Consider the following 57437-nt stretch of genomic DNA (forward strand, 5'->3'; position numbering starts at 1 on the left):
GGTCCATCATGGCGATCGAGACCCGGCTTCAGGCCCTCTTTTGAATCCTGTGAATCATCGACAATCGCGTCGGATCGACTTCGCCGAGAGGAGGCGCCGGCTCATCGATCCGGCTTGTCCCCGGTCTTGCGCGCGGACTGTCCGCGCAGCATCAAGAGAGGCTCGGGACCGCTGAGCTTGATCTGCTCCTCATCGCCGAGGCGTGCCTGAAACCCGACCACATCCGGGGCGACCGGGAGTTCGCGCCCGTCGCGCTCCGCCAGCGTGGCCAGGATCACGGACGCCGGACGACCGTAGTCGAACAGAACATTGAGCGCGGCGCGAATGGTGCGCCCGCTTTGCAGGACGTCGTCCACCAGGATCAGATGGCGGTCATCGATTCCGACCGGCAGATAGGAGGGGCGCACCTGCGGATGCATGCCGATACGGGTGAAGTCGTCGCGATAGAAGGAGATGTCGAGATGTCCCAGTGGCTCGGTCAACCCGAGCCGCTCGTGCAGTCGATCCGCGATCCAGACCCCGCCGGTATGGATGCCGATCATCAGCGGCACGGGGATGCCGCGTCTTGCCATGAGCGCCTTGAGATCGGCGGCCATTTGGGTGATGACGGCCTCGATCTCGGTAGCGTCCTTCCAGATGTCAGTCTTGTTCACCGAGCCAGGTTTCCAGGATGAGGGCCGCCGCGAGCGCATCCACGGCTTCCAGGGTTGGGGTCTTGCGATCGCGCGCCGCGAGCTGGCGATGGGCCTCGATCGAGGTCAGGCGCTCGTCGACCAGATGCACGCTCAGGCCATAACGGCCCTGCAGCTGCCGGGCGAAGCGATGCACCCGCGGCGACCAGTCCACTTCCGTGTCGTCCATGTTGAAGGGCAGACCCACGACCAGCGCGCTCGGCGCCCACTCGCGGATCAATGACTCGATGCGGGGCCAGTCCGGTTTGTCGTCGCGGTTGCGCAGGGTCGTGAGCGGCGTCGCCGAGCGGGTGATGGTCTGTCCCACGGCGATACCGATCTTGCGCGTGCCGAAGTCGAAGCCCAGCAAGGTCGTCATCGGAGCTTCCCCTCGGTGGGTCTGGAACTAGGCGTGACCGGCCTCGCCGCTGAGCAGGTTCAAATCCACGCCGAGCAGTTGCGCGGCGGCCATCCAGCGCGCGCCGGGATCCATGCGGAAGATGATGTCGTTGCTCGCTGGTCCGTTGAGCCAGGCATTGGCGCTCATTTCCTGTTCGAGCTGACCACCGCCCCAGCCGGCATAGCCGAGCGCGATCAGCGTCTGCTCCGGGCCTTCGCCGCTGGCGATCGCCTCCAGGACATCGCGCGAGGTGGTGACGCTGATGTCGGGCGTGATGTTGAGCGTGGAGTCGAAGGAGTGGCCGGCCGTGTGGAGGACGAAGCCCCGATCGGTCTGCACGGGACCGCCCTGATAGACGGGCGTGGCGCCGACGCCGGGCTGGACGCTGGTGATGTCCAACTGGGAGAAGAGCTCTCCAAGAGTGACCTCCAGTGGACGGTTGATCACGATGCCCATGGCCCCCTGCTCGGTGTGCTCGCAGATGTAGGTGACCGTGCGCGCGAAATTGGGATCCTGAAGACCCGGCATCGCGATCAGGAAGTGGTTGGTCAATGATGTGCTGAACGGCATGCGCGTTAGTATCCTGATCGGCTCGCGGAGAGGCAAGAGCGACTCGCCGCCTTGGGGACCGAATCCGCGACTGGATTCGCCTATCGAGTCCTGGATCGAGGTCACGATCATACGGCCGATCCGTCTCCTTGTCCCGAGTGCGTTATCCGTTCGGTCGGCCATCCCGAGCGTGCCTGAGCGGCGCGACCAGGGTTTCGCGCCGCGACGACCAAGGCGATTTCCGGGAAAGTCCCTACCCGACCGAAAGCTCCGGAATGGGACAGGATTAACAGGATTCTTCAGGATTTACAGGATTAAAAACAGCGCTTTATAAATCCTGTCAATCCTGCGAAATCCTGTTAATCCTGTCTATGACGGGGCGGATCGCGGGTACAGGGTTTCCCGGAAAATCACCTAACGCTCCCAGCCGAGGACATCCCCGCGCATGAACTGCCAGGTGCGGATGATGTCGAGCACGTCGGTCTCGGCGGCGATGTCCGCCGGAAAGGGCGAGAACGGGGCCGCGAGCTCGACGATCTGGACCGCCGCCTGATCGAGCAGATCGACGCCGGACGAACGCACCACGCGAATCCGCTCGACGCTGCCGTCCGAGCGCACGGAAACATGCAGGATCAGGCTCCCGTAGAGCCGCTGGTCCTTGGCCGCCTGCGGATAGTTGACGTTGCCGATGCGCTCGACCTTTTGCGCCCAGGCGCTCAGATAGCTGGCGTAGCGGAATTCGCGCGTGCTGGCGCTGACCGATTTGCGGCGCACCCGTTTGGCATAGGCCGAGGATCGGGCCTCCAGACTGGCGGTGAGACGCGCGATTTCCTGGCCCTGGCTGGCCAGGATGCTCGCGGCGTCGACGATCGTCTGGCGAGGAGCGAGCGGATCGGTCACGGGCAGTGGCACGACATCCGAGTCGGCGGCGAGCACGGGCGCGGTTGGCGGCGCCGTCGGCGGCATCGTCATGGCGTCCGGGCGCGCGAGCGGATCCTCGGGGGGGCTGACGTCCAGCGGCTGGGGTGGTTTCTGGCTCTCCGGCTTGGTGACCGGCTCCTCGGGAGGCTCGGGAGCGTCCTCGCTGGAACCATCCGCCTCTGGCGCTGGCTCGGAATCGGCGAATGTCGAGATCGCGGCGGCGCCGCGCGCCGACTCGCCCGCCTGATCGCGCTGTGCGAGCGCGGCCTCGGGCGATGGATGAGCGGTGGCTGGCCAGGTTTCCTTCAGGATCAGGATTTCCAGCGCCGTTTCCGGGGCCGGCCTGGGCACGGGCGGCGCGAGCGAGACACCGCCAATCAGCAGGAGATGGAGCAGCCCGGCCACGACCAGCGCGGCCGTGAAAGGCCCTGTCGCCGCGCCGCTCGGGATGGCGAGCCACCCTGGCGGTTGTGCTGGGTTGGCCTGGACGCTCGTCATGGAAGGCTGGTTCCGGGGGCCTGGAGCACTCCCAGCCTGGGCTCGGTGATCACGCTGTTCTCCTGGTCGTCGACCAGCTCGATGCGATCCGCCATCGCCCGCGTCATGTGCAGCCGACCCTCCAGGTCGACCAGCAGGACGTAGCGAGCAGCCATCCGCGCGGCGATGATCGGCCAGTCCTCGGGTCCCGCGATGAACAGCGCCCTGGCCGCCGCGGCCGCTCCCGTGGCGGTGTCGTGCATGACGGTGACGGAGCGCGTCCGCTCGGCTGGCCAGCCGGTGCGAGGGTCGATGATGGAATGATAGAGCTTGCCCTTGAACATGAAGTTGCGATCATGCTCCGCCACCGTGACCAGCCCCTCGTCGCCGCGGATCGACAGGATGGCCATGACGCTCGACCCGTTCGGGTGAAGGATCGGGATCCGCCATGGCTGACCGCTGCGCTCGCCGATCGCCCGCAGCTCGCCGCCCGCCTGAATGAGCACGTTCCGGATACCCAGATTCCTCAGGTGCTGGATCGAGAGATCGATGGCGTGGCTCTTGACGATGGCGCTGAAGTCGAGGCTCAGGAGGGGGTTCCTACCGGTCAGCCGGAGTCCATCGATGTCGATTTGCCGCATGGCCGGAGCCGCCTCGACCAGGCGCGCGATCTGCTCCTGCGTTGGCGGCGGACGGCCGTTCAAGGGGGCGCTATCGAATCCCCAGAGTCGGATGAGCTGGCCGATGGCGGGGTTGAACAGTCCATCGCTGTCGGATTCGAAGGTCTTGGCCAGCCGGATCAAGGGCAGGATGGAGGGCGGCGCCACGAACGGCTCCCCGCGCGCGAGCCGCTGATTCACGCGCCGCATCGCCCCGGACCCACCAGAGGTCATCCAGTCGCGCTCCAGGTAGGCGAAGTCCTGGGCCAGGATCGCCGAGGCCTGGTCGGCCTGGTCGCGACTCACGCCGACCAGGCTGACATCCACCTGGGCTTCGAAGGCGTTGAATCGGGCGAGGATGACCGGGGTCTTCTCCCGGCAGGCGGCGAGCGTCAGCGACATCAAGAGCAGCACAAGGATGAGCCGACGATGTCCGAAGCCGGTCGAGGGGGACGACAGAAACCGCATTGGGTCGCTCCTCAGTGATGGCGAAAGCCATGGGGCAAGGTAACAGAATGCGCGGGGCGCGGCGGGCGATGCGCGCGCCTCTAGCCACCGCGCGCGACGCGCCCGGCCAACCGCGTCTCGATGCGATCCATCAGGTCGGCGGCGATATCGAGGCCAAAGGCCGCGTCCAGCTCGCGGATGCAGGTCGGGCTGGTGACGTTGATTTCGGTGAGGAAATCGCCGATCACGTCGAGCCCCGCGAACAGGATGCCGCGCGCGCGCAGCTCGGGGCCGACCTGGCCGGCGATCCAACGATCCCGCTCCGTCAGTGGGCGGGCCTCGGCGGAAGCGCCGGCGGCGAGATTGCCCCGCGTCTCGCCGGGCGCGGGAATGCGCGCCAGACAGAATGGGACCGCTTCCCCATCGATCATCAGGATCCGTTTGTCGCCGTCGCGAATCTCCGGGATGAACCGCTGGGCCATGCAGAACCGCTGGCCATGCTCGGTCAGCGTTTCGACGATGACGCTCAGATTGGGATCGCCCGGACGGATCAGGAACACGGAGGCCCCGCCCATGCCGTGCAGCGGCTTGAGGATGATGTCGCCATGCCGGGCCTGGAAGTCGCGGATATCCCCCGCCTGTCGGGTGATCAGGGTCGGCGGCGCGCATTGTGGAAAGAGCGCCGTGAACACCTTTTCGTTGGCGTCGCGCAGGCTGCGCGGATCGTTGACGATCAGGCACCCGCCCCGCTGGGCCTGCTCCAGTAGGTAGGTCGCATAGATGTACTCCATGTCGAAGGGAGGATCCTTGCGCATCAGGACGACGTCGAGTTCATCGAGCGGGAGTCGGGCTTCATCGCCGAAGCGAAACCAACCGCCGGGATCGTCGATGACCTCGATAGAGCGCGCTCGGGCCAGGGTTCGTCCGTCGACCAGGCGCAAGTCCGCCACCTCCATGTACCAGAGCGCCCAACCCCGTCGGCGCGCGGCGAGCATCATGGCGAAGGTGCTGTCCTTCTTGATCTTGATGGAACCGATCGGATCCATCACGAAGCCGACTTGAATGGGCATGGGCTTTTGTTGTCTCAAGGATGATAAGGACTCGTGGAGCGCATTCTGGCTTGCATACCGAAGCGCTTGATTCTAGGATCACCCGCATTCCAGGCGTCAGGAATGCCGGCCGGGCCAAGGTAATCCAGGATCGATGACATCACGCCCTGTTTCCAGAAAGGTGACGCCGTTCGCTTCGCCGCGCCGGTTCGACCATGGTACAACTCTCGACCATGAATCACCGCCCTCCAACTCGCCGCGGCGGGGCGCCGCCTCAGTGACGGATCATGAAGGATAATATCGATGTGCGCGGCGCCAGGATTCTGGTTGTCGACGACAGCAAGACGATTCGCCGGAGCGCGGAGAACCTGCTCAACAAGGCCGGTTACGAGGTCTGCCTGGCGGAGGACGGATTCGATGCCCTGGGCAAGATCGTCAGCTTCAAGCCCGATCTGGTCTTCGTGGATATCATGATGCCTCGGCTCGATGGCTACCACACCTGCGCCCTCATCAAGAGCAATCCCACGCTGAAACACACCCCGGTCGTGATGTTGTCGAGCAAGGACGGGCTCTTCGATCGCGCCAAGGGTCGTCTGGTGGGGGCTCAGCTCTATCTCTCCAAACCCTTTACCGGCGAGGAGTTGATTGGCGCGGTGCGAGCGAATCTGCGCCCAACGCCGACCTAGGTCCGAACCGGCCCCGTGAGCCGTCTCGGCGAATGACAGAGGGAACCGCCGCCAGCGGGCCTGTCTTCGACAGGGTCAAGGTCGGCCGCCAAGGACTTCACGCTGACGAGCTCCAAGCAGGCCATGAGACGTTTCTTTCGAAAATCGAATCCGCAACCCCAGGATCTGAGCGCGGCAGCCACACAGATGGAGACGAACGCGACCGTACTGATCGTCGACGACTCACCGACCGAGACACGTATTCTCTCGAATACGCTCGTGAAGGCCGGTTATCGCGTTGAAACCGCCAGCAATGGAGAGGAAGGCGTCGCGGCCGCGCGCAATCTGCGCCCGGACGTCATTCTGATGGATGTCATCATGCCGGTGCTCAACGGCTACCAGGCCACCCGCCTCCTGCGCCGCGATCCCGAGACCGCCAACATCCCCATCATCATGGTGACGACCAAGGATCTGCAAACCGACCGCACCTGGGGCTTGCGCCAGGGCGCGAGCGATTATCTGACCAAGCCCATCGATAGACAGCTCCTACTCGAACGGATCCGCGCCGCGCTGGATGCCTGATACTCATGTCTAAGATAAACCGCTCCAGAACCGATCTGCACGAGCTGATCCGTAACCTCGACGCGCGTTGTCGGGCCAGGATCGCCGGACTGCCCGACGAGGCCAGGCCGCCGGATAGCTGGGCGGCGGTTCTGTTTCGAGTCCGGAAGCAATTCTTTCTCACGCCTCTGGAGCAGATCGCCGAGGTTCTGGAACTGCCCTGGGAAATCACCCGTGTTCCCGGCACCAAGCCGTGGCTGCTTGGGGTCGCGAACAATCGAGGGACGTTGCTGCCCATCTATGACTTTGCCTCGCTGATCGAGGGTGCGCCGCCACGGGTCGGGAGGCGTGTGCAGGAGTCCGGTCCCGATCGCCGCCGCGAGGCGGTCCGGGGTCGCGAGCGCGTGCTGGTCGTCAGGCAGGAAGACCTGCCGTGCGGTCTGGTCGTCTCCGAGGCCGTGGGTATGCGCTATATCAAGAACGGCGATCGGATCGACGAGATCACGGACGGTCTCGGCCCGAGTCGCGCCTATGTCGATGCCTCCTATCTGCTCGACGGCGCCCCGCTGCCGGTGATCCGCCTGGGACGCATGATGGCCGATCCCCTGTTCAACGCCGCGCTCGCCTGAGCCCGGCCGCCCTGGGCGCTCCTGACTGACGGATCGCGGCCCCATTATTTTTGACGCGCACGGGAGCGCCTAGCCTTCGAAACGCCAGGCGCCTTCACACGAAACGAACGGAACTTGAGTGAACATACAGGCATCGGGAGTCGGCACCAGATGGCGAGGCGATTCAACATGATTTTTGGCCAGGCCGCCAAGGGCGGCGCTCACCCCACAACGACCATTCCGCTGATCCTCGGCGCCTTGCTCTTCGCGGCATTGGCTTTGTTCAGCTATCTGGAACTCGTCAATCTCGACGAACTGAACGCCCGGCAATCGTTCGCCGCGGCGCAACAGAAGACACTGGCCCAGCAGTTGGCCCGTTCGGCTCGCGACGCCGTCAAGGGCGATGCCGACGCGCTGGAGCGGATGCGCCGCGAGCGCCAGGGTTTCCAGTCCGGTCTCGAGACCCTGACGCTGGGACAGGCGGGTGCCATCAATCAGGTGGCGACCGAACAACTGGGCGCGGATCTCCGCCAGGTCGAGCAAGCCTGGAAACCACTCGACCAGGAAGCCGATGCCATTCTCGCGGCGCAAGCACCGATCCTGGCCGTCGGCGCGCGGATCCAGGAGGCCCTGGCGGCGATCCCGCAGGTACGCGAGTCCATGACGACGGCCGCCAAGCGCATCGTCGCCGAGGGCGCGAGCGCGGCTCATTCGCTTGAGGCCGGGCTTCAGATGTCCCGGCTGGAGCGGATGGACTCGGCCCTGGAGCAATACCTGGCCGGCGGCGCCAACGCCGGTCAGGCCCTGAGCGACTTCATCGAGGCAAGCGACCTCTTCGCCGGAGGGCTTTCGACCTTGAGCACCCAGGCCCGGAGTCGCACCGAAGCGGGCGGTTCCCGCCAGTCCCTGGAGGAGACGGCCCGCCGCTTCGCCCCGCTTGAGACGACGGCGCGTGAGATGAGGGAACGGATGGACGGCGCCCGGTCCGCCATCGACCGCTTGCCGGGGGTGCAGGCCGCCGCTTCCAAGGTTGAAACGGCCCTGGAGTCCTTGCTGACCCGCTATCGGGAAGCCGAGCGTCGGTTCCTGTTGGCCGGCGTGCCGATCGGCGCGGGGGTGGTGCTCCTGTTCGCGTTGCTGGCGTTACTGAGCCTCGCCGCGCTGGTCCTGCTCTCGCTGCGCGAGGCGAAGGGACGGGAAGCGGCCTACAAGGCCCAGACGGAGCGCGACGAGCACGCGATCCTGCGCCTGCTCGACGAGTTGGGCGATCTCGCCGATGGCGACCTGACGGTCGAGGCCACGGTCACCGAGGACAAGACGGGGGCGATCGCCGACGCCTTCAACTACGCGATCGAGGCCCTGAGAGGGCTGGTCGCGACCATCAATCAGACCTCCTCCAAGGTGGCCAGCTCGGCCCAGGACAGTCGCTCGATCGCGCTGCGCCTGGCCGAGGCCAGTAGCGTCCAGTCCCTGCAGATCACCCAGGCCTCGGCCGCCGTTCAGTCGCTCACGGTCCAGATCGACGAAGTCGCCCGCAACGCCGGCGAGTCCGCCGAGGTCGCCTCGCGCTCCGTGGAAGTCGCCGGGCGCGGCGCCCAGACGGTGCGCGACACCATTCAGGGCATGGACGCGATCCGCGAGCAGATCCAGGAGACCTCCAAGCGCATCAAGCGGCTCGGTGAAAGCTCCCAGGAGATCGGCGAGATCGTGGAACTGATCGACGACATCGCCGACCAGACCAACATCCTGGCGCTGAACGCGGCCATGCAGGCGGCGATGGCGGGCGAGGCCGGGCGCGGTTTCGCGGTGGTCGCCGACGAGGTGCAGCGCCTCGCCGAGCGCTCGCGCAACGCCACCAAGCAGATCGAGGTGCTGGTGCGAACCATCCAGGCCGACACCAACGAGGCCGTCAGTTCCATGGAGGCCAGCACCGCCGGTGTGGTGGAGGGCGCGAATCTGGCCGAGAACGCCGGTGATGCCCTGCGCGAGATCGAGAATGTCTCGGCCTATATCGCGGAGTTGACCAAGCGCATCGCGGATTCCTCGCAACGTCAGTCGCGTCAGTCCGCGGAGATCAATGACACGGTTCAGGCGATTCGCGCCATCACCGAGGAGAACAACGATGGAACGCGCAGATCCGCGGAATCGGTCGAGGTACTCGCCAGCCTGGCCAGCGAGCTGCAGAAATCGGTGGCCGGCTTTCGGTTGCCCGAGTAACGGACAGGCTCACAAAGAGTAGCGGGCCAATGGCAGACAAGAAGCTGGTTGGCGGCCTTAAATGGGTCAAGAGCGAGATCGGCGCGACCTTGCGTCCGGTGCGCGAATTGGTCGAGGCCGGAAGCGCATTCGATTTCCAAATGGACCTGGCGCCCGCCGTCGCGGCCCTGGAGCAGGTGCACGGCGTCCTGCTCGCGTTGCAACTGACGACGCCCGGACGCCTGCTGGAGGAGATGAGCCGTCTGGCCGAACGGATCGCCGAGAGCGAGGACGGTCGATCCCAGGAAGCCATCGCGATCCTGGGTCAGGCACTGAGCCAGTTGACCAATCATCTCGACCGCCTGGATGCCGGTTTCGACGAACCCCCGTTGAGCCTCTGGACCATCATCAACGAGGTGCGCTCGGCCTGCGACAAGCTTCCGCTCACGCACTCCGAGCTGCTGACCTTCGCGGCCGTCAATCGTGACGGCGATTCGCAATGGATGCCCGAGGAACTGGATATCCTGGCCGAGGTCATGCGCCAGGTGCGTCCGCAGTTCCATCGGCATCTGGTCGAATGGTACCGCAACGATCCGGACAATCAGGCCCTGCTGCAACTCAGCCGACTATTCCGGCAGCTCCACGACTATTTGAAGGACGGCCTGCTCGCCGATCTGTTTCGGCTCGCCGAGGTCTTCGCCGAGGCGATCCGGGATGGCCGGATGGAGACCGGCGCCAGGGCCCGCACCCTCATGGGTCATCTGGATTGGGTTCAGAAGCCACTGACCCAACGGCCGCCCCTGTGGCCGGAGATCGATGGAACGACGCTGATCGAGCAACTCCTGGGCGCCCTGACGGAGGCTCGAATCGACGAGCCCCTGGTCGACGAGCTGCGGATGAAGTACGGCTCGCCGTCCACTGGATCCGGATCGGCGCGGACGCTGGCCGCGGATCGCGAAAGCGACCAGGCGATCGCCGAGTTGGCGATCAAGGTTCTGAGCGAGATCGCCGGACTCAAGGAACTGTTCGACCTCATCACCCACGGCGAGCGCGCCGACCAGGCGTCGATCGACGCCTTCGGCGACACCCTGCGCCGTCTCGCCGCGACGCTCGACGACTCGGAAGTCGGTAATCTGACCGGGCGCATGCGCTCCCTGGCCGATCAATTCGGCGCGCTGCATGCCACCGACATCGCGAAGGATCTGGTGCGTCTCGAATCCCACGCGATGGAACTGCTGGGCATCGAGGCCGTACTGCTGGCCTATGCCGGTCATCGCGGGACCAGCGCCGAGCAGGTCATCGCCCCGGACATGGATCTCTCGGAGCTGACCACGGCGACCCTGCGCGAGGCCGGTTACGAGCTGTTGCGGGTCAAGGATGTCATCTCCAATTGGCAGGCCGAACAGGGTTCGCCCGAGGACCTGGCTCCCGTCAATCATTATCTGATGAGCGTTTCGGGCGCCTTGCGCATCCTCGGCGAGAATCCATCCGCCGATCTGGCCGAGTCGATCGGGCGTTTGATCCAGCGGGGTTTCGTGGACCCCGCGCGCGTCCCGACGGAAGCCCAGTTCGAGCATCTGGCCGACGCGGTCGCCGGGCTCGAGCTCTACATCGGGCATCTCCAGGATCCCATGCCGCTCGGCGACAGGCTGATCGATCGCGCCGGGGAGTCGATGTCGGCCCTGCACGCGGAGCTTGGCGACCTGAGCGCGCCGTCCGAGGCCAGGGCTCCCGCGACGAGCCGGGAAGCGCCGCCCGCTCCCGAGAGCGAGTCACTGGCTTCCGACGACGGAGAGACGGAATTCCTGGACATCTTCCTTGAAGAGGCCCGGGAAGAGACCGAAGCGGCACAGACTCAGTTCGCGCGCTGGGAGTCCAACCCCCACGATTCCGCCGCCCTGGCCACGCTTCGGCGCAGCTTCCACACCCTCAAGGGCAGTGGCCGTCTGGTCGGGGCCTTGCAGGTGGCCGAGTTCGCGCAATCGATCGAATTCCTGCTCAACCACCTCATCGAGTCTCAGCGCTTCCCCTCGGAGGATGTACTGGCCTGCGTCGCCGAGGCGGTCCGCGTCCTGCCGGATCTGGTGGACGCCGAGGCCGAGGGTCGCCCGTTCGATATCGCGCCGCATGTGGCACGCGCCACCGAGGCGCGCGTTGGGGGTCGACCCGCCCCGGACTCGGAATCTATCCCGGAGGCCATGGAGCCAGCGCCCGAGGCCAGGCCCGTGTCCTCTGGCGTCACCCCAATCGTCGATCATGACAGCCTCTTCGTCGCCGACGAGGAACTCCTGCGGATCTTCCAGACCGAGACCCATGAACACCTGACGACACTGCGGACCTTCCTGCGGCAGGTCGACGCGGGCAACGCGAAGGTCGACGAGCCCGTGCAACGCGCCCTTCACACCCTCACGGGCAGCGCGCGCATGGCCGGAATCGATTCGATCGCCATGGTGACCAAGGCGATCGAGCTGCGTGTCAAGCCCGCCTTGACCAGGGACGAACCGCTCGACGAGACGTTCCTCGTTCTCTTCGGACAGGCCGTCGAGGCCGTCGAGATGCGTGTCGACGAACTGCCCACCACCGGACAGGGGGCCACCGCCCTGGCCGAGCTTCTGGTCGAGCTGGAACGTTGGACGGCCCCCAGCCTGGAGCCGGTGGTCGATCTGTCCGCGCCCGAGGAGCCCGAGCCCAGCCTGGTGGCCGAGGAGCCCATCCAGGAGGAACCGGTCTTGGTCTCGCCGGAGCCCGGCGAGGAAGAGGAGGCTCCGGTCGCGGAGCCCCAAGCCAGCGCGAGCGAGCCACCCCCGGTCGAGCCGCCCCTACCCGAGCCCCCGTCGGCGCCAGGGACTCCGGAGCGACCAGCGGTCGCCGCGCCGCTCGCGGATGCCCAGGCGGCACCGGATCAGGAATTGGCGTCGCTCTTCCTGGAGGACGCCCGCGACCTGCTCGACAATCTGGATCGGCAGTTCCGCGACTGGCAGCTCGCGCCCCAGGATACCGCCGCGCTGGATGGCATCAACCGCTTGCTGCATACGCTCAAGGGCAGTGCCCGACTGACCGGGATCGCGGCGATCGGCGACCTGAGCCACGCGCTGGAGACCCGTCTGAAGGCGTTGGGCGATGAACAGGGAGTGGTCGACGATACGACCCTGGAGCTGGCGCAGCGCGCCGTCGACACCCTGTCGGTCCAGGTCGATGCCCTGGAGCAGGGGACGCCGATCCCGCGCATGACCAGGCTGGTCGATGAACTCTCGCGCACGCCGCTGGAGGAGCCGGCTGGAGCGGAGGCCGAACCCGACGTCGCCCTGATGCGTCCGGCGGCTCCCGAGTCCGTCGCGACCCTGGCCAACCTGTTCGCTCGCGAACCGCTCGCGGAACAGCCGGCCCGCGAGACCGCCGGCGCCGTCTCCGTGACCCCACAGATCCGCGTCCGCTCGGATCTGCTCAACCGCCTGGTCAACCACGCGGGCGAGATCAGTATCTACCGGGGTCGACTGACCCAGCGCAACGGTCAGCTCGGCTTCGGTCTCGGCGAACTCGACCAGACCGTGGTGCGTCTGCGCGAACAACTGCGTCTGCTCGAAATCGAGACCCAGGCTCAGATCCTGCACCGCTTCGAGCGCAGCGGCGCCACCTCCGAGTTCGATGCCGAGTTCGATCCGCTCGAATTCGATCGCTTCTCGCGCTTGCAGCAACTCTCGGGGAGTCTCGCCGAGACCGTCAACGACCTCATCAGCGTCAAGGAGATGCTGGGCGGCTATCAGCGCGAGTTCACCGACCTGCTCAACCAGCAGGCGCGCATCGCCGACGACCTGCAGGACGGTTTGCTGCGCACGCGCCTGGTGCCTTTCGTTCAGGTCGTGCCGCGGCTGCATCGCCTGGTCCGTCAGACCGCCGACAGTCTCGGCAAGTCCGCGCGCCTGGAGGTCATCGGCCCCGAGGTGGAACTCGACCGGACGATTCTCGATCGCCTGGTCGCCCCGCTTGAGCATCTGTTGCGCAACGCCGTCGATCATGGTCTGGAGGACACCAAGGCGCGCGTCGGCAAGGGCAAGCCGGCGACTGGCATGGTGACCCTGGCGTTGCGTCGCGAGGGTAACGATGCCGTGATCAGCCTGGGCGACGACGGCAAGGGACTGGACCTGGAGGCGATTCGCAAGCAGGCCATCGCGCGCGGATTGATGGCGCCCGAGGCCCGGTTGCCGGACGAGGCGGTGCTGCAATTCATCCTGGAGCCGGGCTTCACCACCTCCGGCAAGGTGACCCAGATCTCGGGTCGCGGCGTGGGTCTGGACGTGGTGGCCTCCGAGATCAAGGCGGCCAACGGCACCATCAACCTGGAGTCGGTTCCGGGCAAGGGGGCGCGTTTCACCATCCGTTTGCCGCTGACCCTGGCCATCATCGATGCCTTCCTGGTCGCGGTCGGAGAGAGCATCTACGCCGTGCCGCACAGCACGGTCGAGGGCGCGGCCCGCGTGACCCGCGATGAGCTCCTGGCCATCCAGGCCGACCCGTCCAAGACCCTCTCGGCGCGTGGCCACCACTACAAGGTGGTCTATCTTGGCAGCGTGCTGGAGCCAAGCCTGGAACCGCCGGAACTGGGCGAGCGGCGCTGGATGCCGTTGCTGCTGGCCCGCATCGGCGACCAGCGCGTCGCCTTGCAGGTCGACAATCTGATCGAAAGCCAGCGCATCCTGGTCAAGCCCCTGGGGCCGCAGCTCGCGGGCGTGCGCTGGCTGAGCGGTGGCACCATTCTGCCCGATGGGCGCGTCGCCCTCATCCTCGATGCCCTGGCGCTGCTGCGTTCCGGCGCGGTGCGCGACTACAAACCCGTGGCCACCACGTTCGAGCCGGCGAGGGAGTCGACCTGTGTCATGGTGGTGGATGATTCGCTCACCGTGCGCCGCGTCACCAGCCGGCTCCTGCGACGCCAGAATCTGGATGTCCTGACCGCGAAGGATGGGGTCGAGGCCCTGACCCTGCTCGACGAGCGCATCCCGGATCTGATCCTGCTGGATATCGAGATGCCGCGCATGGACGGCTACGAGCTGACGCGCCACATTCGGCGCTCAGAACGGCTGCGCCATCTGCCGATCATCATGATCACCTCGCGCACCGGGGCCAAGCACCGGGATTACGCGATGCAGCTCGGGGTCAACCGCTATCTCGGCAAGCCTTACCAGGAATCCGAACTGCTGACCGAAATCAACGCGCTCCTGGACAAGCCGTCAGCCTGACCGGGCGTCCCCGAAGTCTCCCCAGAGCGCCTGAATCACCGCGATCGCGGCCAGTGGCGCCGTCTCGGTCCGCAGAATCCTGGGACCGAGTCGGACGCCCACGAAGCCCTGGCGCAGCGCCGCCTCGCGTTCTCCGGAGTCAAGCCCGCCCTCCGGGCCGATCAGGAGTGTCACGCCACCCGCCTCCGGCGCCGGCCGGCTGGTCAGGGCCTGTTCGGCTTGCGGATCCAATAGCAATCCACCGGCGCGTGGCATCCCGAGCCAATCGTCGAGACGGGGCGCGGCTTCCAGCCTTGGGATCCGTTGCCGACCGGACTGCTCGCAGGCCGCGATGATGACGCCCCGCCAATGTTCCAGTCGTTTCTCCAGCCGCGCCCCATCGAGCTTGACCTGGCCCCGTTTGGTGAACAGCGGGGTGAGTCTGGTCACTCCCAACTCGACGGCCTTCTGGAGCGCGAAGTCCATCCGCTCGCCCTTGGAGACGCCGAGCGCGAGATGAATCTCCAGCGGTGGAGCGGACTCCGCCTCGCCTCGGGTCTCCACCAGGACGCGCGTCGTCTCGCGGGTCGAGGCGATCAGCCGGGCCTGATAGGCGTGACCGTCGCCGTTGAAGAGCACCAGCGGCGCGTTTGGCGCCAGGCGGAGAACCTGACCGACATGACGCGCTTGCGCGGCGGGAAGCTCGAACTCCGCGCCCTCGCGCAACAGGGCGTCGACATGGATCCTCGGGACGCGCACCGATAAACCGCTAGTGAGCAGCCGATGGCAGGCGCACGACGGCCACCGCGAGCAAGGCCCAGCCGGCGATCAGCAGGACGCCACCAATCGGCGTGATCATCCCAAGCTGACGCAGTCCCGTGAGCGTCATCGCGAAGAGACTGCCGCTGAACAGAGCGACCCCGATCAGAAAGGCCCAGGCCGCGAGGCTGATCAGCCCGGCCTCGGGTCGCTGAAGCAGCACCAGACCACAGGCCAGGATCGCCATCGCGTGCAGACCAAGATAATCGGCCCCGGTCCGCCAGTTCAGCAGCAGGGCCGGGTCGACGCGGGCCTTGAGCCCATGGGCGCCGAAGGCCCCGAGCGCGACGGTCAGCAGACCGCCGACGGCGCCCAGGGTCAGCCAGAGGGATGCGCGGTTCATGTTCAGTACCTCGTAGGCGCCGCCTGTTGTAGTGAAAGCCAGGTCCAGTCGTTCCGCCGCTCGCGTCCTTGGGCAAGCGGTGCTCTGGCTGGCCAGCGTCGAACGGTATCAGAATTCCGTAATAAAGCTATGTTATCAAGGCCGCCGGAAATACTGTTTTGACCTCGATCTGGCAAATCAATAGGCTGCATCACCCAAACCATCCGGTCACGACACCAGCGTCCAGGCTTGCGCCCACACGATCCGGTTGACGACAGCGCGCGCGACGACGAGCCGGTCACTTCAGGCAGGGATGCGCCGTTCCATCCAAGGTCCGAGGCCCAGAGGCCTCGGCAGCCGACTACCGACAGCCGCCACCCGCCTTGGCGAGAATGAGGCGGCATTCACGCTAGTGAACCGTTAGGAGATCGAGCACCATGCCAACGTTTGTGCGTACCGACAAGTGCGACGGCTGCAAGGGTCAGGACAAGACCGCTTGCATGTACATCTGCCCCCACGACCTCATGAAGCTGGACCAGGACGGCTCCGAGACCAGCCACGCCATGAAGGCGTTCAATCAAGAGCCCGAGCAGTGCTGGGAGTGCTACTCCTGCGTCAAGATCTGTCCCCAGCAGGCGATCGAGTGCCGCCACTACGCCGATGTGGTGCCCATGGGCGCCTCGGTTCAACCCCTGCGCGGCACCGATTCCATCATGTGGACCATCAGGTTCCGCAACGGCAACATGAAGCGCTTCAAATTCCCCATCCGCACCACGCCCGAAGGTTCCATCAATCCCTACGGCTCCAAGCCCGCCGCCGACATCGCCAAAATCGGCGAGGCCGGTTTCTTCACCCTGGGTGGCGTTCAGAAGACTGGTAACCCCAGCGAACTGATCCGCAAGTAACCCCATTGCCTGGCAACGATCATCCGTTCGAGGTAGACGAAATGGCAGGAGAATTCGGCAATCCCGAAATCGTCGAGGAAGAAGTCGACATCCTCATCATCGGTGGCGGCATGGGCGCCTGCGGTGCGGCTTACGAGATCGGCCCCTGGCTCGATCAGGCCAAGAAACAAGGCATCGATCTCAAGGTCAAGCTGGTCGACAAGGCCGCCATGGAACGCTCCGGCGCCGTGGCCCAGGGCCTGTCCGCCATCAACACCTATCTGGGCGAGCAGGATCCGGCGGACTACGCCCGCATGGTCTCCAACGACCTCATGGGTATCACCCGCGACGACCTGGCCTATGACCTGGGCCGCCACGTCGACGACTCCGTGCATCTGTTCGAGGAATGGGGCCTGCCGATCTGGAAGCAGCCCGGCGACGAGGGCAAGCCCCTGGTCGAGGGCGGCAAGCCGGTACGCTCGGGCAAGTGGCAGATCATGATCAACGGCGAGTCTTACAAGTGGATCGTCGCCGAGGCCGCCAAGAAGGGGCTGGGTACCGGCCGTATCCAGGAGCACGTCTTCATCGTCAAGCTGGTCAACGATAAGAACGACAAGAACCGCATCGCTGGTGCGATCGGCTTCTCGGTGCGCGAGCACAAGATTTATGTCTACACGTTCAAGGCGTGCCTCTTGGTCGCCGGTGGCTGCGTGAACATCTTCCGTCCGCGCTCGGTCGGTGAAGGCATGGGCCGCGCCTGGTATCCGGTGTGGAACGCAGGCAGCACCTACGCGATGGCCGCCGAGGCCGGCGCCGAGCTGACCATGATGGAAAACCGCTTCGTGCCCACCCGCTTCAAAGACGGTTACGGCCCCGTGGGCGCCTGGTTCCTGCTCTTCAAGGCCAAAGCCGTCAACGCCTTCGGCGAGGTCTACATGGACACCAACAAGGAACTGTTGAACGACTATCCGCCTTATGGCCAGGCTGCCGTGCCCGCATCCTGCCTGCGCAACCATCTCATGATGAAGGAAATTCGCGAGGGTCGCGGCCCGATCTACATGGACACGGTCAGCGCGCTCGGCAAGCTCGCCGAAACCATGACCCCCAAGGAGATCAAGCGCCTGGAAGCGGAAGCCTGGGAAGACTTCCTCGACATGTGCATCGGTCAGGCCGGTGTCTGGGCTGGCGAGAATATCGAGCCGGAGAAGAAAAACTCCGAGCTGATGCCCACCGAACCCTACCTGCTTGGCTCGCATTCGGGGTGCTGCGGCATTTGGGTCTCGGGTCCGACCGACGTCGGAGCCCCGACCGACGAAGAACATGCCGACGCCGGCAAGATCCCGAGCCATCTGCCCTCCGGCTGGAACTGGGGCTATCGCTCCATGACCACCGTCAAGGGTCTCTTCACGGCGGCTGACGGTGTCGGGGCCTCCGGTCACAAGTTCTCCTCCGGCTCCCATGCCGAGGGACGGCTCGCGGCCAAGGCCATGGTCCAGTTTTGCATGGACAACAAGGATCACAAGCCTGAGCTGGCTGACTCGGTCGCCGACCTGGTCAATGAGATCTACCGTCCGGTGCGCAATTTCCTTGAGAACAAGGACTACAGCACCGCCATCGACGTGAACCCGCACTACATCACACCGAAGATGCTTCAGTTCCGCTTGCAGAAGGTCATGGACGAATACGTCGCCGGCGTCTCGACCATGTACCAGACCAACGCCAAGATGATGGAAGTGGCCGAGCAGAAACTGGAGATGCTCAAGGAAGACGCCCTGAAGATGCGCGCCAAGGACCTGCACGAACTGCTGCGGGCCTGGGAGAACTACCACCGCATCCTCACCGCCGAAGCGCACATGAAGCACATCCAGTTCCGCGAGGAGAGCCGTTACCCCGGCTTCTACTACCGGATGGACTACAACTTCATCGACGAAGAGAACTGGAAGTGCTTCGTCAACTCGGTCTATGACAAGGAGACCAAGACCTGGAACTGCTTCAAGCGCGCCCACGTCGACATCGTCGACAAGTCCAAGCTGTTCAAGTAGACCTCGGCTCTCCGTTTTGGGCAAAGCCCAAAACGGAGAGCCGATGAGCGATAAAAGTCCGGCGGCCGTGAGGTCGCCGGACTTTTTTGTGCCCGAGCGCCAGATCCGAGGGTAGTGCCTCAATCAGCAGGATGGGCTATGGCGAATCGTCGGCGGCAACGCCTGCCTAACCGGGTTTCCGAAGAAACTCTCTCGGGTAGCCATCCTGCGAATCAGGGCACTACCGGAACCTGGCATGGAACGCCGGAGGAGGCGTTCGATATGTCTTCGGTGTATTTGACGGTTTGATGGCGTTCATTTCGTAGAGCCACGAAGTCAGGATCGGGCCGGGCTGACGCGATTGCGACCGCCCGACCCGATCGGATCGCTCCGCCGGGCCGATGCGCGCGGACGGCTCGAACGCGCTCCATGGTCTTCATCGTCAACAATTCGCCTCTTCGCCATCCAGCGGCAACTCGCCGAGGCCATCCATCGCGGTTTGTGCCGCGCCGTTTCCGATTCGGACCCGGAATCGCTTAGCATGGGGACATGCCCAGGGGTCGGCTTGTCCCGACCGTCCTCGGGATCGATGACCCGGCGGCGGATCGGTCACCCGATCCGCTCGCGGCGGCCGATCCTCGTTACTCGGCGCCCGCTTTTCCGCCCTCCAACGATCACACGCCCACCCAAGATGTCGTTCGCCTATCTCACCGATCCCGATACCATCCATCACGCCTTTCCACCGGCCTTTCTGGAACGGGGGCGTCGCTATGCGCGCGATGGGCATGTGCTGACGGCCGACCTGGACGCGGCCAGCGCTACGCTGGTCGGGCGTGTGCGCGGCTCGGGTGGACGGGTGTATCAGTGCGTCGTCCAAGTGGTCACGCCGGCGAACGCCGCCCCACGACTCCTCGCGCGCTGTTCCTGTCCGGTCGGGTTGAACTGCAAGCATGCGGCGGCGATGCTATTGAACCTGGCCGAGCGTCGGCCGCCGGCGGAGAAGCCGGCACCGGTCGCGAATCTGCCGATGGAGCTGCGCGGCTGGCTGAATCGGGCCGAGATGCTGGCCAGTCGGATCACCGCCGCGGAAAGCCCCTACTGGATTCTCTATCTCCTGCATGACGAGCCCCAATACGGTGTGGGTTCGACGACGGTCCAGGCCGTGAAGGCGCGTCGCCTGGCGGAGGGGGGCTGGGGCAAGCCACAGGATTTCAACATCCTCGGGTCTTCGCGCGCCGATTTCGTCCGGCCGGACGATCTGCGCATCATGGCCCTGGCGCGCGCCGGATCCCGTAACGACGGTTCGCGCGCGCGGGCTCGACTCGATGAGTACACGGGCGCCGATGTCCTGCGCGCGATCGTCCTCTCCGGGCGCGGCTACCACGTCCAGCCGGATGGTCCCGCGCTGCGCTACGCCGGTCCCTTGCCGGGCCGGCTCGCCTGGCATTTGGATCAGGACGCCCGGATGCGGGTGGCGTTGGAGTCGGAGCGCTCCGGTCTTCGGCTGCTGGCGCTGACCCCGCCCTGGTATCTGGATCCGGAGAGCGGCGACTGCGGCCCTGTCGAATCCGGGCTGGACGATCGCGAGGCGGCCCTACTGGCGATGGCCCCGCCGGTGCCAGCGGAGGCCGCCGAGGCCCTGGAGCAGGCCGTTGAAACGCGGGTCAAGGGGTTGCGCATGCCGATGCCCAGGCGCCCGCCGCGCCAGAGCGTGCGCGCGGCGCCCCCGACACCCTGTCTCCATCTACGCAGCGAGGATCTGGCGCGCACCGAAACCACCCGTTACTGGGGGCTGCGGCGCGAGCCTCAGTGGGTCCACGCGGCCGTGCTCCTGTTCGATTACGGTGGTGCGCGCGTCGATCCGCGCGATCGCGCGGCCACGCTTCAGCGTGTCGAGGAGGGCCGGCTGCTGGTCATCGAGCGCGACGCGGGCGCCGAGCGCGCGGCGATCGAGCGGCTCGGGCAAATGGGGTTCGCGCCCAGCGGCGAACAGGCCGAGCGCCCCGGACTCGCCTTCGGTCTGGAGGACGACAGCGCCTGGTTCGGCTTCATGGGCCGCCATCTGCCGGGCTTGCAGGCGGCCGGCTGGCGGATCGAGATCGACGACGGTTTTCAGTTCCGGCTGGCCGAGGTCGGCGACTGGGAGTTGGAGATCGACCAGCCGGAGGGCGGACGCTGGCTCGACCTGGGGTTGGGCATCGAGGTGGACGGTCAGCGCATCGATCTCTTGCCGCTGTTGGTGGGGATGATCCAGAACCAGCGGAGTGGATTGTCGTCGAGCGGTCTGGCCGAGTTGGACGAGGATGACCGGCTGCCGCTGCGTCTGGACGACGGGCGGCTGATTCTGATGCCGGCGCGGCGTCTGAAACCCATCCTGGCCACGTTGGTGGAACTGTTCGATCCGGAGCGACCGCTCTCCCGGAATGGTCGCGTGCGTCTCTCGCGGATGCAGAGCGCCCAACTCGCGGAACTGGAGGAGGCGGATCCGAGCCTGCGCTGGCGCGGCGGCGAGCAGGCCCGCGACTGGGGGCGGCGTCTCAGGGACTTCGATGGCCTCAAGGCGGTCGAGCCGCCCGCCGGGCTCGGAACCGAGCTGCGGCCCTACCAGCGCCAGGGGCTCGACTGGCTGCAATTCCTGCGCGAATACGAGCTGGGCGGCGTGCTGGCCGACGACATGGGGCTGGGCAAGACGGTCCAGGCCCTGGCGCATCTGCTGATCGAGAAGGCCAGCGGTCGCGCCGATCGGCCGAGCCTGGTGGTCGCGCCTACCAGCCTCATGTTCAACTGGCGACGCGAGGCGCAACGCTTCGCCCCGGCGCTCAAGGTGCTGCTGCTGCACGGGACGGATCGGCACGCGCGTTTTCCGACCATCGCCGAGCACGATCTGGTGCTGACCACCTATCCTCTGCTTCCGCGCGACAGCGAGATCCTGACCGCCCAGCCCTGGCATCTGCTGATCCTCGACGAGGCCCAGGCGATCAAGAACCCGCGCAGCAAGGCCGCCGACGCGGTGCGCGCGATCGATGCGCGGCATCGGCTCTGTCTCACCGGCACGCCGCTGGAGAACCACCTGGGCGAGCTTTGGGCCTTGCTGGATTTCCTGATGCCCGATCTGCTCGGCGACGAGCGCCGCTTCCGGCGCCTCTTCCGCAACCCCATCGAACGCCAGGGCGACGCCGAGCGCGCTGAGCAACTGCGCCGGCGCATCGCCCCCTTCCTGCTGCGGCGTACCAAGGAGGCGGTTGCCACCGAACTGCCGCCCAAGACCGAGATCCTGCGCGAGACGCCACTGGCGGAGGATCAGCGCGATCTCTACGAGACCCTGCGTCTGTCGCTGCACGAGAAGGTGCGCGGCGCGGTGGAGCGCAAGGGGCTGTCCCAGAGCGGCATCATCATCCTGGACGCCCTGCTGAAACTGCGCCAGGTCTGCTGTGATCCGCGTCTGGTGCCGCTGGAGAGCGCGCGCAAGGTCAAGGGTTCGGCCAAGCTGGAACTGCTCATGACCCTGCTGCCCGAGCTGCTGGCCGAGGGTCGGCGGATCCTGCTGTTCTCCCAGTTCACCAGCATGCTGGATCTGATCGAGGAGGCCCTGATCGCCGATGGTCTGAGCGAGAACCGCGACTTCGTCAAGCTCACCGGGCGCACCCGGAATCGCGCCCTGCCGGTCGACCGCTTCCAGGCCGGCGAGGTGCCGCTCTTCCTGATCAGTCTTAAGGCCGGCGGCAGCGGTCTGAACCTCACCGCCGCCGATACCGTGATCCACTATGATCCCTGGTGGAATCCGGCCGTGGAGCGTCAGGCCACCGACCGCGCGCACCGCATCGGCCAGGACAAGCCGGTGTTCGTCTACAAGCTCCTGACCGAGGGCACGGTCGAGCAGCGCGTGGCCGAGCTTCAGGCCCGCAAGCAGGCGCTCGCCGATGCCATGCTGGCCGGTGGCGGCGCCGCGGCCGGCTCGCTCAGCACCGCCGACCTGGATCTTCTCTTCGCGCCGATCGCGGATTGATCGGCCCTGTCCACCCCGGAGGCCCGCCGATGACCGCCGCCTTGTCCGACAAAGACCTGCGGGAACTCGTCGATCGTCTGCTGTTCGAGCAGGGTCGGCTCGATCCGCTGGAATTCCTGCTCGCCGCCGACCTGCTCGCCTACGAGGACTATGAGTCCTGGCGTCTGGGTCGCCATGAGGATCTCCAGGCGGCCCTGCGTCTCGGCGTGGCGGAGACCGTCGAGTGTTTGACGCGGGCGGGCGCCTACGCGCGTCGCCAGAAGCTGGAGGCGACCGGGCTGGAGTACCGCGCCTGGGGTGGTGGCGAGCGGATCCTGTCCTTCGGTCCCGAGGCTAGTCTGAAGCGGGTCTGCACCCAGGGCTGGGTGCCCGCCGCCGATCGACGGCAACTGGATCTCTTCCAGGACTCGGGCGAACTCCTGCTGGAGGACGCCATCCGTCTCGCCCTGGCCGAACGTCGCGGCGACGCGGCCCGCGAGCAGGTCGCCCAGCTCATGCGCGCCAATCCGCGCCACCCGAGACTCGGCGGTTTCCTGCGTTTGATTCAGTGCATCGACGCGGGCGATGGTCAAGTGGACGGAAACGCGCGCGAGCGCTCCGCGGAGTTGGAGGCGATCGATCCGGTCGCCAGGGATCTGCTGGGGCACCGGGCGCGGGACGTCCTGGCCGTCTTGTGGTCGGACCTGGCCCAGCAACTGGCCGGGGAGCCTTTCGATCCGACCAGGCCCCAGCGGCACGCCAGTCACGCCTGGGCGCGTGCCGGCCGTTGGGACGCCGTGCGCGACTCGGTCGAACGCCTCGCCGACTGGCGCGAGCGACCGGCGCTGGTGCGGCTCCACGCCGAAAGCGCCTGGCATCGCCGCGATCCGGTCACCGCTCGGCGCGACTGGATCTGGTTGTGCTGGGAACATCCCCTGTACGCCGAACGCGCCTTCGTCTCGACCGACTTCCCGGATCCCTGGCTCGCGAGTCTCTGGCGCGCCTTCGGCGATCTGGATCCGCCCCTGGAGACCGAGGACTTCCCGGCCTGGCTGCTGTTGCACGATCCGACCGAGAGCGCCCAGGTTCCGGCTGATGACGCGCCCAGCGGCGAGCGCGGCGACGCCTACCGTCTGCTGCGCCGACTGGTCGGCGGCGAGGACGACATCCGCCTGCGTCGCCAGCTCGACGAGCTGGATCCAAGGCTGTTGCGCTTGTTCCTGTCCCGAGGCCGGAACGCGCGTCAGTGATCCCCGGGCCCTGGCGATGCCGGATGGGCTCCGGCGGGGTCCGCCTGCTCCAGGCGCCGATGGACATGGCCGAAGACGGCCAGCGCGCCCGCGATCACCGCCTCGGGCGCGAGAATCCCGCGCGCGACCAGGGCGTTCAGGCCGCCGCTGAACTGCTTCCAGGCCGCGGAGGTGTCCGTGCCGTGGAAATCCAGGAAGCTCGCCGAGCCCAATCCATCGCCGAGGATACGGCGGAGCTGGCGAGCGATCGTCCGACCGCCGAGCGTCGCCCCTTCCAGGACATAGAGACCACCCACGGCGGCGCTGACGCCGTCGGGACAATCCAGCCAAGGCGTTGTTTCGGGCGTGTGGGTCAACCAGACGCCGCCCTGTTCTTCCAGATCGTGCCGCAGGGCCGGCAGTTTGGGGCGAACGCCCAACGCCTCGCGCAATCCATTGTCCAACCGGGCATAGAGGCTCGGCTCGAGCGGTGCGTAAATGGCGGCGAGGGTCTGGAGGTAGTCGCGGTAATCCTCCCTGGTCACGGATTCGGACGTCAGCCGGCACATCATGGGCAGTCGTTCGACCGCCGCATGCGCCTCGGCCGTGGCTTGGCGGAGCGCGATCGCCAGGTCGATCTGGATCGGGGAAGAGGGGGTGGAGGGATGACCGAGGTCCTGCATTGATCCGTCCGGATCCGCATGCGCGAATCAGTGTGCGAGGAAGGTTGAGGCGCCCGTTCGTCGAACCGGGCGGACTGGACGCGATGCGCTGGCCCAAGGACGCGGCCTGGCTTGGGATCGCGTAGCATATGAACTCCATCCCGGAGGATCGACCCATGAGCGAGCTTTCACTACAAGGCTTTTTGACCGAATGCGAACGCGAGCAGTTGCATCGCGTGCAGTCTATCCAACCCCAGGGTTGCCTGCTAGGTGGCCGGACCGGGAGTCCGATCGTTCGTTTCGCGAGCGCCAACCTCGAGGACTGGGTCGGGCGTCCGCTCAAGGTGGTCCTGGGCCAGCCAATCGCGGCCCTGATGCCGGATTTTCCGCCAACGACCGAGATCGCCGACCTGGCCGAGGCCGAGGCCGCGGATGCCTGGATGCGGCCATCCGCCGACAAACGTCTGTACCCGGAGCTGTTTCAAGGCGTCAAGGGCGCGCTCGACGGGCTTCTCTCCTGCGATGAGAGCCATTGGCTGCTGGAGCTGGAAGCCTCCCTGCCGGCCTCGCAGCGGCATGAGGCCTATCGTCCGGTCTCGCATCGGCTCTATCGGATGCCCTACTCGGAGCATGATTGGGCGACCCATTGCCAATATCTGGCCGATGAGCTGCGCGCGGCCAGCGGCTTCGAGCGGGTCATGGTCTATCGCTTTCGCGAGGATGGCTGTGGCGAGGTCATCAGCGAAAGTCTCGTCGAAGGTCTCCCGCCTTATCTTGGTCTGCGTTATCCGGCCTCCGACATCCCGCGGATCGCGCGTGACATCTATCTCCTCAATTCGCATCGACAGATTCCGGACATCGACGCGCTGCCCGTGCCGATCCTGGATCCGGATGGCGACAGCCTCGATCTGACCCTGTCGGATCTGCGCGCGGTCTCTCCGGTGCACCTGGAATATCTCGCCAACATGGGCGTCACGGCCTCGCTGTCCTTCTCGGTACGGGTCGCCGGCGAACTCTGGGGACTGGTCGCCTGTCATCATCGGGTTCCGCGTCATCTGCCGCTGCCCGTGCGCGAGCGCTGTGCCGAGATGGTTCAGGTCTTCACCCTGGCGATCGCCGGCTATCAGAGCACCCGTCGTATGGTGGAACTGAACGAGAGCGATCAGGAGATCACGGCCCTGCTCGAAGCCTTGCGTCAGGCCGATTCGGGCCAGGACGTCGGCGTCGATCCCGGCCTCACGTCTAGCCGCATCGCCGGCCCGACGCTCGGGGAGGCCCTGATGTCCCTGGTCGATGCCACCGGCGCGGCGCTCGTCGACGCGCGCACGATCGTGACCTTCGGACAGACGCCGGACATCGCGGCCATCCGCGCCATGGCCAACTGGTTCAACGAGGCGATCCGCGAGCCGATCTTCGCCACCGACCAGCTCTCCGCGCACTATCCAGAGGCCGCGTCCCTATCCGGGCTCGCCAGCGGTTTGCTCGCGGTGCGGGTGGAGAATTTCCGCGACCAGGCGGAGCGTTGTTTCTTCTGGTGGCGCCCCGAACAGCCCCGCGCCGTGCACTGGGCCGGGGATCCCCGCAAGAGCGCCCTGTTCGACGCGCAGCGCCAGCGCCTCTCGCCACGGTCCTCCTTCGAGCGCTGGATCGAGACCACCTCCGGCCATTCGGAGCCCTGGGCGACCTCCGCCAGGCTGCGCGCCCAGAAGTTCCGAGGTCTGGTACTCCGCGATGTCAATGCCGACATTCTGCGTCGCTGAGGCGATTTCCGGGAACCGGCATCCCGACCTCGAATGGCGGCAAGTCTTGGGTGGGTGACCGCACCGTCTTGAGTCGGTCGCCGACGGCCCGTTTTCGGATCGAGCCCGACGGCACCCTCCGGCCACACGCCATGTCGACGAGATCAGGTTTCATGCCGGCCAGTCTCAAGAAATCCTGGATACCGCCGTTACTTCGACCATGAGCGCCATGAGCAGCGTCGGAAATCGGACGTTCGACCTGGCGGTGGTTGAATCGGCGTTTCGCCGCGGAGCAGTCGGTTGAGAGTACGGGGTCGCATGTCGACGGTGGGACGGGATTCGGTCGTCGAGTTCATCGACGCCTATGCGCAGGACGAGCAACGCCTGCTGGAAATCATTCTCGACCAGGAGACGGGCGGCTTGTCGATTCGCGTGATGGACGTCAAACGCGAGCACCGGTGGCGTCGAATATCGCTCGGTCGGGCGTTGAGTCTCGTATCGCGCGGTTTTGCCAGGCGCGCGGTCGCTGTCCGCGGCGCGGGCAAGAAAATCTAGGGCGGCCGGCGCTTGCTGGAAGGGAATCCGCGGCGCGAGCCAGGGTCGCTGGAAGAGGTCATGCACCTGCCGCGCGAGGTCAAATCCGGCTGGGACGCGATGGCGGGCGCGCGGCGTCGGGCGTCCCGAGCGCCGACATCATGTCGTCCAGGGTGTCAAGTCCGCCAGGGATCCGTCGCTGCCAGACTGTTCCAGGAGCGGATGTCGGCCGATTCGGAGGATACATCGCTTGGCACGGCTTTCGCAGTACACGAGCACGAACCATTCCTTCGGGGACGTCCCGTGCCGCCCAACAATCAAGCCGATACGCCACGCCTGACGCTCATTTCATCGGCCGAGCCGGGCCTCCGCCAGCCTTACGAGGCCATCGATACCATTCGGTTCCTGCAGGCGATCACGGCTTCCCTGGAACTCGATCAGGTGGTGATCACGCTCAACGACTTCCTCCGCGAACTCGTGGATCACAGCGGATGGGAATACCAGAGCCCGCTCGGCGATCAGCGGTTGTCGGGCGGCAAGCCGGATCGGCATCGGCTCGAATATGCCCTAACGCTGAATGGCCAGGAGATGGGCATCCTCAAGCTGATGCGTGGCCGCCGCTTCTCGGAGGATGACCAGCTTCACATCGAGAGCCTGCTGGGTCTGGCGGGTCCGGCCCTTCAGAACGCCTTGCGTTTCACCCGTGTCAGTCAGCAATTGGAACGCGATCCGCTTACCGGGCTGGGCAATCGCCGGGCCTTGACGCTCCAGGGGGCTCAATGGGTGGCGGACAGCCTGCGGCATCGGCAACCGATCTCGATGCTGGTGATGGATCTCGATCATTTCAAAAGCGTCAACGACACCTTCGGCCACCCACTCGGCGATCGGTTGCTGTGTCAGGTCGCCGATACCCTCATGGGGGTGACGCGGACGGCCGATCTCTGCGTGCGGATGGGGGGCGACGAGTTCGTCGTGCTGCTGCCCTCGACCGGACTGGCGGACGCCCTGGAGTGCGCGGAACGGATTCGGCGGGCCGTTTTGGAGCTGATCATCGAGAGCGATGCCGGCGAGCGGGTCAGGATCAGCCTGAGCATCGGCGCCGCGACCTATCGCAACGGCATGGATATGGATCAGCTCTATCGGCAGGCTGACGAGGCGCTTTACGCCGCCAAGCGGGCGGGTAGCAACTGCGTGCTTGCGGTGGCGACCGGCGCCGATTACAAACGCAGTGATCCGGTTGGCACTTCCAACTGATCGCTTCGCTTAGACTCCCCAGCGAATGTCGAGCGGACCCTTCGGCTGACGCTTCCTCGGATGGACTGGCTCGGAATATCTCCGGGCCTGCTCCGCGTTGCCTGATGGCCGGGTGTCCGCGATGCGCATCCCATCCTCTCGGGCGACCCGGAGTTGCCTCATCGGCCCGGTCCTGGCCATCAAGCAGGGCCTCGAAACAGGAAGCAGCACCTAATGAAGAAGATTCGATTGAGCGTGAAGCTGGCCGTCGGCTTTTTGTCCCTGGCGACGATCATCCTGATCGTCGGCCTGTTCGGGATCAAGGGAGAGCTGAGCATGCGTGACCACCTGATCGGCATGAGCCGGGAATCCCTGCCGGCGATCGTGCAGCTAAATCGGCTCAACTACGAACGTATCAATATTCGCGGTCAGACCTACGAGGTGAAGGGCCTGACCACCTGGGGTCCGGAGACCAACGCGGTGATCGAACAGGTCATGCGCCAGCGCGTGGCCTCCTGGAAGATCGTCGAGGATACGCTCGCGCTATACGAGCAGCTTCCTCAATCCGTCGACGAACAGGCCGTGTTCACGGCGCTGAAGAGCGACTACGCGACTTGGCGGGCCAATTACCGCGAGTTGGATGCCCTGGCGGGGCGTATGACTCAGGTATCGGATCCCGATGCCTATTCCGCGCTGCTCGGGGAGTACGGTCGCTCGGTCGATGCGACTTTTCTCGTTTCCGATCGGGTGGGGGTGCTCATCGAGTCCTTGGTCGCGCTCAGGAACAAGAGCGCCGATGACCTGCTTGGCGCGGGATTGAGGGAAGGCGATCTCATGGTCAAGCTCTATGGGGTAGGAATCGGATTGGGCTTGACCCTGGCCGTCCTGCTCGGCGTCTATATCACGCGGGATACGCTCCGTCAGTTGGGCGGAGAACCCGCCGTGGTGGTGGCGATCGTCAACCGGCTCGCCGAGGGCGATCTGGCGACGCCGGTCGAGCTTCGCGCGGGTGACGACACCAGTCTCCTGGCGGCGCTCTCGCGGATGGTCGAGAACATGAAGCGCCTGCTGCGGGAGGTCTCGACCGCCAGCTCGCAGGTGGCCGCGGCGGCGGTCCAGCTCTCGGCGACGAGCGAGCAAACACGCGAGCAGGTGCGGGTGGAGCAGTCGGAGACCGATCAGGTCGCCACCGCGATGAACCAGATGACGGCGACGGTCGAGGAGGTCGCGCGCCACGCCGCGGCGGCCGCGCGCGCCGCCCAGGAAACCGACCGGGAGACCGAGGCGGGCGGACAGGTCGTCACCCAGACGATCGCCGCGATCGATCTCCTGGCCCAAGAGGTGGAGTCCGCCAGCGAGGTGATCGCGCGCCTGTCCGACGACAGTCGTGAGATCGGCGCGGTGCTGGACGTGATCCGGGGCGTGGCGGAGCAGACCAATCTGCTGGCTCTGAACGCGGCCATCGAGGCGGCGCGCGCCGGTGAGCAGGGACGTGGGTTCGCGGTCGTCGCGGCCGAGGTGCGGACCCTGGCCAGCCGCACCCAATCCTCGATCCAGGATATCCAGGAGAAGATCGAGCGCGTGCAGAATGGCTCGGTCGGTGCCGTGCGGGTGATGGCGAAGGGTCAGGCGATGGCGCGCGAGAGCGTCTCCCAGGCGCGCCTCGCCGGCGAGTCGCTCCAGAGTATCAGCGCCTCGATCACGAGCATCAACGACATGAACCGGCAGATCGCCAGCGCGGCGGAAGAGCAAACCGCCGTGGCCGAGGAGATCAACCGCAACATCCACACCATCTCGGCGACGATCGATCAGACGGCTGTCGGTTCCTCGCATATCGCGACCGCCAGCGAACAGTTGGCCGATCTGGCCAGCCTGCTCCAGGAGCGGGTGTCCTGGTTCAGGATCTGATCGGCTCGCGCGCTGGCCCGCGTCCGCGGGCCAGCGGGCGCGCTCGATGTAATCGCTTGATCAATGCGTTTGCGTGAATCTTTGCACCAGATCCTCAAGGATCCTGGGTTGGAGCGGTTTGGCGATGTGCTCGTCCATGTCGGCCTCCAGACAGCGCTCGCGGTCGCTCTCCAGGCTGTGCGCGGTCATGGCGATGATGGGTGTGCGGCTCAGACCCTGCTCGATCCGACGGATCGCGCGCGCGGTCTCGATCCCGTCCATGATGGGCATGTAGAGATCCATGAAGACCAGATCATAGGTCGAGGGTCGGAAGTGTTCGATCGCCATGCGCCCATCGCTGGCGATCACCACCTCGTGGTTCCACTCCCTCAGAAGGGCGCCTGCCAGCTTCTGGTTCACCTCGTTGTCCTCGACCAGAAGGATCCTTAGCCGTCGACGGTGCTCGATCAGATCGTGTCGGGTCAGCAGCGGACCTGGGTCGCGGCGTTCGGAGGCGTTCAGGATACTGGTGAGGGTTTCCCGAAGTTCCAGCGGGGTCGCCGGCTTGGTCAGGAAGGCATCGATTCCGAGATCCCGGCAGCGTTGGGCGTCGCCTCGGTGTCCGGAGGAGGAGATCATGATCAGGCGTCCATGCTCGGCCAGACCTTCCTCGGACAGCCGTCGTGCCAGTGAGAAACCGTCGATCTCGGGCAGCGCCGAATCGAACAGATGGACATCGAAGGGCACTCCCTCGGCGTGACGTTCGCGCGCCCGCTCAAGCGCCTGGCGCCCATTGCTCGCCTCCTCGACCGCGAATCCCCATTGCTTGAACCAGTAGACGAGCGTCCGGCGGCTGGTCGGATCGTCGTCGACGATGAGCGCGCGCTTGTTTGGCCAGGACTCCATCGGCGGCAAGGGCGCTGGCGTGGGTTGTAGCCTGGGCAGCGGAAGGGTGAAGTGGCAGCCGCCGCCCTCATCCTGGCTGTCGGCCCAGATCCGCCCACCCATGAGATCAATCAGGCGGGCGCAAATACTCAGGCCGAGTCCGGCTCCGCCGAATTTTCGAGCGATCGCGGGATCAAGGTCGTCATGCGCGCCGAACAGCGCCTGGATGTCGCCGGAGAGAAACCCCGCGCCCTGGTCCAGGATCGAGAACTGGATCTGGTCCAGATAGGGATCCTCGCCGGCGAGCACCCGCGCCTGGACGCGGATCTCGCCATCGTCGGCGAGTTGGATCGCGTTGTCGCAGAGGTTGGCCAACACCTGCCGGATCCGCCCCGGATCGCCCAGGCTGCGCGGCGGCAGTTCGTCCGTTTGGTCGTAGACGATGTCCAGTCCCTTGCGTTTGGCGGTGGTCGCGAGCGAGGCGACCATTTCCGTGAGCATGACCGAGAGACTGAAGGGGATTTCCTCGATCCGCATGCCTCCGGTCTCGATCTTGGCGAAATCGAGGATGTCCCCCAGGATTCCGAGCAGCCCCTCCGCCGATGACCGGATGATGGTGACGTAGTCCCTTTGCGTCGGGTCGAGCCGGGTATCCAGCGCAAGCTCGCTGAGCCCCAGGATGCCGTTCAGGGGTGCCCGTATCTCGTGGCTCATATTGGCGATCAGCCGGCTCTTGGCGAGATTGGCCGATTCGGCAAGGTCGCGTGCCTGGATCAGGGCCTGCTCGGCCAATCGGCTGGGGGTGATGTCGACATTGACCCCGAAGACACGATGGGCGAGCCCGTTCGGCGCCAGTATGATCCTGGCCCGGTCGCGCAGGTAACGCACCTGGCCGTCGGGGCGGATGATCCGGTACTCAAGCTCGAAGTCGTCCTGGCCGCGCAGGGCATCGTTGATCAGTTCGCGCGTCGGGGTCCGGTCCTCGGGATGGAGGCGCTGAATCCAGTCATACAGATGGCCATGGAAGTCATCGGCCTGGAGGCCGAAAGTCCCCGGCATGCGGGCATCCCAATCCAGGCGATCGCTGTCGATGTCCCACTCCCAGACGCCGATGCCGGCCAACTCCCCGGTCTGCCCGAGGCGCTGGGCCTGGCGGCGCGCCTCTTGCGCGAACCGGCAGGCGCGCGCGGCCTGGGCCAGCGTGCCCGCGAGCAGGCCGATGCCCTGCTGAAGATCCGTGCTCAGGACGCCAGTCGCCGGGTCGCGCAGGAAGATCAGGATCCCGAAGTGGGGCAGACGAAAGACATGGACGATGCCTTGCGCGTCGCTGTCGACGATCGGTAAGGCGTCGGTACGCGCGTTCAGCGCGGCGTCGAGCGAGGCCGACGACCAGCGCTCCCAGAAACCGCTATAGGCGGGGTCGCGCGGCAGTTGGTTGGGGAGCATCTGGACAACCGGAGGCTGGCCGGAGCCGGTCGGCTCCGAGGCCCGCGACTCCAGGATGGCGCCACCGCGCCCATCGAGCAGGCGGTGCATCTCGACCAGGAACCGGTGGAGCATGGGCTCCAGTTCCCCGGCGTCGCCGATCGCCCGCGACAGTTCATACAGCAGCTCGGTGGCGGTTGAGGGAATCATGGTCGCTGATGGCTTGACCTGGACGGTGCTCGATATCTCGTGAGGTCGGCGCGGCCCGATAGGGCGCGCGGCCGGAATCCGCGCCGGTGATGCGAGTCCCCTGTCGGTTGCCAGGGCACGGCGACCCAGGGGAGGTCGATGGCTTGTCCGGCGGCGGCGATCGGATCGGGTCCAGCCCGCTACCTCAAGGGTTCTCATGGTCCCGGACCAGGCAGGAGACAGCCGTTCCAGCCGAGTCCCATGACCCGGGCACTATAATCAACTCCGTTCGGTCAAGGAAGCACTGGCGGTCGTCAGCCCCCAAGCCCTCGCGCCAGAAGAGAGGGTCGGAGGCGTTCCCGATCGCCGCCAGGGAGCGTTCGAGTGGCCGGAATCGGGCCAGGACCGAGGACCGAGCTAGGGCGTGTCATCATTTCCGCGACGGTCTGTCCTATCCTTGTCGTTGGCCCCGGTTGACTGATCGGGCGTGACGCCGACCCGCCGCACACGCGGCTACATCCGGAGTTTAGCGGCTTCGGACGATCAACCGGGGCCATCCCATGATTCGTCGGTCTGAGACGAAGCCTCGCTAGGTTTATACTGGATCGCTTTCCGAACCGCTCCAGCCTCTAGCCATGCACCGTACAGACGATCTGCGCATCCGCGACATCACCGAAGTCCGCTCGCCGAGGGAATTGCACCAGGAATATCCCCTCTCGGAGGTGGCGGCCGACACCGTTTATAACAGCCGCCACGCGATCCAACGCATCCTTCACGGCAGCAACGACCGGCTGCTGGTGGTGGTCGGTCCCTGCTCGGTTCACGATCCCGAGGCGGCGCTGGAGTACGCCGGGCGGCTCAATCCGCTGCGCGAGGCGCTCGCCAGGGATCTGATCGTCGTCATGCGCGTCTACTTCGAGAAACCGCGCACCACGGTTGGCTGGAAGGGGCTCATCAATGATCCGAACCTGGATGGCAGCTTCGAGATCAACAAGGGTCTCGGCGTTGCCCGCAAGCTCCTGGCGGATCTCAACGACATGGGCATGCCGGCGGGCACCGAATTCCTCGACCTCATCAGTCCCCAATATATCGCCGACCAGGTGAGTTGGGGCGCGATCGGCGCGCGCACCACGGAGAGTCAGGGCCATCGCGAACTGGCCTCGGGTCTGTCCTGCCCGATCGGTTTCAAGAACGCGACCAACGGCGACGTCAAGGTGGCCATCGACGCCATCCATGCCGCCGCGCGCCCGCACGTCTTCATGTCCGTGACCAAGGATGGTCAGTCCGCCATTTTCAGCACCACCGGCAACGTGGATACCCACATCATCCTGCGTGGCGGGCAGCGGCCGAACTACGACACCGAGAGCGTCAACATCGCCGCCGAGCAGATCGCGGCCGCGGGCCTTAGCCCCAAGATCATGATCGATTTCAGCCACGCCAACAGCGGCAAGCGGCCCGAGAAGCAGATCCGCATCTGTCGGGATGTCGCCGGCCAGATCGCGCGCGGCGACCGGCGCATCATCGGCGTGATGATCGAGAGCCATCTGGTCGCCGGCAGCCAGAATCCGGGCGCCTGCGACGACCTCATCTTCGGCCAGAGCATCACCGACGCCTGCGTCGGCTGGGACGATACCGAGCCCATGCTGCATGAGCTGGCCGAGGCGAGCGCGAAGCGGCGCGAGTGCTGCTGAGCCAGACCCAGCCGCGAACCAATTCGAACGAGCGGGCGCCGCCGCCTTGCCCTGGGAGCCGGGCGGCGGGATCGCATTTCCTGGCCTCCCGCCGAACCCGCGCCGCGCCCTCGCTACCCACCGATTGCACACTCCGCGTTGTTTGCTGTAAGGTCCGACGCCTGAGAGGGCGAGGGTCGATCCAGCGTCGGATCGGGTCTCGCGACCCAGTACCGGGCACGCAACGGAGATAGGTCATGCCAGTTCCCCGCTCCTTATCCCTGGTCCGACTCCTGCTCGGCCTGACCCTTTTCGGGCTCGCGCTCCATCCGGCCTGGGCCGCGCTCTATAAATGCCAACAGCCCAACGGCCGGATCACTTATCAGCAAACCGCTTGCGATGGGCGCGCCGATAGCGCCGAGGCCAACCGGCTCCAGGTCGACATCCGCGGGCCGGACGGTAGAGAGACCGGCTCGTCCGCCGAGGATTATTCGGTCGGCGGCCAGGCGGCGCGCATGCGCGCGGAGCGCGAGGCCCTGACCCGCGCGCGTCTCAAGGCCAGGAAAGAGGCCGAGGCCCAGCGGACGGCGTCCAGGCCCGACAGGAATTCGGAGCTGGATCCGGCCAAGTGCGCCAAGCATCGCGGCGAGGTCGCCAAGTGGAAACAGAAGGTGATGAAGGGCTACCGCACCCGCTCCGAGAAGGACCAGAACGACAGCAAGCTCGCTTATCACCAGGCGCTCGTGGATCGCCATTGCGACTGAGCGGCCACCATCCGATAGGTCGCCCCTTCCTCATAAACGTCGGAGATAACGGTTTCCGCCAAGCCGCTGGGTCTGATCCATGATCCAGGCCGCGCGGCGCTGGAGCCGCTCGGACGGCTGGTCCAATTGATAATTCCCAGGCCCCGGCAGCACCCCGATCAATAGAGTTGCTTCCTCCAGAGCGAGTTCGCTCGCGGAATGGCCGAAGTAACGCTGACTGGTCGCCTCGATGCCGTAGGTGCCGGGACTGAACTGCGCGATGTTGAGGTAGACCTCCAGGATCCGCTCCTTGGACCAGAGGGTCTCGATCATCAGTGTGAACCATCCCTCCAACAGTTTGCGTTCCCAGCCCGAGCCTGGCCAGAGAAAGAGATTCTTGGCGGTCTGCTGGCTGATGGTGCTCGCCCCGCGCAGGCGCTCTCCCGACCGATGGTCCCGGATCGCGTGACGGATCTCGATCAGGTCGAATCCCAGATGGCTCGGAAAACGCTGGTCCTCGCCGGCGATCGCGGCCAGCTTGATGCTGGCCGGCATTCGCTCCCAGTCAATCCAGGCATGCTGGTAATAGGGCTGGCTCTGATTGAGACGCCAGACGTTGAAGGCATGGCGCAGCATGAAAGCCGAGGCGGGCGGATTCACCCAACGCAAACCGACGACCAGCACCAGACTCGCCAGCACTAGGAGCACCGGCAAATGCCGAATCCAGTGCCAGGCCAGGAGCATCCGATCCCGGATAACAGCCCGTGGCCCCAGGCGGAGCGGGGTTTTCGGGCTGGATTCCCCGGAGCTATCCGGCCTGCCGAGATCCGGCTCCGCCGCTTCCTCCCCACCTTCGACGAGAACGGCGGACAGCGGCGTTTCGACGCGCTCCGATGGGGCGGCTGGCCAGACCGAGTCTTCGACCCTGTCGGTAAGCCCGGTTTGGGCCAGGGTCGGAGCGGAATCCTGGGGGGCGCGCTCATCCTGGCGCGAGACGCGCGACCAGAAGCGGGCAAGAGGCGTGAGAAAGTCCAAAAGGTAGGTCGAGGATCCGGCCGATTTCAGTGAGTCACGTCTATGTGCACCAAAACACAAGGGACGATCAAGAGGCGTTTCCGCCGACCGAGCGAAACTGGGCAGGATTCGCTTCGCGGGATTATCGACGCGATGCCCCTGTCGATGATGGAACAACGAGGGATACCGGTCGGCGGTGATCTGTTTTCAGCGGGGACAGGCCGAGGGCGTGTCATCAATTGTCTTCATACTGGGATGGTCCGCCCGGCCACAGTTCCAAGGCTCGGATCGACGTGCTCGACGTGGATGTCGCGCGGCATCCTGTCGGGGCGAATTCATTCGCCCCGACATCCGCGCCACCAACGCGGTCAATCCATGCGCCTGGGGAGTTCAATCCGACGCCAAAACGCGCCCGATGATTCATGCGGATTGTGTGTCGCTGGAGAGGTCGGTGACCTGCCCCGTTGTTGTCCCGCGGGCCGGGGCTCGACAGCCCGCGTCGCCTCTCAGGGCAGACCTTGCGGCGCGATGACCTGACAGGCGGATGTGAGAAAGCAAGCGCGGATGGAGATCTTCAAGAGTCCCGTGGCCCGACTGTCCAGAAATCGCGCGATGCGTGGAAGGCCAAAGCCCTGGATAAGCCGCGACGTCCGCGCGGCGCCGGTCAAGATCCAGGATCTGGAAGCGAGCCGCGCGTCCTGGAAAGAGCGGGCACTGGCGGCGGAGCGTGAGGGCAAGCCATCGGACGCGCACCGGTCACCAACCCCTGTCGGCGAGGAAGGCGACTCGGGGGAGGCGGCCCAGCGTCTCGCCCTGTCGCCCCCGTTTGGTCATCAGCATTCGCTCCTGGTCATGCCATTGACACTGTAGATGTACCTGAGTGCCGGGCTCGGCCGCCGCCGGGTGCCCGCGTGCCGCACCTGCTTGCGCCCTGGTTGCCGCTGAGCCTTCCCGCCTATACCACGGTGGGTCTATCGCTGCGGATTGGCGGTGCTCCAGCGGGCGCCGCAGCGGCGTAAGGATTGGATCCATGCGATCGATCACACGATTGTCGCTTTGCCCTTTCCTGCCGCCGGTCAAGGCGTCTCGGGCGCGGGCTCGGTCGCCGGCCTGGGTTCGGTCTCTGACCCGGACTCGTTTTCAGTCGTTGCCGTTTCGGCTGGCGCCGTCAGCTTGGACTTGTCCAGATCAATCAAGCCATCCAGATCGTATTTGGATAGCTTGAAATAGTAGGGCCGATCCGCGTCCTTGAGGACATAGTCCTCGCTCTCCCCGACTTGGGAGACGCGATAGGACCGCGCGCCACCGTCGGCAAGCTGGATCTCGATCCCGAGCTTGGGCGTTTGTTGGTTGTAGGCAGGATCCTCCTCGGTTCCGAGCACGCCTCGGTAGCCCAGATTGGCCAGGCTCATGGCGGCTCGATTCGCTGCGTCCTGGTCGATGGCCTCGTCGCTGTCCGCGAACCTCCAGCCCTCGGCCGTCCTGGTCAGCGCCCAGTCCGCGCCGCGGATACCGGCGATCTTCTCCTGGTCGAGCCGCAGCAGACCGTTGTCGATCCAATCGTCGCGCCGGTTGGAGACATCGGATAGGGCAAGCGCCAGATCGTAGACGGCCGGGTCGTCCGCCGGGCGGCCGAACAGACGGCGGAAGCCGGGGGTGTCGCCCAGGATCAGCGTCCCGAGGCGACCGTCCCGGCCCTCCAGCGTCAGGCGCCGCGCGAAACCCTCGTCGGCGACCTTGAAGCGCTTGCGCGCCGCCTCGCTGGTGGCGATCGGCAGGGGACGCTTGAGTTCGGCGACCCCCTTGAGGAGCTGATCGACCTTGGTCCCGGCCGCCGGGAAGCCGGCCAGGTCGCCGATGACCCAGCGCCCGTCGTCCCGACGCTCCAGGTGGGCCTGCTCGCCGCCGTCCGAGCCCTCGATCAGGATCCGGGTGACCTGATCGGTGGTGAAGTCAAACAGGGGTGTCCGGGGATCCAGGGCGGTCATTCCGGAGCCGCTCAGGCTCTGGCCCAGGGCGATGAAGAGTTGCAGGCCGAGTAGAAGCACGAGCCCCAGCACCAGGGGCGAGCGCAGATCCGAACTCCACCGGAGATCGGTCCTTGCGCCGCTAGAGGGCGTGCCGGTCGATGTCGCATGGGTCGATGTCATGAACCTGTACCTCCGTGACCAAGAATGGCGGCATGGATCCGCGCGCGGCGGGCGCGGGCGCGGCGATGAATCCAGTAGACGAGCAGCAGTCCGCCAAGCGCCAGCAGATAATTCAGGGACTCCCAGAAGACACGCCGCTCTTGCCCGATGGGGTCGAGCATGCGGCTGAACTGGCCGCGTCCGCGCAGGGCCAGGAGCCCTGGATCCTCCAGCGACCAGTCGACCGCGTTCTGCATCAGCTCGATGGGCTTGAGATAACGGCTCTGGGTCGCCTCGTTGGCCAGGCCGATGGCGGTATCCGTGAGGAAGCTCGCGGAGCCGATCAGGATCAGGCGCGCGGAATCGGGCGAGGACTCGACCACGCCGGAGATGACCGGCGGGGTCTTATCGGTCTCGCCGTCCTCGGCTGTCTCGGCGGCTTCACCCTTGGGCGCGGCCTCGGCGTCCTCCTTGACGAGCAGCGGCGATGGACGTCCCGCGAAGGGTGACTGGAAGCGTCCCTCGATCGCCACCGCCAGGAGCTTGCGACCCTGGTCCTGGCCGGTCGGGAAGCCGAAGGTGCCATGGGCGTCGAAGTCTGGTTGCATGTTCTCGGAGTCGCTGGTCCAGGCTTCGGAAGAGCTTTGGATGAGGCGCGTGACCTTGCGCCCGGCGTTCTTCTGTGTGTCCACCTGGATCGGGGACGACCAGTTCAGGGTGATCTGACCCAGATTAGCGGTGATGGCGTTGTCCTCCGCCAGTCCGTCGTCACGGATGTCCGGGAAATAGGGGTAATCCAGGGTCTGGATCTCCTGGACGACGAAGCCGCCGAGATCGCGCTGTACCGGGATGGGGAAGGGCGTGTTACGCGGATCCAGCACCAGTGAAGGCTCCAGCGTCAGGCCGTGGTGCCCGAGCCAGTCCTCTAGCCCCGTGCTCGCCTTGCGCGCCGCGATGTTTCCGCCAGCGAGGTCCAGGTTGAAACTGGAGGCGGCCAGGATGACGGTGCCGCCCTGCATCAGGAACTGGTCGATGGCGAAACGCGGCTTCTCACCCAGCGACTCCGGACCGACAACCATGAGCAGATCCGTATCCTCCGGCGCCTGTCCCGAGGAGAGATCCGTCTCACGCACACTGAAGCCGTCTTGCAGGCTTTGCCGCAGCAGCCCGAAGTCGCCACCCGTGGGCGCGCCCATGCCGAGCGGATTGGGCGCGGACGGCGGCGTGTAAAGGGCGAGCGTGCGCAGCACGCCGGGCGCGAAGCGCTTGATTCCGGCCTCGATGGCGCGTTCAAGCCCGGCGCTGTCCAGCGTCTCGGGCAGAGGAATCGGCACGACCTGATCGCCCCCCTCCAGCACAAGATAGAAATAGAAGGGCGTGGGATCGAGCAGGCTCACCATCAGGGGCTCGAAGCCGTATTGCTCCTGGATCGTCTTGGCCAGGGTGCCATCGCCGGCCGCCGGATCCTGGATCTCGAAGCTGAAACGCCCCTGTGATCGTTCCGCCAGTTCGGCCAGGTGCGACTCCAGCGCCTGGCGCAGTTCCGGCAGTGGCTCGGGAAGCTGTTCGGAAGACGAGACGAATCCCTTCAGACGCAGTGGCTTGGTGATGTTGGCGAAGAGATCGCCGCCACCCTGGTAGCCATAGAGCACCTTCTTGACCGTGCGGGTCAGGTCGTACTCGGGATTGCGCAGACGCACCTCTAGATCCGTTTCGCTCCGGACCTTGACGTCGATGAGATCCTGAAAACCCAGGGTTTCGAATTGGTCGCCGTACTTCACCAGGATGTCGAAATAGGAATTGACCACGGCGGCCTGGTACTTGGTGGCGGTCTGGAAGGCCACCGGGCGGATGCCGTACTGCTCGCCCGCCTCGCGCTCCAGCTCGGGCGAGCGCTGAGGGTCGACGATCTCCACGCGGACCTTGCCCTTGCCGGCCACCTGATACTCCTCCAGCAGATCACGCAGTTGGGGGACCAGTGGGGCCAGCAGCGGATGGGTCTCGGCGCTGAAATAGCCCCGGATCAAGAGCGGCTCCTGGAGCTGATCCAGATAGGTGCGGGTCGCCTCCGAGATGGTGTAGAGCCGACCCTCGGTGAGATCCGTCCGGACGCCGGCGACGCCCGGCATCCAGAGATTGGCCGCGAGCAGGTTGGCGACCGTCAGACCCGTGGCCAGCGACCAGCGACGATGGTGACGCGGATTGGCGGTGCGCTCCGCCCAGCGCAGCCGCTCCAGGCTGTAGACCGTCAAGGCCAGAAAGGCGCCGACCAGACTCAGGTAGTAATAGAGATCGCGCGGGTCGATCACGCCGCGCGTGATGGATTCGAAGCGCGCGCCGCTGCCGAGCAGACGCAGGATCTCGCCGCCGCCGTGACCGACCAGGCTGGTGAGGGCCGGCGAGCCGATCACATAGAAAAGGACGCTGATCAGGGTCGCGCCGATCAGGGCCACGATGGGGTTGTCGGTCCGCGAGGAGACGAAGAGCCCGATCGACAGATAGGCCGAGGCCAGGAGCAGGGTCGCCAGATAGGCGCCTAGGACCGGACCCCAATCGAGCGGCCCGAGCAGCGCGACCGTGATGGGTAGCGGCAGGGTCAGGGCGAGCGACACGCTCACCAGGCCCATGGCCGCCAGGAACTTGCCGAGCACCAGCTTGGGCGTCGCCACCGGCAGGGTCAGCAGGGTCTCCAGCGTACCCGCGCGTCGCTCCTCGCTCCAGAGCCGCATGGTGAGCGCGGCGCAGAGAAAGATCAGCAGGACCGGCATCCACTCGAACAGTGGCCGGGCGTCCGCGATGTTGCGGGAGAAGAAGGCGTCCACCCAGAAGAAGACGAAGAGACAGACCGCCAGGAAGGTTCCGATGAAGATGTAGGCCACCGGGGAACCGAAAAAGGCCGCCAGTTCACGGCGCGCCACGCGCATGACATCACCCATGGGCCACCTCCTTCCGTTCCAGGGTCACGGCGCCGAACAGCGCCTCCAGGTCCTGCCGTTCCGCTTCCAGTCCGTAGAGCGGCCAGCCGCGCTCGCCGACCGCCTGGGCCACGATGGGCGAACTGGCGCGGATGTCGGACGTCTCCAGCGCGAAGCGGTTCAGTCCGGCGTCCCGATCCAGGAAGCGGACCGCGCCGATGCCGGCCAGGCCCGAGAGGACCGGTTCCGCCTCGGTCGGCTCGCGGTCCAGGCTGACCAGCAGCCGGGGTTGACGGCCGATGGCGTCGAGCCGGCTGTCCAGCGCGAGCCGCCCGCCACGCATGATGAGTACGCGCCCGCAGACCGCTTCGACCTCTTGCAGGACGTGGGTCGAGATGATGAGGGTCGCCTCGGCCGACAGCTCGCGCACCAGACCGCGCATGTGCTGGATCTGCGAGGGGTCGAGTCCGTTGGTCGGTTCGTCCAGGATGAGGATGCGGGGCTCGTGCAGGATCGCCTGGGCCACGCCAACGCGCTGACGATAGCCGCGCGAGAGCGTGCCGATGCTGGCGGTCGCCTTGGCGCCCAGCTCGGTGCGCTCCACCGCGCGGCGGATGGCGGCGGAGCGCCGGTCGGGGCCGAGACCCTGGAGCGACGCCTGGAAATCCAGGTAGTCGAGCACCGTCATCTCGGGGTAGAGGGGGCAGTTTTCAGGCAGATAGCCGATGCGTCGTTGCGCCTCGCGACGCTGCTCGGCGATGTCCAGTCCATCGATCTGGATGCTCCCGGCACTGGGTTCGAGATAGCCGGTGAGCATCTTCATGATGGTGGTCTTGCCCGCGCCGTTATGGCCGAGCAGACCGACGATCTCGCCAGTTCCGATACGGAACGAGACGTCCTGGACCGCCTTGAGCTCGCCGTAACGGCGACTGAGCTGACGAACCTCGATCATTGAGTCTCTCCTGTCTCGATTGCTCGCGGTTGGAATGGGGGCGACGGCCGAAGAGCCGCTTACGGGCGCGGATTTCAACCAAGCTGGTGGCGTCATGCAAGGGGGGCGGACCGGGCGGGTTGGCCCCGCCCGGCCATCGATCGAAAAAATAGATTTAAAATCAGACTGATAAGCCGAGTGTTAAGACTGTTCGGCCAGGGTTAAACTTTGTTTAGGTGATTTCCGGGAGACCTTATACCCGCGATCCGCCTCGTCATAGACAGGATTAACAGGATTTCGCAGGATTGACAGGATTTTTAACGCTCTGTTTTTTAATCCTGTAAATCTTGAAGAATCCTGTTAATCCTGTCCAATTCCGGGCTTTCGATCGGGTACGGACGGCCCCGGAAGCCGTCGCTTCAGTCCTCGTCGAGCCGTACCAGGATCCGGCCGTGGGTCCGGCCGGCGAGCAGCCGCTCGAACGCCTCGGGCAGCCCGGTGAGACCGATGGTCTCGGTCGCCATCGAAGCGAGCGCGGCGGGTCGCCAGTCGCCCGCCAGATGGCCCCAGAGTTCGGCGCGCAGCGGGTTGGGTACATCCACCGAATTGCAGCCGAGCAGGCTTACGCCACGCAGGATGAAGGGCATGACGCTGGTGTGCAACTCGTGCCCGCCCGCCAGTCCGATCGCCGCGATGTTGCCGTTCGGCACCGTGGTTCGCGTGATCTGGGCCAGCAGCTCGCCGCCGACATTGTCGATCGCCCCGCCCCATTCGGCCGCTTCGAGCGGCCGTTGCGCCTCCGCGAGCGCGTCGCGGCCGATGACCCGCGCCGCGCCCAAGCCCTTCAGCCAGTCCTGGAGCGCCGGCTTGCCGGAGACGGCCACGACCTCATAGCCGAGCCGCGCGAGGATGGCGACGGCCATGGAGCCGACCCCGCCGCTGGCCCCGGTCACCAGGATCGGCCCCAGCTCCGGGCGCTGGCCATTGACCAGCATCCGATGCAGGGCCAGCGCGGCGGTGAAGCCGGCGGTGCCCAGGATCATGGCGGCGCGTGCGTCGAGCCCCTCCGGCATGGGGACCAGCCAATCACCGGGGACACAGAGGTACTGGGCATAGGCGCCGTCATGGTCGAAGCTCAGACCCCAGCCGGTGGCGATGACCGCGTCTCCAGCCCGGTAGGACGGATGCTCGGAACGCTCGACCCGTCCCGCCGCGTCGACACCGCCGACCAGCGGGAAGGTGCGCAGGATCTTGCCCCGGCCGGTGCCCGCGAGGGCGTCCTTGTAGTTGACGCTCGAATACTGGACACGGATCAGCACCTCGCCGGGTGCCGGTTCGGGGATCGGCAGTGGCTCGATGCCGGCATGATGTCCCTGCTCGTCGCGATGGATGCGGAAGGCGGCGTAGGTCTTCATGCCGGTTCCACCCTCACCGGAATCCCCGCGATCCGTCCTTGCCACTCGGCTGGCCCTGTCTGGTGGACCGATTCGCCGCGACTATCGACCGCGACCGTGACCGGCATGTCCTCCACCTCGAACTCGCGGATGGCCTCCATCCCCAGATCCTCGAAGGCGACAATTCTGGAGCTTTTGATCGCCCTGGCGACCAGATAGGCCGCGCCGCCGACCGCCATCAGATAGACCGCGCCGTGACGCTTGATCGAGGCGATGGCCTCCGGGCCGCGCTCGGCCTTGCCGACCATGCCGATGAGCCCGGTCTGGCTCAGCATCGGCTCGGTGAATTTGTCCATCCGGGTCGCGGTGGTTGGGCCGGCCGGACCCACGATCTCGTCGCGCACCGGGTCGACCGGGCCGACGTAGTAGATGAAGCGATCGGTGAGATCCACGCCGTCGGGCAGGGGTTCGCCACGCTCCAGCAGGTCGGTGATGCGCTTGTGCGCGGCATCGCGCCCGGTCAGGAGCTTGCCGGAGAGCAGCAGGCGCTCGCCCGGCTTCCAGGTCGCGATCTCGGCGCGCCCGATGCCGTCGAGATTGACGCGCCGTGCCTGAGCATCGGGTTCCCAGGTGATCGCCGGCCAATCCTCCAGGCGCGGCGGCTCCAGGACCACGGGGCCGGAGCCATCCAGGGTGAACTCGATGTGACGGGTGGCGGCGCAGTTGGGGATCATGGCGACCGGCAGCGAGGCGGCGTGGGTCGGATAGGTGAGGATCTTGACGTCCAGCACCGTGGTCAGGCCGCCGAGCCCCTGGGCGCCGATGCCAAGCGCGTTGACCTTCTCGAACAGCTCCAGCCGCAGTTCCTCGATGGGGTCGGATGGGCCGCGTGCCTTGAGTGCGTGGATGTCGATGTGCCCGAGCAGGGCCTCCTTGGCCAGCAGCATCGCTTTCTCCGACGAGCCGCCGATCCCGATCCCCAGCATGCCCGGTGGGCACCAGCCCGCCCCCATGGTCCGCACCGTCTTGAGCACCCAGTCGACCAGGCTGTCGCTTGGGTTGAGGACGGCGAACTTGGACTTGTTCTCCGAGCCGCCGCCCTTGGCGGCCAGACGTACCTCGACCTTGTCGCCCGGCACCAGCTCCAGGTGGACCACCGCCGGGGTGTTGTCGCCGGTGTTGCGGCGCGCGCCGATCGGCGGGCTGACCATGGAGGCGCGCAGCAGATTGTCCGGGTGGGTATAGGCGCGCCGCACGCCCTCATCGACCATCGCCTGGATACTCAGACTGGTCTCCCAGCGAACCTCCATGCCGATCTTGAGGAAGACCACCACCATCCCGGTGTCCTGGCAGATCGGCCGATGGCCCTCGGCGCAGAGCCGCGAGTTGTGGAGGATCTGGGCCATGGCGTCGCGCGCCGCCGGGGATTCCTCGGCCTGATAAGCCGTCGCGAGCGCCTGGATGTAGTCGCGCGGGTGATAGTAGGAGATGAACTGGAGCGCGTCGGCGATGCTCTGGATGAAGTCGGATTCGCGAATCTGGGTCATGTCGTTGGCTGAGTCCGTCGGATTGATTCGGCCAGTATAGCCATGTCCCCGCGCGCAATTCGACGGCCCCGGCGTTCGGCCGGCGGGCACGGCGCGAAAACGCTTGCATCGCTGGAGTCCTGTTCTGTATCATCCCTGGCTCTTGAACGACAGGCGCGTAGCTCAGTTGGTTAGAGCACCACCTTGACATGGTGGGGGTCGTTGGTTCGAGTCCAATCGCGCCTACCAACACTGGCTGTCAGTCTTCAGCACTCAGCTTTCAGCGGACACCCACGGCTGAGAGTCGAACGCTGAAGGCTGACAGCCTTTTTATTGCCCGGGCCGCCGTTCGTTGTCCTCGACAATCAGAGCCGCGACGAGCCAATCACGTGATCCCTCGTATCGATCACCACTGAATCCAGGATCCGACATGCCTCTGATCAGTCTTCCCGATGGTTCCCAGCGCCAGTTCGACCAGCCCGTCAGCGTCCACGCGGTCGCGCTCGCGATCGGGCCGGGTCTCGCCAAGGCCGCCCTGGCCGGGCGCGTCGATGGCCAACTCGTCGATACCTCCCATCTGATCGAGCAGGACGCCGCGCTCTCCATCGTCACCAGCAAGGACGAGGAAACGGCGCTCGAGCTGCTGCGTCATGACGCCGCCCATGTGATGGCGCAGGCGGTCCAGGAGCTCTATCCGGGAACCCAGGTCACCATCGGCCCGGCGATCGAGAACGGCTTCTACTACGACTTCGCGCGCGACGAACCCTTCACTCCGGCCGATCTGGAGCGGATCGAGGAGCGGATGCACGAGATCGTCAAGCGCGATCTGCCGATCGTGCGCGAGGTCATGGATCGCGAGGAGGCCAAGCGGGTCTTCGCCGAACTGGGCGAGCGCTACAAGGTCGAGATCATCGACGACATCATCCCCGAGGGCGAGGCGGTTTCCATCTATCGCCAGGGCGATTGGTTCGACGTCTGCCGCGGCCCGCACCTGCCGAGCACCGGCAAGCTCGGCAATGGCTTCAAGCTCACCAAGCTCGCGGGTGCCTACTGGCGCGGCGATTCCAACAACGCCATGTTGCAGCGTGTCTATGGCACCGCTTGGCGTGACAAGAAGGAACTCGCCGCCTATCTGCACCGGCTGGAGGAGGCGGAGAAGCGCGACCACCGCAAGCTCGGCAAGCAACTCGATCTCTTCCATTTCCAGGACGAGGCGCCCGGCATGGCCTTCTGGCACGCCAAGGGACGGGTCATCTACCGTCTCGCCGAGGCCTACATGCGCGAGAAGCTGGACCAGTACGGCTACCAGGAGGTCGAGACCCCGCAGGTGCTCGATCGCTCGCTCTGGGAGCGCTCCGGTCATTGGGAGAAGTTCGCGAACGATATGTTCACGACCCATCTCGACGATCGGGATTACGCCATCAAGCCGATGAACTGCCCCGGTCACATCCAGCTCTACAACCAGGGGCTCAAGAGTTATCGCGACCTGCCACTGCGTATCGCCGAGTTCGGCGTGGTCCATCGCAACGAGCCTTCCGGTACCCTGCACGGGCTGATGCGCGCGCGCCGCTTCACCCAGGACGATGCCCACGTCTTCTGCACCGAGAATCAGCTCCAGCCCGAGGTCGCGACCCTGATCGACATGGTGTTCGAAACCTATCAGGACTTCGGATTCACCGCGATCGAACTGGCCCTCTCGCTGCGTCCGGAGCAGCGTGTCGGTGCCGACGATCTCTGGGACAAGGCCGAGGCGGCGTTGGCGCAGTCCCTGACCGACAAGGGGCTGGACTACAGGGTCAAGCCGGGCGAGGGCGCCTTCTATGGCCCCAAGATCGAGTTCACCCTGCATGACAGCATCGGCCGGGCCTGGCAGTGCGGTACCATCCAGGTGGATTTTTCCATGCCGGGCCGCCTGGGCGCGCATTATATCGCCGAGGACAACAGCAAGCAGGTTCCGGTCATGATCCATCGCGCCATCCTGGGCTCGGTGGAGCGTTTCATCGGCATCCTGATCGAGCATTACGCCGGGCTGTTGCCGGTCTGGCTGTCGCCGGTTCAGGTGGTCGTGCTCAATATCACCGACCGCCAGGCGGACTATGTTCAAGAGGTCGCTAAGACCTTGCGCGCAAAGGGCTTCCGCGCCGAAGTGGACTTGAGAAACGAGAAGATCGGCTTTAAAATCCGCGAGCACACCCTGCAACGGGTGCCCTATTTGCTCGTGGTTGGAGACCGGGAAGTCGAAACCCGCTCCCTGTCCGTTCGAGACCGCCAGGGCCAGGATCTTGGTACCTACGCGCTTGACGCCTTTGTCGACCGCCTGGGCGAAGAGGTCTCGAACCGAATCCACTGACGGACGGCTAGGCGAGCCCGACCGCCCGCGGTCGCCCGGCCGTGTTTATTTGAGTTTCTGGAGGAACCTGCTATCGCCGCACCAAAGAGAAACCGCGTCAACAGAGAGATCAACATACCGGAGGTCCGGCTGATCGGCGCGGATGGAAATCAGATCGGGGTCGTCAACACGCGCGAGGCCATCGGAATGGCCGAGGAAGCGGGTCTCGACCTCGTCGAGATCGTGCCCACCTCGGAACCGCCGGTATGTCGGTTGATGGATTTCGGTCGGTTTCTCTTCGACCAGAAGAAGAAGAAGAACGAAGCCAAGAAAAAGCAGAAGCAGGTTCAGATCAAGGAAGTCAAGTTTCGCCCAGGGACGGATGAAGGAGACTATCAGGTCAAACTACGCAACCTGACCCGTTTCCTGAACGAAGGGGATAAGGCCAAGGTCACCATGCGGTTTCGTGGGCGCGAGCATGCGCACCGCGAACTCGGCTTGGAATTGCTCAAGCGCATCGAGACCGACCTGGCCCCCTTCAGCATCGTCGAGCAGCAGCCGCTCATGGAAGGTCGGCAGATGGTCATGGTGCTGGGCCCCAAGAAAAAATAGCGACGATCCGACGCCGGCCTCGGGGCGATTCAACCGAGCGCGGCAAGAGTGAACCTCGGGCGCCATGGGCGCCCGAGGTTTTAGTGGGCCTCGCGGTAGGCCGGCGTCCGTCGCCTCGCAACCGATGAATCAATAGCGGAGTCGTTGAGTACCATGCCTAAACTGAAATCCAATCGAGGAGCCGCGAAGCGCTTCAAGCGCACGCCTTCCGGTGCCGTCAAATGCGGTGCCTCCCATCGGCGCCACATCCTGACCAAGAAGACGACCAAGCGGAAGCGTCATCTGCGCTCGCCACAGCGGATCCATCCGTCGGATCTGCGGGCCGCGCGACGGATGATCCCTTACTGCTGATCGCCTGAACACTAGACCGGAGAGTTGAGATGCCAAGAGTCAAACGTGGCGTAACCGCCCACGCCCGGCACAAGAAGGTGCTGGACGAAGCCAAGGGTTATTACGGCGCCCGAAGTAAAGTCTTTCGTGTCGCCAAGCAGGCCGTCATCAAGGCCGGGCAATATGCCTATCGCGACCGTCGCCAGAAGAAGCGCCAGTTCCGCGCACTCTGGATCGCCCGTATCAACGCTGCCGCCCGCGAGTGCGGACTCTCCTACAGCCGTCTCATCGACGGGCTGAAGAAGGCGGGCGTCGAGGTCGATCGCAAGATGCTGGCGGACGTCGCCTTCCATGACAGCGTCGCCTTCGCGGCCATTGCCGAGCAGGCGAAGGCGGCCCTGGACTGATCCGTCGCCTGTCCTTGCGCGCGTAGCCAGAGGGAAAGGCCAAGGTCTTTCCCTCTTTGCTTTAGCCTGGAGTCGGGCGCCCGACGACCGTCTTCTCCACCAGCCGGAAGATTTACAACATGGCCGAACAAACCGGACTTGGTATCGACTCGCTGCAAGCGGCCGCCATCGCCTCGATCGCCCAGGCCGCCGATTCGATGGCGCTCGATCAGGCGCGCGTGCGCTATCTGGGTAAGAGCGGCGAATTGACCGTCCTGCTCAAGCAATTGGGAACCCTGCCGGTCGCGGAACGTCCAGCCGCCGGTCAGGCGATCAATCTGGCGAAGGACGCGGTTCAGCGGGCGATCGACGAGCGTAAGTCGGTTCTGGAAACGGCCGCGCTCGCGGCCCGGCTCGCGGCCGAGCGGATCGACGTCACCCTGCCCGGACGGGGTCAGCGTCCAGGCGGGCTGCACCCCGTGACCCGCGCGCTGCGGCGTATCGAGCGACTCTTCGCCAACGCGGGATTCGTCGTGGTGGAAGGCCCCGAGGTCGAGGACGCCTATCACAACTTCGAGGCGCTCAACATCCCCGAGCACCATCCGGCGCGGGCGATGCACGACACCTTCTATTTTGATCGGGACCGCCTGCTGCGGACCCATACCTCGCCGGTGCAGATCCGGGTCATGGAGGAGCAGGCGCCGCCGCTCAAGGTCATCGCGCCCGGGCGGGTCTACCGCTGCGACTCCGATCTGACTCATACCCCCATGTTCCATCAGGTCGAGGGCCTGCTGGTCGACGAACAGGTCAGCTTCGCCGATCTCAAGGGGGTCTTGTACGACTTCCTGACCAACTTCTTCGAGCGCGACCTCAAGCTGCGTTTCCGGCCATCCTATTTTCCCTTCACCGAGCCCTCGGCCGAGGTCGATATCCAATGCGTCATGTGCGACGGCGCGGGTTGTCGGGTCTGCAAACAGACCGGCTGGCTTGAGGTGCTGGGTTGCGGCATGGTCTATCCGGAGGTGTTCCGGCATGTCGGCATCGATCCGGAGCGCTATCTCGGCTACGCCTTCGGCATGGGGGTCGAGCGGCTCGCGATGCTGCGCTACGGTATCGACGACATCCGTCTCAACTTCGAGAACGATCTGAGATACCTGCGTCAGTTCGCCTGAGCTGGCTGGATGCGTGTGCGTGGTGTCGGGCTGGACAAGCGTCGGGCTCCATGCGCTCGCTTGGACAGAGTCTGAAATTTCAATAGGGTCGCGAGCGATGCTCGGAGCGCGACCGGGACAGAGGAAGGCGGGACATGCGATTCAGTGAGGCTTGGCTGCGCGAGTGGGTGAATCCACCGGTCGACACCCAGCAATTGGCCGACCAGCTCAGCATGGCCGGTCTGGAAGTGGACGCGGTCGAACCGGCGGCACCGGCTTTCAGTGGTGTCAGGGTCGGTTTGGTTCTGAGCGTGGCGCCCCATCCGGACGCCGCGAAGCTGCGGGTCTGCTCGGTCGACGTCGGCGAGGACGAGCCGCTCCAGATCATCTGCGGGGCCGCCAACGTCGCCGAGGGCCTGAAGGTTCCGGTCGCCACCATCGGCGCCTGTCTGCCGGGCGATTTCAAGATCAAGCGGGCCAAGCTGCGCGGCATCGAGTCCTTCGGCATGATCTGCTCCGCGAGCGAGCTTGGCCTGGCCGAGTCCTCCGACGGCATCCTGCCGCTCCCGGCCGACGCCCCGCTGGGCGAGGACTTCCGAACCTGGCTCGCTCTTGACGACTTCTGCGTCGAGGTCGATCTGACCCCGGATCGCGGCGACTGTCTTGGCCTCGCCGGCCTGGCGCGCGAGGTCGCGGTCATCAATCGCGTCCCGCTCACCCCGCTAGCCATCGCGCCCGTTCCGGCCACCCGCGAGGATCGCTTCCCGGTCCGGCTCATGGCTCCGGAGGCCTGTCCGCGCTACGTCTGCCGCGTCATCCGGGCCATCGACGGGCAGGCGGTCACGCCTATGTGGATGCGCGAGCGGTTGCGTCGCGGCGGGCTGCGCTCCATCAGCCCCGTGGTGGATGTCACCAACTACGTCCTGCTCGAACTGGGCCAGCCCATGCACGGCTTCGACCTGGCCAAGCTGTCCGGCGAGATCCGGGTGCGGCTGGCCGGGGAGGGCGAATCGCTCGCCCTGCTCAATGGCGAGCAGGCGACGCTGCGCGCCGACACCCTGGTCATCGCCGACGCCGAGCGCGCGGTCGCCCTCGCCGGCGTCATGGGCGGGGCCGAGACCAGTGTCGGCCCCGAGACCCGGGATGTGCTGCTCGAAAGCGCCTTCTTCGCGCCGATCGCCATCAGCGGCAAGGCGCGCCGCTATGGTCTCCACACCGATTCCTCGCACCGTTTCGAGCGCGGCGTCGATCCCCAGCTTCAGGTCCGGGCGATCGAGCGGGCGACGCGCCTGCTACTGGACATCGTCGGCGGCGAGCCGGGGCCGGTGGTCGAGGTCAGCTCGCAATCCCATCTGCCGTGCGCCGAACCCTTGCCGCTACGCGCCGAGCGCGTCAGCCGGATCCTGGGGCTGCGGCTCAGCGCCGAGACCATCGAGGACATCCTCGAACGTCTTGGCATGATCATTGAGCGGCGCGAGGACGGCTGGCTGGTCAGGCCGCCCAGCGCGCGTTTCGACCTGGTGCGCGAGGTCGACCTCATCGCCGACATCGGCCGCATTCACGGCTACGACCTCATCCCGGTCAGCCACGCCAGTTCCGCCTCCGTCACCAAGTCCGACGCGGAAACCAGCTTCGATCTCGACCGGGCACGCCTGGCGCTGGTCGATCGGGGGTTCCAAGAGGTCATCACCTACAGCTTCGTCAGCCCGGAGATACAGGCCCTGGTGGAGCCGGACGCGCGAACGCTCCGTCTGGCCAATCCCCTGAGCGCCGAGCTGTCGGTCATGCGCACCAGTCTCTGGCCGGGTCTGCTACAGACGGCCGCCTACAATCGGGCGCGCCAAATGGAGCGTATCCGGATCTTCGAGACCGGTCTGCGTTTTCGCACCGGAACCGATGGCCTGGAGCAAACGCCGGGTGTCGGCGGTCTGGCGATGGGTGGAACCCTACCCGAGCAGTGGGGCCAGAAATCCAGCCCGGTCGACTTCCATGACCTCAAGGCGGATGTCGAAGCCCTGCTCGCCCTCACCGGCACCGCCGAGCGCTTCCGCTTCGTCGCGGCCGAGCATCCCGCCCTGCATCCCGGACAGACCGCACGGATCGAACGCGACGGCGAGCCGGTGGGTCTCATGGGCATGCTGCATCCATCGCTCGCCGCCAAACTCGATTTCGACGCCGACGTCTTTCTGTTCGAACTCGACATCGCGCCGCTGGGTTCCGGCCTGCTGCCGCGCTACGCCAAGATCTCGCGTTTCCCAGGGATCCGCCGCGACCTGGCGATTCTCGTCGACCGGGAGGTTAGCTATGACGCCGTGTCCCGCTGCGTGCGCTCGGTCGCGTCCGAGCTGCTGCGCGAGCTGATCCTGTTCGACGTCTACACCGGCCAGAACATCGATTCTGGTCGAAAAAGTCTTGCTTTAGGATTGATTTTACAGTCTTCTTCTCAGACACTTACCGAAGGTCTCATTGAAGAAACGGTGGAGCGGATCCTAGAGCGCCTCGCCACCGAACTTGGCGCACGATTGAGGGATTGAAGGTATGGCGTTGACCAAAGCCGAAATGGCGGAACATCTGTTCGACGAGTTGGGTCTCAACAAGCGCGAGGCCAAGGACATCGTCGAGATGTTCTTTGAAGAGATTCGCACGGCCTTGGAGCGCGGGGAGCAAGTGAAGCTGTCCGGTTTCGGCAACTTCGATCTGCGCGAGAAGAAGGAACGCCCCGGCCGCAACCCAAAGACGGGCGAGGAAATCCCAATCACCGCGCGTCGCGTCGTCACCTTCCGTCCGGGCCAGAAGCTCAAGTCACGCGTGGAAGCCTATGCTGGAATCGAGCGATAGCGTTGACGAGCCGGGCATCGGCGATCTCCCGCCGATTCCAGGCAAACGCTATTTCACCATTGGCGAGGTCAGCGAACTCTGCGGTGTCAAGCCGCACGTCCTGCGCTACTGGGAGCAGGAATTTCCGCAGCTCAAACCGGTCAAGCGCCGCGGCAACCGGCGTTACTACCAGCGTCACGACGTCCTCATGGTGCGCCAGATACGCGGCCTGCTCTACGAACAAGGCTTCACCATCGGCGGCGCCCGCCAGCAGCTCAGCGGCGAAGGCGCCAAGCACGACCTTAACCAGACCCACCAGATCCTCCGCCAGATGCGACTTGAGCTCGAAGAGATCCTCCAGGTTCTCCGGCGTTGACACTGCCGCGATCAGACTTTATGCTTGATCGTCTTTACGGGGCGTAGCGCAGCCTGGTAGCGCACCTGAATGGGGTTCAGGTGGTCGGAGGTTCAAATCCTCTCGCCCCGACCAATAATCAACGGCTTAGGAGTTCGCTTCTAAGCCGTTTTTTCTGTGCCCCAGTTTTGCCACAGTTCGGCATTTCTGCCGGGGCTCGCGGACTCTGTACCCCAGACGAAAAACTCGGCGCTCGGCCGGGTCGGTTGGGTCAGGGTGGCGGGTCAGTCGGTAGTGGTCTCGGCTGCTGGACATGGATCGTCATGTCGTCGCGACACATCATCCAAGGCGTCGGCGACCTCGTTCAGGACAAGGTAAATGCCGTAATCAGCGCCGCGCCGCCCTCCTAGTCGCTCGAAGTCCAGGTATGACAGCATCGAGAGCACATCAGAGGCGTTGCTGGCCATTGTCCGCCAGTCGTCGTCAACTAGAGCGTTTTCAATTTGCTTGTACGGCATACCCGGCTCCCCGCAGGAAGTTGGCGCATTCAGCAGGCGGAAAGTCATCCAACCGCTTGCCCAGGGTGTTCCACAGTCCCTCGACGGTGCGCTCGCCCGCGGCGCGCATCCCCGCCTTCAACTTGGCAAAGACCGGCTCAATGGGATTGAGATCCGGGCTGTACGGTGGCCGTGGCTGGAGGGTCGCGCCACGGGCTTCAATGGCTTCGCGCACCCCCGCGACCGAATGGGCGGACAGGTTGTCCCAGACAACAATGTCGCCCGCCGCCAAGGTGGGCGCCAGAAACGCCTTCACATAGGCTAAAAACAACGCTCCGGTCATCGCCCCGGCGGTCACCATCGGCGCCACCAGCCCGGCTTGGCGCACCGCCAACACCAGGGTGGTGGTCTCCCAATGACCTTGCGGCACCGTGCCCCGCACGCGCTCGCCGCGCGCCCCCCAGCCCCACTCCCGGACCATCGCCGTGTGCAACCCGGTTTCATCCACGAACACCAAGCGGGCCGGATCCCAGAGCGGTTGCAGGGCCTGCCAGCACGCCCGTTCCAGGCTCACGTCCGGGCGCTCCTGTTCAGCCGCCTTCAGGGTTTTTTTTGAACGTCAGGCCCAGGCGCTTCAGGTGATACCACACGGTGGAAAGGGCAACCGACAGCCCCAACCCGTCCCGCAGTTCCTCTAACGTGGTGTCGGGCTTGGCCTGCAACTGGGCACGGATCCGTTCGCTCTGTGCCACCAGAACCGGTTGACGCCCCCCAGCATGGGGTTTCGCCGCCACCGTGCCACGTTCACGGCGGCGCTGTTTCAGTTTCTCGATAAACGATTCGCTCACGGCAAAGCGCTTCGCCACCGCCGCCGCTCGCTCACCCTGATCACAAGCTTCGATCACGCGCTCCCGCAGATCGTTTGAATAGGCTTTGGGCATCATCCGTCTCCGGTCAAGATCACCACGCCCATTGGACGGCGATCATCCCGCAAGATTCCAGACAGCCGTCATGAAAATGCTCTAGGATGGCTCTCATGCCGCCACCTCCTGATCGACTGCGCCAGCCAGGGGTGCGGTGGGCGCTTCGTCGAGTTCGGCGTACCGATCGCCAGCCATGCGCGCCAGATCCCGATAACCGGCCAGCAGGGAGTGACGCTGGCTGAAATATGCCATTCATCGCGCGCCGTCCGCCTCGGTGGTTCAGCGCCAGCCGGCCCCGTGGCGCTCCACGATCAGCGCCAGGGCGGGCGGCTCGTCAGGGGTGAAGTCTTCGACCATCCGAAGCTCCCCCTGGGTTTCGTCGTCCAAGGATGACGTAGACGGACGCAATGAATTCGCGTGGCGGACAGCTCGAATCAATCCGCTGACCGAACCTGAACCATCGCCATCATCCGCTCCGCCAGATGGTTCAGCGAGGCTTCGGAATAATCCCGCCAGTGGGCGCGCACGAAGGCTTCGAAGTAGAGGAAGCGCAGGAATGGCTGGATCAGCCCGGCGTCCGGCGGTTGGCTCAGGGCCTGTCGCAGACGCGGCGTCAGCTCGGCGCGGTCGCGCACGGGATGAACCAGGCCCTCGCGGACGTAGAAGTTGTCGCCGAGCGCGACGACCGGTTTGCCGAAGATCATGGCCTCGATGCCGACCGTGGAGTTGATGGTGACGACGCACTCGGCGCGCTGGAGGAGGGTCCGCACATCGCCGCCGCCGATCCAGAGGTGTTGGGGGAAGCGCTCGACCATGGGGTCGTAGTCGGTCTTGCCGAGATCGGCCGGGTGGAGCTTGATCGCCAGTTTCAACTCGGGATCGATCGCGCGCAGGGACTGATCGAGGTCGGCGATGGCCTGGTCGAGCCGGTTGCCGTAGAGCGGTGAGTGGATGGTGAGCTGGCTGTCGCTCCTGACCTGGAGCGGGAAGAAGACGAACCGCTCGGGAAGCTCCGGCGGCTGGCGCGAGATCCGCCGGTTGAGGGGGCGCGAGGGTTCGCGTTCGCGCCAGTCGTCCCAGGCTTGGATGAGGTAGGCGAGCGGCGGCGGGCGGACGCGACCTCGGGCGGGCGGCGCGCGCGGCGGGGCCTGTCCCGCCCGGTAATCGTCGAGTAGGGCGTCCAGCTCCTGGCGCTGTTGGTCGGAATAGGGCCGGGCGCGGATGGCGTCCAGATCCAGGTCGCGGCCGATGGAGGAGAAGGCGTTGACGCCCTCGGGGTCGAGTTGGAGCGTATTGGGCAGATAGCCGTTTTCGGCGAAGAGGAGCGGGAGACCGCGCGCCCGCGCCAGTTGCTCGGCGATCGCCGCCGCCAGGCCGGAGCCGTTCCAGCAGAAGACGCCGGCCGGCTGGAGTCGGTCGAGACAGGTGTCCAGCTCGCCGACCAGTCGGCGGAAGGCTGGACCCTGTGCTCTGATCAGGGTCTTGTCCGATTCCTTGCGCAGCCGCGCCAGGAGCGCCTCGGGGTCGATCCGGATCGATGGGGATGGATCATGGGTGCGCCGCGCGCCTTGATCCGGATGGATCTCCTGTCCGAGCCGACGCAGCAGGCCGCGGCTTTTCACCCGGCGCGAGAAGAAGACCGCCCGGTAGTGGGGCGCGAGCCGCTCGCCGACGGCGGCGAGGTATTGGACCAGGTTCGGTCCCGGATCGATGAAGAGGATCGGCTTGGCGGGCATCAGGGGTCCGGATCTACTAACCAGGCGGGGTCCGCGTCGGGCGGCTGGTCAGATTCATCGCCAGCAGCCAGGCGCACAACAGGACGAAATAGCCGGCGGTCATCCGCGCCAGCAGGATGGAGTCGGTGAGCGAGAACTGCATGTAGGCGAGGATCACCAGGATGCCGGCGTAACCCAGACCGCGCGCCTCGGGGTCGCGTTCAATCGCCGCCGCGCGGATGAAGACCGCCAGCGGAACCAGGTAGAGCAGCAGCAGCGAGACGAGTCCGAGCCAACCGCGCGTGGCCAGGGCGTGCAGATAGTCGTTGTGCGCGTGGGTGTGTCCCTCGCCCCGGTTGAAGTCGGCGATGGCCGGTGAGATCCGTCCCTGTTCGGCGGCCTGCTTGAAGTAGCCGTTCAGTTGCCCGACGCCGATCCCGAGCAGTGGCTCGGACCGGAAGGCCATCCAGGCCGCGCGCCACATCTCGAACCGCTCGCCGAGCGCGTTGCCGGCCTGGACCTCGGCTCCTGGGGCGTAGTCTTGGATCTGGACGATCGCGGTGGCGAAACGCGCCTGGATCGTCGGGGACTGGGAGAGCGCGATCCCGCCGACCAGGACGATCCCGGCGAGGCCGAGCAAAACGGCCCGCCGCCGGGTCGGGTACTGCTGAATCAGGGCGATCGCGATGACGACCAGCGCGGTGGGATAGAAGACCCAGGCCCCGCGCGTGCCGGAGGCGAGGCTGGCATAGAGGCCCAGGAGTGCGGCGACGGCCAGCCACCCGGCCAGGAGTCGCCGCGACCGAAGATGGATGGAGGCCCCGAGCAGACTCAGGGTCGCGGCCAGGGTGGCGATGTCGCCGAATGGGATCTGCTTGCCCTTGCTGCCGCCGGCGCGGTAGTCCAGCCCGGTCGCGAGTCGGTGGACCTCGGCGAAGGTCTGCATCTCCCAGAGCGCATGGAGTCCGGACAGGAGCGCCGTGGCCCCGATCGCGCCCCAGAACCAGATCGGGCGGAGGCGCATCGCGACCAGGAAGGGGATGAGAAAGGCCCCGGCCAGGAAATAGCTGAAGTGTTCGAGCCGGCTCAGCGCCTCGGCGTTGAAGCCGACGCGACTCGCCGAGAGAACCGCGATCAGGGTGTAGACAAGAAAGACGCCGGACAGGGCCAGTGTGGAGCGACGGATGGGGAGCGGCCGGTCATTGCGCGAGCGCATCCAGAGCCAGACCAGACTCAGCAGAATGAGGCTGTGCAAGGTCGGCCCGTGGATCTGGTAGTAGGCGGTGGTGACCGTGGCCGCGCTCAGCGCGAGCAGCGGGGGCGTCAGGCGTGTGATCAGAGGCTCCGCGTCGATGCGAGCGAGAAGATCCGAAAGCATGGCCAAGTGTTCGCCCCGTGCGACTGTCGTCGATTCATGATGGCGCGCCCGGTCCGCTCGACCTGGATCCCGCGGCGCGCGTCGGATGCTATCACGCCACGCGCCGGTGATTGGGGTCGCGGCCCGGAAATGGGGCGGGTCGCTCCCGGCGGGGTACAATCGCGAGCAACCCCAGCCTGCCTCGATGCGCGCCCATGTCCCGCAAGAAGCTCCCCATCTCCGACCATCCAATCAGGCCTGAGCAGGCGACAGAGCGCATATGAAATCCATTCTAGTGGTGAGACTCAGCGCCATCGGCGACATCGTCTTCGCCTCGCCGCTCATCGCGGCGCTGCGGTGTAAATGGCCGGAGGCCCGTATCGCCTGGCTGGCGCAGCCCGAATGCGTCG

General features: G+C 65.7%; 47 protein-coding genes and 2 tRNA genes (1 of these 49 running past the window's edge). 27 read left to right on the top strand and 22 right to left on the bottom strand.

From position 1 onward, the window contains the following. Nucleotides 1-101: 101 nt before the first annotated feature. From pyrR to gshB, 6 genes are all read right to left on the bottom strand, one after another. On the bottom strand, nt 102-653 hold the full coding sequence (gene pyrR, locus CKO27_RS00490) for a bifunctional pyr operon transcriptional regulator/uracil phosphoribosyltransferase PyrR (protein ID WP_338115808.1): 552 nt from the start codon (nt 651-653) through the stop codon (nt 102-104). Continuing rightward, the gene (gene ruvX, locus CKO27_RS00495) at nt 640-1050 is read right to left on the bottom strand and encodes a Holliday junction resolvase RuvX (RefSeq protein ID WP_200372691.1); all 411 of its coding nucleotides are present in this window, start codon (nt 1048-1050) and stop codon (nt 640-642) included. The genes pyrR and ruvX overlap by 14 nt, the downstream gene beginning before the upstream one ends. A gap of 27 nt (nt 1051-1077) precedes the next feature. Beyond that, the gene (locus CKO27_RS00500; protein WP_200372692.1) at nt 1078-1641 is read right to left on the bottom strand and encodes a YqgE/AlgH family protein; all 564 of its coding nucleotides are present in this window, start codon (nt 1639-1641) and stop codon (nt 1078-1080) included. Nucleotides 1642-2034: 393 nt separating this feature from the next. Then, nucleotides 2035-3039, bottom strand: a complete 1005-nt coding sequence (locus tag CKO27_RS00505; protein ID WP_200372694.1) for an energy transducer TonB — start codon at nt 3037-3039, stop codon at nt 2035-2037. Continuing rightward, on the bottom strand, nt 3036-4145 hold the full coding sequence (locus CKO27_RS00510) for an FAD:protein FMN transferase (RefSeq protein WP_200372696.1): 1110 nt from the start codon (nt 4143-4145) through the stop codon (nt 3036-3038). The genes CKO27_RS00505 and CKO27_RS00510 overlap by 4 nt, the downstream gene beginning before the upstream one ends. Before the next feature lie 80 nt (nt 4146-4225). Then, nucleotides 4226-5194 carry a glutathione synthase gene (gshB, locus tag CKO27_RS00515; protein ID WP_200372698.1) on the bottom strand — a complete coding sequence of 323 codons (969 nt, stop codon included), beginning with the start codon at nt 5192-5194 and terminating at the stop codon, nt 4226-4228. A gap of 266 nt (nt 5195-5460) precedes the next feature. On the opposite strand from gshB, the gene CKO27_RS00520 reads away from it, so the two are divergent. The 5 genes from CKO27_RS00520 to CKO27_RS00540 all read left to right on the top strand — a co-directional run bounded on the left by CKO27_RS00520 (nt 5461) and on the right by CKO27_RS00540 (nt 14440). Next, nucleotides 5461-5859 carry a response regulator gene (locus tag CKO27_RS00520; RefSeq protein ID WP_200372700.1) on the top strand — a complete coding sequence of 133 codons (399 nt, stop codon included), beginning with the start codon at nt 5461-5463 and terminating at the stop codon, nt 5857-5859. Between the two features lie 123 nt (nt 5860-5982). Then, complete coding sequence (locus CKO27_RS00525; RefSeq protein ID WP_200372702.1) at nt 5983-6420, top strand: response regulator; 438 nt, start codon at nt 5983-5985, stop codon at nt 6418-6420. A gap of 5 nt (nt 6421-6425) precedes the next feature. Next, nucleotides 6426-7028 (top strand): chemotaxis protein CheW, encoded by a 603-nt coding sequence (locus tag CKO27_RS00530; protein ID WP_200372704.1) that lies wholly within the window; start codon nt 6426-6428, stop codon nt 7026-7028. 168 nt (nt 7029-7196) lie between these two features. Then, complete coding sequence (locus CKO27_RS00535) at nt 7197-9224, top strand: methyl-accepting chemotaxis protein (protein WP_242470653.1); 2028 nt, start codon at nt 7197-7199, stop codon at nt 9222-9224. A 29-nt stretch (nt 9225-9253) separates the two neighbouring features. Then, nucleotides 9254-14440 (top strand): hybrid sensor histidine kinase/response regulator, encoded by a 5187-nt coding sequence (locus CKO27_RS00540; protein ID WP_200372708.1) that lies wholly within the window; start codon nt 9254-9256, stop codon nt 14438-14440. Here the strand turns inward: CKO27_RS00540 and CKO27_RS00545 are convergent. Both CKO27_RS00545 and CKO27_RS00550 read right to left on the bottom strand, forming a co-directional pair. Next, nucleotides 14432-15178: a 16S rRNA (uracil(1498)-N(3))-methyltransferase gene (locus CKO27_RS00545; RefSeq protein WP_200372710.1), complete on the bottom strand. Its 747-nt coding sequence runs from the start codon at nt 15176-15178 to the stop codon at nt 14432-14434. The genes CKO27_RS00540 and CKO27_RS00545 overlap by 9 nt on opposite strands. A gap of 10 nt (nt 15179-15188) precedes the next feature. After that, complete coding sequence (locus tag CKO27_RS00550; protein WP_200372712.1) at nt 15189-15581, bottom strand: DUF423 domain-containing protein; 393 nt, start codon at nt 15579-15581, stop codon at nt 15189-15191. Between the two features lie 416 nt (nt 15582-15997). Between CKO27_RS00550 and aprB the strand changes: the two genes are divergently transcribed. The 4 genes from aprB to CKO27_RS00570 all read left to right on the top strand — a co-directional run bounded on the left by aprB (nt 15998) and on the right by CKO27_RS00570 (nt 23700). Continuing rightward, nucleotides 15998-16465, top strand: a complete 468-nt coding sequence (gene aprB / locus CKO27_RS00555) for an adenylyl-sulfate reductase subunit beta (protein ID WP_200372714.1) — start codon at nt 15998-16000, stop codon at nt 16463-16465. Between the two features lie 41 nt (nt 16466-16506). Further along, nucleotides 16507-18486: an adenylyl-sulfate reductase subunit alpha gene (gene aprA / locus CKO27_RS00560; RefSeq protein ID WP_200372716.1), complete on the top strand. Its 1980-nt coding sequence runs from the start codon at nt 16507-16509 to the stop codon at nt 18484-18486. Nucleotides 18487-19156: 670 nt separating this feature from the next. Next, complete coding sequence (locus CKO27_RS00565; protein WP_200372718.1) at nt 19157-22471, top strand: DEAD/DEAH box helicase; 3315 nt, start codon at nt 19157-19159, stop codon at nt 22469-22471. 29 nt (nt 22472-22500) lie between these two features. After that, nucleotides 22501-23700, top strand: coding sequence for a hypothetical protein (locus tag CKO27_RS00570; RefSeq protein ID WP_200372720.1), 1200 nt, complete (start codon nt 22501-22503; stop codon nt 23698-23700). On the opposite strand, the gene CKO27_RS00575 is transcribed toward CKO27_RS00570, so the two are convergent. Beyond that, nucleotides 23694-24362: a biliverdin-producing heme oxygenase gene (locus tag CKO27_RS00575; protein ID WP_200372722.1), complete on the bottom strand. Its 669-nt coding sequence runs from the start codon at nt 24360-24362 to the stop codon at nt 23694-23696. The genes CKO27_RS00570 and CKO27_RS00575 overlap by 7 nt on opposite strands. Before the next feature lie 155 nt (nt 24363-24517). Between CKO27_RS00575 and CKO27_RS00580 the strand changes: the two genes are divergently transcribed. From CKO27_RS00580 to CKO27_RS00595, 4 genes are all read left to right on the top strand, one after another. Continuing rightward, nucleotides 24518-26101 (top strand): GAF domain-containing protein, encoded by a 1584-nt coding sequence (locus CKO27_RS00580; RefSeq protein ID WP_200372725.1) that lies wholly within the window; start codon nt 24518-24520, stop codon nt 26099-26101. Nucleotides 26102-26407: 306 nt separating this feature from the next. Continuing rightward, a complete protein-coding gene (locus tag CKO27_RS00585) occupies nt 26408-26635 on the top strand; it encodes a hypothetical protein (RefSeq protein ID WP_200372727.1) in 228 nt (75 codons plus the stop codon). 282 nt (nt 26636-26917) lie between these two features. Then, on the top strand, nt 26918-27868 hold the full coding sequence (locus tag CKO27_RS00590) for a diguanylate cyclase (RefSeq protein WP_200372730.1): 951 nt from the start codon (nt 26918-26920) through the stop codon (nt 27866-27868). A 213-nt stretch (nt 27869-28081) separates the two neighbouring features. Then, nucleotides 28082-29755: a methyl-accepting chemotaxis protein gene (locus CKO27_RS00595; protein ID WP_200372732.1), complete on the top strand. Its 1674-nt coding sequence runs from the start codon at nt 28082-28084 to the stop codon at nt 29753-29755. Between the two features lie 60 nt (nt 29756-29815). Here CKO27_RS00595 and CKO27_RS00600 read toward each other — a convergent pair whose 3' ends face one another. Then, a complete protein-coding gene (locus CKO27_RS00600) occupies nt 29816-32254 on the bottom strand; it encodes a response regulator (protein ID WP_200372734.1) in 2439 nt (812 codons plus the stop codon). A gap of 614 nt (nt 32255-32868) precedes the next feature. Between CKO27_RS00600 and CKO27_RS00605 the strand changes: the two genes are divergently transcribed. Together CKO27_RS00605 and CKO27_RS00610 are read left to right on the top strand one after the other, a co-directional pair. Next, nucleotides 32869-33924 (top strand): 3-deoxy-7-phosphoheptulonate synthase, encoded by a 1056-nt coding sequence (locus CKO27_RS00605; RefSeq protein ID WP_200372736.1) that lies wholly within the window; start codon nt 32869-32871, stop codon nt 33922-33924. A 236-nt stretch (nt 33925-34160) separates the two neighbouring features. Further along, on the top strand, nt 34161-34667 hold the full coding sequence (locus tag CKO27_RS00610) for a DUF4124 domain-containing protein (protein WP_200372738.1): 507 nt from the start codon (nt 34161-34163) through the stop codon (nt 34665-34667). Between the two features lie 30 nt (nt 34668-34697). On the opposite strand, the gene mtgA is transcribed toward CKO27_RS00610, so the two are convergent. Continuing rightward, the gene (gene mtgA / locus CKO27_RS00615; protein WP_338115810.1) at nt 34698-35681 is read right to left on the bottom strand and encodes a monofunctional biosynthetic peptidoglycan transglycosylase; all 984 of its coding nucleotides are present in this window, start codon (nt 35679-35681) and stop codon (nt 34698-34700) included. 591 nt (nt 35682-36272) lie between these two features. On the opposite strand from mtgA, the gene CKO27_RS00620 reads away from it, so the two are divergent. Then, nucleotides 36273-36530, top strand: coding sequence for a hypothetical protein (locus tag CKO27_RS00620; protein WP_200372740.1), 258 nt, complete (start codon nt 36273-36275; stop codon nt 36528-36530). A gap of 206 nt (nt 36531-36736) precedes the next feature. On the opposite strand, the gene CKO27_RS00625 is transcribed toward CKO27_RS00620, so the two are convergent. The 5 genes from CKO27_RS00625 to CKO27_RS00645 all read right to left on the bottom strand — a co-directional run bounded on the left by CKO27_RS00625 (nt 36737) and on the right by CKO27_RS00645 (nt 44576). After that, the gene (locus CKO27_RS00625) at nt 36737-37810 is read right to left on the bottom strand and encodes a DUF4340 domain-containing protein (protein WP_200372742.1); all 1074 of its coding nucleotides are present in this window, start codon (nt 37808-37810) and stop codon (nt 36737-36739) included. Then, nucleotides 37807-40725: a Gldg family protein gene (locus CKO27_RS00630; protein WP_200372744.1), complete on the bottom strand. Its 2919-nt coding sequence runs from the start codon at nt 40723-40725 to the stop codon at nt 37807-37809. The genes CKO27_RS00625 and CKO27_RS00630 overlap by 4 nt, the downstream gene beginning before the upstream one ends. Beyond that, nucleotides 40718-41656, bottom strand: a complete 939-nt coding sequence (locus CKO27_RS00635; protein WP_200372745.1) for an ABC transporter ATP-binding protein — start codon at nt 41654-41656, stop codon at nt 40718-40720. The genes CKO27_RS00630 and CKO27_RS00635 overlap by 8 nt, the downstream gene beginning before the upstream one ends. Before the next feature lie 398 nt (nt 41657-42054). Further along, nucleotides 42055-43050, bottom strand: a complete 996-nt coding sequence (locus CKO27_RS00640) for a YhdH/YhfP family quinone oxidoreductase (RefSeq protein ID WP_200372747.1) — start codon at nt 43048-43050, stop codon at nt 42055-42057. After that, the gene (locus tag CKO27_RS00645) at nt 43047-44576 is read right to left on the bottom strand and encodes a fumarate hydratase (RefSeq protein WP_200372749.1); all 1530 of its coding nucleotides are present in this window, start codon (nt 44574-44576) and stop codon (nt 43047-43049) included. Before CKO27_RS00645 ends, CKO27_RS00640 begins: the two co-directional genes overlap by 4 nt. A gap of 151 nt (nt 44577-44727) precedes the next feature. Here CKO27_RS00645 and CKO27_RS00650 point away from each other — a divergent pair. The 10 genes from CKO27_RS00650 to CKO27_RS00695 all read left to right on the top strand — a co-directional run bounded on the left by CKO27_RS00650 (nt 44728) and on the right by CKO27_RS00695 (nt 52670). Further along, nucleotides 44728-44804, top strand: a tRNA-Val gene (locus CKO27_RS00650). 181 nt (nt 44805-44985) lie between these two features. After that, nucleotides 44986-46905 (top strand): threonine--tRNA ligase, encoded by a 1920-nt coding sequence (gene thrS / locus CKO27_RS00655; RefSeq protein WP_200372751.1) that lies wholly within the window; start codon nt 44986-44988, stop codon nt 46903-46905. A gap of 57 nt (nt 46906-46962) precedes the next feature. Further along, entirely contained in the window at nt 46963-47496 is a 534-nt protein-coding gene (gene infC / locus CKO27_RS00660; RefSeq protein WP_200372953.1) for a translation initiation factor IF-3, read from the top strand. Nucleotides 47497-47649: 153 nt separating this feature from the next. Next, the gene (gene rpmI / locus CKO27_RS00665; protein ID WP_200372753.1) at nt 47650-47847 is read left to right on the top strand and encodes a 50S ribosomal protein L35; all 198 of its coding nucleotides are present in this window, start codon (nt 47650-47652) and stop codon (nt 47845-47847) included. Nucleotides 47848-47876: 29 nt separating this feature from the next. Then, nucleotides 47877-48233, top strand: a complete 357-nt coding sequence (gene rplT, locus CKO27_RS00670; RefSeq protein WP_200372755.1) for a 50S ribosomal protein L20 — start codon at nt 47877-47879, stop codon at nt 48231-48233. Nucleotides 48234-48352: 119 nt separating this feature from the next. Continuing rightward, nucleotides 48353-49384, top strand: a complete 1032-nt coding sequence (pheS, locus tag CKO27_RS00675; protein WP_200372757.1) for a phenylalanine--tRNA ligase subunit alpha — start codon at nt 48353-48355, stop codon at nt 49382-49384. 134 nt (nt 49385-49518) lie between these two features. Beyond that, nucleotides 49519-51897, top strand: a complete 2379-nt coding sequence (gene pheT / locus CKO27_RS00680; RefSeq protein WP_200372759.1) for a phenylalanine--tRNA ligase subunit beta — start codon at nt 49519-49521, stop codon at nt 51895-51897. 4 nt (nt 51898-51901) lie between these two features. Further along, nucleotides 51902-52201 carry an integration host factor subunit alpha gene (ihfA, locus tag CKO27_RS00685; RefSeq protein ID WP_200372761.1) on the top strand — a complete coding sequence of 100 codons (300 nt, stop codon included), beginning with the start codon at nt 51902-51904 and terminating at the stop codon, nt 52199-52201. Next, entirely contained in the window at nt 52182-52556 is a 375-nt protein-coding gene (locus CKO27_RS00690; RefSeq protein ID WP_200372763.1) for a MerR family transcriptional regulator, read from the top strand. Before ihfA ends, CKO27_RS00690 begins: the two co-directional genes overlap by 20 nt. A gap of 37 nt (nt 52557-52593) precedes the next feature. Next, nucleotides 52594-52670: transfer RNA gene (locus CKO27_RS00695), tRNA-Pro, on the top strand. 149 nt (nt 52671-52819) lie between these two features. Here CKO27_RS00695 and CKO27_RS00700 read toward each other — a convergent pair. From CKO27_RS00700 to CKO27_RS00725, 6 genes are all read right to left on the bottom strand, one after another. Next, complete coding sequence (locus CKO27_RS00700; protein ID WP_200372765.1) at nt 52820-53053, bottom strand: hypothetical protein; 234 nt, start codon at nt 53051-53053, stop codon at nt 52820-52822. Next, nucleotides 53034-53606, bottom strand: coding sequence for an IS630 family transposase (locus tag CKO27_RS00705; RefSeq protein ID WP_200372767.1), 573 nt, complete (start codon nt 53604-53606; stop codon nt 53034-53036). Before CKO27_RS00705 ends, CKO27_RS00700 begins: the two co-directional genes overlap by 20 nt. 16 nt (nt 53607-53622) lie before the next feature. Continuing rightward, nucleotides 53623-53973 carry an IS630 transposase-related protein gene (locus tag CKO27_RS00710; RefSeq protein WP_200372769.1) on the bottom strand — a complete coding sequence of 117 codons (351 nt, stop codon included), beginning with the start codon at nt 53971-53973 and terminating at the stop codon, nt 53623-53625. Between the two features lie 93 nt (nt 53974-54066). Further along, nucleotides 54067-54207, bottom strand: coding sequence for a hypothetical protein (locus CKO27_RS00715; protein ID WP_200372771.1), 141 nt, complete (start codon nt 54205-54207; stop codon nt 54067-54069). Between the two features lie 182 nt (nt 54208-54389). Beyond that, on the bottom strand, nt 54390-55691 hold the full coding sequence (locus CKO27_RS00720; RefSeq protein WP_200372773.1) for a capsular polysaccharide export protein, LipB/KpsS family: 1302 nt from the start codon (nt 55689-55691) through the stop codon (nt 54390-54392). Between the two features lie 16 nt (nt 55692-55707). Next, nucleotides 55708-57048 carry an O-antigen ligase family protein gene (locus CKO27_RS00725; RefSeq protein WP_242470654.1) on the bottom strand — a complete coding sequence of 447 codons (1341 nt, stop codon included), beginning with the start codon at nt 57046-57048 and terminating at the stop codon, nt 55708-55710. A gap of 259 nt (nt 57049-57307) precedes the next feature. On the opposite strand from CKO27_RS00725, the gene CKO27_RS00730 reads away from it, so the two are divergent. Next, nucleotides 57308-57437, top strand: the start of a protein-coding gene (locus tag CKO27_RS00730; protein WP_200372777.1) for a glycosyltransferase family 9 protein. Its footprint extends 905 nt past the window's final position; only the first 130 of its 1035 coding nucleotides appear in the window; the start codon lies at nt 57308-57310; the stop codon falls past the right edge of the window.

The sequence above is a fragment of the Thiocystis violacea genome (assembly GCF_016583575.1).
GTDB classification, from domain to species: Bacteria; Pseudomonadota; Gammaproteobacteria; order Chromatiales; family Chromatiaceae; genus Thiocystis; species Thiocystis violacea.

Excerpts from the sequence above, each read along its gene's own strand:
- ruvX (WP_200372691.1), bottom strand. The coding sequence starts at position 1,050 with ATGACGACCTTGCTGGGCTTCGACTTCGGCACGCGCAAGATCGGTATC.
- CKO27_RS00500 (WP_200372692.1), bottom strand. The coding sequence starts at position 1,641 with ATGCCGTTCAGCACATCATTGACCAACCACTTCCTGATCGCGATGCCG.
- CKO27_RS00505 (WP_200372694.1), bottom strand. The coding sequence starts at position 3,039 with ATGACGAGCGTCCAGGCCAACCCAGCACAACCGCCAGGGTGGCTCGCC.
- CKO27_RS00510 (WP_200372696.1), bottom strand. The coding sequence starts at position 4,145 with ATGCGGTTTCTGTCGTCCCCCTCGACCGGCTTCGGACATCGTCGGCTC.
- gshB (WP_200372698.1), bottom strand. The coding sequence starts at position 5,194 with ATGCCCATTCAAGTCGGCTTCGTGATGGATCCGATCGGTTCCATCAAG.
- CKO27_RS00520 (WP_200372700.1), top strand. The coding sequence starts at position 5,461 with ATGAAGGATAATATCGATGTGCGCGGCGCCAGGATTCTGGTTGTCGAC.
- CKO27_RS00525 (WP_200372702.1), top strand. The coding sequence starts at position 5,983 with ATGAGACGTTTCTTTCGAAAATCGAATCCGCAACCCCAGGATCTGAGC.
- CKO27_RS00530 (WP_200372704.1), top strand. The coding sequence starts at position 6,426 with ATGTCTAAGATAAACCGCTCCAGAACCGATCTGCACGAGCTGATCCGT.
- CKO27_RS00535 (WP_242470653.1), top strand. The coding sequence starts at position 7,197 with ATGATTTTTGGCCAGGCCGCCAAGGGCGGCGCTCACCCCACAACGACC.
- CKO27_RS00540 (WP_200372708.1), top strand. The coding sequence starts at position 9,254 with ATGGCAGACAAGAAGCTGGTTGGCGGCCTTAAATGGGTCAAGAGCGAG.
- CKO27_RS00550 (WP_200372712.1), bottom strand. The coding sequence starts at position 15,581 with ATGAACCGCGCATCCCTCTGGCTGACCCTGGGCGCCGTCGGCGGTCTG.
- aprB (WP_200372714.1), top strand. The coding sequence starts at position 15,998 with ATGCCAACGTTTGTGCGTACCGACAAGTGCGACGGCTGCAAGGGTCAG.
- aprA (WP_200372716.1), top strand. The coding sequence starts at position 16,507 with ATGGCAGGAGAATTCGGCAATCCCGAAATCGTCGAGGAAGAAGTCGAC.
- CKO27_RS00565 (WP_200372718.1), top strand. The coding sequence starts at position 19,157 with ATGTCGTTCGCCTATCTCACCGATCCCGATACCATCCATCACGCCTTT.
- CKO27_RS00570 (WP_200372720.1), top strand. The coding sequence starts at position 22,501 with ATGACCGCCGCCTTGTCCGACAAAGACCTGCGGGAACTCGTCGATCGT.
- CKO27_RS00575 (WP_200372722.1), bottom strand. The coding sequence starts at position 24,362 with ATGCAGGACCTCGGTCATCCCTCCACCCCCTCTTCCCCGATCCAGATC.
- CKO27_RS00580 (WP_200372725.1), top strand. The coding sequence starts at position 24,518 with ATGAGCGAGCTTTCACTACAAGGCTTTTTGACCGAATGCGAACGCGAG.
- CKO27_RS00595 (WP_200372732.1), top strand. The coding sequence starts at position 28,082 with ATGAAGAAGATTCGATTGAGCGTGAAGCTGGCCGTCGGCTTTTTGTCC.
- CKO27_RS00600 (WP_200372734.1), bottom strand. The coding sequence starts at position 32,254 with ATGATTCCCTCAACCGCCACCGAGCTGCTGTATGAACTGTCGCGGGCG.
- CKO27_RS00605 (WP_200372736.1), top strand. The coding sequence starts at position 32,869 with ATGCACCGTACAGACGATCTGCGCATCCGCGACATCACCGAAGTCCGC.
- CKO27_RS00610 (WP_200372738.1), top strand. The coding sequence starts at position 34,161 with ATGCCAGTTCCCCGCTCCTTATCCCTGGTCCGACTCCTGCTCGGCCTG.
- CKO27_RS00620 (WP_200372740.1), top strand. The coding sequence starts at position 36,273 with ATGCGTGGAAGGCCAAAGCCCTGGATAAGCCGCGACGTCCGCGCGGCG.
- CKO27_RS00625 (WP_200372742.1), bottom strand. The coding sequence starts at position 37,810 with ATGACATCGACCCATGCGACATCGACCGGCACGCCCTCTAGCGGCGCA.
- CKO27_RS00630 (WP_200372744.1), bottom strand. The coding sequence starts at position 40,725 with ATGGGTGATGTCATGCGCGTGGCGCGCCGTGAACTGGCGGCCTTTTTC.
- CKO27_RS00635 (WP_200372745.1), bottom strand. The coding sequence starts at position 41,656 with ATGATCGAGGTTCGTCAGCTCAGTCGCCGTTACGGCGAGCTCAAGGCG.
- CKO27_RS00640 (WP_200372747.1), bottom strand. The coding sequence starts at position 43,050 with ATGAAGACCTACGCCGCCTTCCGCATCCATCGCGACGAGCAGGGACAT.
- CKO27_RS00645 (WP_200372749.1), bottom strand. The coding sequence starts at position 44,576 with ATGACCCAGATTCGCGAATCCGACTTCATCCAGAGCATCGCCGACGCG.
- thrS (WP_200372751.1), top strand. The coding sequence starts at position 44,986 with ATGCCTCTGATCAGTCTTCCCGATGGTTCCCAGCGCCAGTTCGACCAG.
- rpmI (WP_200372753.1), top strand. The coding sequence starts at position 47,650 with ATGCCTAAACTGAAATCCAATCGAGGAGCCGCGAAGCGCTTCAAGCGC.
- rplT (WP_200372755.1), top strand. The coding sequence starts at position 47,877 with ATGCCAAGAGTCAAACGTGGCGTAACCGCCCACGCCCGGCACAAGAAG.
- pheS (WP_200372757.1), top strand. The coding sequence starts at position 48,353 with ATGGCCGAACAAACCGGACTTGGTATCGACTCGCTGCAAGCGGCCGCC.
- pheT (WP_200372759.1), top strand. The coding sequence starts at position 49,519 with ATGCGATTCAGTGAGGCTTGGCTGCGCGAGTGGGTGAATCCACCGGTC.
- ihfA (WP_200372761.1), top strand. The coding sequence starts at position 51,902 with ATGGCGTTGACCAAAGCCGAAATGGCGGAACATCTGTTCGACGAGTTG.
- CKO27_RS00690 (WP_200372763.1), top strand. The coding sequence starts at position 52,182 with ATGCTGGAATCGAGCGATAGCGTTGACGAGCCGGGCATCGGCGATCTC.
- CKO27_RS00700 (WP_200372765.1), bottom strand. The coding sequence starts at position 53,053 with ATGCCGTACAAGCAAATTGAAAACGCTCTAGTTGACGACGACTGGCGG.
- CKO27_RS00710 (WP_200372769.1), bottom strand. The coding sequence starts at position 53,973 with ATGCCCAAAGCCTATTCAAACGATCTGCGGGAGCGCGTGATCGAAGCT.
- CKO27_RS00715 (WP_200372771.1), bottom strand. The coding sequence starts at position 54,207 with ATGGCATATTTCAGCCAGCGTCACTCCCTGCTGGCCGGTTATCGGGAT.
- CKO27_RS00720 (WP_200372773.1), bottom strand. The coding sequence starts at position 55,691 with ATGCCCGCCAAGCCGATCCTCTTCATCGATCCGGGACCGAACCTGGTC.
- CKO27_RS00725 (WP_242470654.1), bottom strand. The coding sequence starts at position 57,048 with ATGCTTTCGGATCTTCTCGCTCGCATCGACGCGGAGCCTCTGATCACA.